This is a genomic window from Shinella fusca (genome assembly GCF_014203155.1).
GTDB lineage: Bacteria > Pseudomonadota > Alphaproteobacteria > Rhizobiales > Rhizobiaceae > Shinella > Shinella fusca.
The window spans coordinates 55585-112520 of the sequence record NZ_JACHIK010000014.1 but is presented as its reverse complement, the minus strand read 5'-3'; the positions used below and the strand labels follow the sequence as shown (position 1 = coordinate 112520).

At 67.2% G+C, this 56936-nt stretch carries 47 protein-coding genes, 1 tRNA gene and 1 riboswitch (2 of these 49 only partly in view); of the genes, 27 read left to right on the top strand and 21 right to left on the bottom strand.

Translation table 11 applies throughout. From position 1 onward, the window contains the following. A protein-coding gene (locus HNQ66_RS18075; protein WP_184145563.1) for an O-succinylhomoserine sulfhydrylase crosses the window boundary here: on the bottom strand, positions 1-447 show its start. It extends 738 nt beyond the left edge of the window; the window shows 447 of its 1185 coding nt (coding positions 1-447); its start codon is at positions 445-447; the stop codon falls past the left edge of the window. A 43-nt stretch (positions 448-490) separates the two neighbouring features. Further along, positions 491-569: riboswitch (SAM riboswitch) on the bottom strand. Positions 570-652: 83 nt separating this feature from the next. On the opposite strand from HNQ66_RS18075, the gene HNQ66_RS18070 reads away from it, so the two are divergent. The 8 genes from HNQ66_RS18070 (at position 653) to HNQ66_RS18035 (ending at position 11461) form a co-directional block, all read left to right on the top strand. After that, positions 653-1759, top strand: coding sequence for a 2'-deoxycytidine 5'-triphosphate deaminase (locus HNQ66_RS18070; RefSeq protein ID WP_184145562.1), 1107 nt, complete (start codon positions 653-655; stop codon positions 1757-1759). A gap of 93 nt (positions 1760-1852) precedes the next feature. Beyond that, entirely contained in the window at positions 1853-2878 is a 1026-nt protein-coding gene (locus tag HNQ66_RS18065) for a LacI family transcriptional regulator (RefSeq protein WP_184145561.1), read from the top strand. 45 nt (positions 2879-2923) lie between these two features. Then, positions 2924-2997 (top strand) — tRNA-Gly (locus HNQ66_RS18060). Positions 2998-3217: 220 nt separating this feature from the next. After that, entirely contained in the window at positions 3218-3964 is a 747-nt protein-coding gene (locus HNQ66_RS18055; protein ID WP_184145560.1) for a transporter substrate-binding domain-containing protein, read from the top strand. 70 nt (positions 3965-4034) lie between these two features. Continuing rightward, positions 4035-5690 (top strand): amino acid ABC transporter permease, encoded by a 1656-nt coding sequence (locus HNQ66_RS18050; protein ID WP_184145559.1) that lies wholly within the window; start codon positions 4035-4037, stop codon positions 5688-5690. 16 nt (positions 5691-5706) lie between these two features. Then, positions 5707-6348: an SDR family NAD(P)-dependent oxidoreductase gene (locus tag HNQ66_RS18045; RefSeq protein WP_184145578.1), complete on the top strand. Its 642-nt coding sequence runs from the start codon at positions 5707-5709 to the stop codon at positions 6346-6348. A gap of 11 nt (positions 6349-6359) precedes the next feature. Next, on the top strand, positions 6360-9386 hold the full coding sequence (locus HNQ66_RS18040) for an aminotransferase class III-fold pyridoxal phosphate-dependent enzyme (protein WP_184145558.1): 3027 nt from the start codon (positions 6360-6362) through the stop codon (positions 9384-9386). Between the two features lie 53 nt (positions 9387-9439). Then, positions 9440-11461, top strand: a complete 2022-nt coding sequence (locus tag HNQ66_RS18035) for a beta-galactosidase (protein ID WP_380780264.1) — start codon at positions 9440-9442, stop codon at positions 11459-11461. A gap of 7 nt (positions 11462-11468) precedes the next feature. Here HNQ66_RS18035 and HNQ66_RS18030 read toward each other — a convergent pair whose 3' ends face one another. After that, a complete protein-coding gene (locus HNQ66_RS18030; protein WP_246434343.1) occupies positions 11469-13433 on the bottom strand; it encodes a glycosyltransferase family 2 protein in 1965 nt (654 codons plus the stop codon). A 35-nt stretch (positions 13434-13468) separates the two neighbouring features. On the opposite strand from HNQ66_RS18030, the gene HNQ66_RS18025 reads away from it, so the two are divergent. Beyond that, positions 13469-14350: a transporter substrate-binding domain-containing protein gene (locus HNQ66_RS18025; RefSeq protein ID WP_184145556.1), complete on the top strand. Its 882-nt coding sequence runs from the start codon at positions 13469-13471 to the stop codon at positions 14348-14350. Positions 14351-14367: 17 nt separating this feature from the next. Here HNQ66_RS18025 and HNQ66_RS18020 read toward each other — a convergent pair whose 3' ends face one another. Both HNQ66_RS18020 and HNQ66_RS18015 read right to left on the bottom strand, forming a co-directional pair. Then, complete coding sequence (locus HNQ66_RS18020; RefSeq protein WP_184145555.1) at positions 14368-15030, bottom strand: S24 family peptidase; 663 nt, start codon at positions 15028-15030, stop codon at positions 14368-14370. Positions 15031-15124: 94 nt separating this feature from the next. Continuing rightward, the gene (locus HNQ66_RS18015; RefSeq protein WP_184145554.1) at positions 15125-16030 is read right to left on the bottom strand and encodes a DMT family transporter; all 906 of its coding nucleotides are present in this window, start codon (positions 16028-16030) and stop codon (positions 15125-15127) included. A 199-nt stretch (positions 16031-16229) separates the two neighbouring features. On the opposite strand from HNQ66_RS18015, the gene HNQ66_RS18010 reads away from it, so the two are divergent. The 4 genes from HNQ66_RS18010 (at position 16230) to HNQ66_RS17995 (ending at position 20227) form a co-directional block, all read left to right on the top strand. Then, a complete protein-coding gene (locus HNQ66_RS18010) occupies positions 16230-17111 on the top strand; it encodes an EamA family transporter (RefSeq protein WP_184145553.1) in 882 nt (293 codons plus the stop codon). A 159-nt stretch (positions 17112-17270) separates the two neighbouring features. Then, positions 17271-18728: a sensor histidine kinase gene (locus HNQ66_RS18005; RefSeq protein WP_343059547.1), complete on the top strand. Its 1458-nt coding sequence runs from the start codon at positions 17271-17273 to the stop codon at positions 18726-18728. Then, positions 18725-19171, top strand: a complete 447-nt coding sequence (locus HNQ66_RS18000; protein ID WP_184145551.1) for a response regulator — start codon at positions 18725-18727, stop codon at positions 19169-19171. Before HNQ66_RS18005 ends, HNQ66_RS18000 begins: the two co-directional genes overlap by 4 nt. After that, the gene (locus HNQ66_RS17995) at positions 19172-20227 is read left to right on the top strand and encodes a sensor histidine kinase (protein WP_184145550.1); all 1056 of its coding nucleotides are present in this window, start codon (positions 19172-19174) and stop codon (positions 20225-20227) included. Positions 20228-20307: 80 nt separating this feature from the next. Here the strand turns inward: HNQ66_RS17995 and HNQ66_RS17990 are convergent, their stop codons facing one another. The 4 genes from HNQ66_RS17990 to HNQ66_RS17975 form a co-directional block, all read right to left on the bottom strand. Beyond that, on the bottom strand, positions 20308-20475 hold the full coding sequence (locus HNQ66_RS17990) for a hypothetical protein (protein ID WP_184145549.1): 168 nt from the start codon (positions 20473-20475) through the stop codon (positions 20308-20310). A 155-nt stretch (positions 20476-20630) separates the two neighbouring features. Continuing rightward, on the bottom strand, positions 20631-22841 hold the full coding sequence (locus HNQ66_RS17985) for an FAD-dependent oxidoreductase (RefSeq protein ID WP_184145576.1): 2211 nt from the start codon (positions 22839-22841) through the stop codon (positions 20631-20633). A gap of 148 nt (positions 22842-22989) precedes the next feature. After that, positions 22990-24198, bottom strand: a complete 1209-nt coding sequence (locus tag HNQ66_RS17980; protein ID WP_184145548.1) for an acetyl-CoA C-acetyltransferase — start codon at positions 24196-24198, stop codon at positions 22990-22992. Positions 24199-24374: 176 nt separating this feature from the next. Further along, on the bottom strand, positions 24375-26171 hold the full coding sequence (locus tag HNQ66_RS17975; protein ID WP_184145547.1) for an acyl-CoA dehydrogenase C-terminal domain-containing protein: 1797 nt from the start codon (positions 26169-26171) through the stop codon (positions 24375-24377). A gap of 448 nt (positions 26172-26619) precedes the next feature. Here HNQ66_RS17975 and HNQ66_RS17970 point away from each other — a divergent pair, with 448 nt between their 5' ends. The 3 genes from HNQ66_RS17970 to HNQ66_RS17960 all read left to right on the top strand — a co-directional run bounded on the left by HNQ66_RS17970 (position 26620) and on the right by HNQ66_RS17960 (position 32520). Continuing rightward, the gene (locus tag HNQ66_RS17970; protein WP_184145546.1) at positions 26620-30447 is read left to right on the top strand and encodes a peptidoglycan-binding protein; all 3828 of its coding nucleotides are present in this window, start codon (positions 26620-26622) and stop codon (positions 30445-30447) included. Positions 30448-30802: 355 nt separating this feature from the next. Continuing rightward, positions 30803-31729 carry a TSUP family transporter gene (locus HNQ66_RS17965; protein ID WP_184145545.1) on the top strand — a complete coding sequence of 309 codons (927 nt, stop codon included), beginning with the start codon at positions 30803-30805 and terminating at the stop codon, positions 31727-31729. Next, complete coding sequence (locus HNQ66_RS17960) at positions 31726-32520, top strand: TIGR02186 family protein (protein ID WP_184145544.1); 795 nt, start codon at positions 31726-31728, stop codon at positions 32518-32520. Before HNQ66_RS17965 ends, HNQ66_RS17960 begins: the two co-directional genes overlap by 4 nt. Here the strand turns inward: HNQ66_RS17960 and HNQ66_RS17955 are convergent, their stop codons facing one another. The 5 genes from HNQ66_RS17955 to HNQ66_RS17935 are packed head-to-tail and all read right to left on the bottom strand — an operon-like array spanning position 32521 to position 38028. Continuing rightward, positions 32521-33027 carry a winged helix-turn-helix transcriptional regulator gene (locus tag HNQ66_RS17955; RefSeq protein WP_184145543.1) on the bottom strand — a complete coding sequence of 169 codons (507 nt, stop codon included), beginning with the start codon at positions 33025-33027 and terminating at the stop codon, positions 32521-32523. It abuts the gene before it with no gap. Positions 33028-33075: 48 nt separating this feature from the next. Beyond that, complete coding sequence (gene pdeM, locus HNQ66_RS17950) at positions 33076-33801, bottom strand: ligase-associated DNA damage response endonuclease PdeM (protein WP_184145542.1); 726 nt, start codon at positions 33799-33801, stop codon at positions 33076-33078. Between the two features lie 16 nt (positions 33802-33817). Continuing rightward, positions 33818-36343 (bottom strand): ligase-associated DNA damage response DEXH box helicase, encoded by a 2526-nt coding sequence (locus tag HNQ66_RS17945; RefSeq protein ID WP_184145541.1) that lies wholly within the window; start codon positions 36341-36343, stop codon positions 33818-33820. Positions 36344-36394: 51 nt separating this feature from the next. Then, positions 36395-37030, bottom strand: a complete 636-nt coding sequence (locus tag HNQ66_RS17940) for a DUF6198 family protein (protein WP_184145540.1) — start codon at positions 37028-37030, stop codon at positions 36395-36397. 56 nt (positions 37031-37086) lie between these two features. Beyond that, the gene (locus HNQ66_RS17935; protein ID WP_184145539.1) at positions 37087-38028 is read right to left on the bottom strand and encodes a class I SAM-dependent methyltransferase; all 942 of its coding nucleotides are present in this window, start codon (positions 38026-38028) and stop codon (positions 37087-37089) included. A 147-nt stretch (positions 38029-38175) separates the two neighbouring features. On the opposite strand from HNQ66_RS17935, the gene HNQ66_RS17930 reads away from it, so the two are divergent. The 3 genes from HNQ66_RS17930 to HNQ66_RS17920 are packed head-to-tail and all read left to right on the top strand — an operon-like array spanning position 38176 to position 40333. Further along, positions 38176-38442: a DUF6460 domain-containing protein gene (locus HNQ66_RS17930; protein WP_184145538.1), complete on the top strand. Its 267-nt coding sequence runs from the start codon at positions 38176-38178 to the stop codon at positions 38440-38442. Between the two features lie 2 nt (positions 38443-38444). Then, complete coding sequence (locus HNQ66_RS17925; protein ID WP_184145537.1) at positions 38445-38933, top strand: CAP domain-containing protein; 489 nt, start codon at positions 38445-38447, stop codon at positions 38931-38933. 38 nt (positions 38934-38971) lie between these two features. Then, complete coding sequence (locus HNQ66_RS17920) at positions 38972-40333, top strand: MATE family efflux transporter (protein WP_184145536.1); 1362 nt, start codon at positions 38972-38974, stop codon at positions 40331-40333. Positions 40334-40350: 17 nt separating this feature from the next. Here HNQ66_RS17920 and HNQ66_RS17915 read toward each other — a convergent pair whose 3' ends face one another. The 3 genes from HNQ66_RS17915 to HNQ66_RS17905 form a co-directional block, all read right to left on the bottom strand. After that, a complete protein-coding gene (locus HNQ66_RS17915) occupies positions 40351-40650 on the bottom strand; it encodes a DUF2934 domain-containing protein (protein WP_184145535.1) in 300 nt (99 codons plus the stop codon). Positions 40651-40787: 137 nt separating this feature from the next. Then, positions 40788-41873, bottom strand: coding sequence for a quinone-dependent dihydroorotate dehydrogenase (locus tag HNQ66_RS17910; protein ID WP_184145534.1), 1086 nt, complete (start codon positions 41871-41873; stop codon positions 40788-40790). Continuing rightward, complete coding sequence (locus HNQ66_RS17905) at positions 41873-42220, bottom strand: DUF952 domain-containing protein (protein WP_184145533.1); 348 nt, start codon at positions 42218-42220, stop codon at positions 41873-41875. The genes HNQ66_RS17910 and HNQ66_RS17905 overlap by 1 nt, the downstream gene beginning before the upstream one ends. Positions 42221-42328: 108 nt before the next feature. On the opposite strand from HNQ66_RS17905, the gene HNQ66_RS17900 reads away from it, so the two are divergent. Both HNQ66_RS17900 and HNQ66_RS17895 read left to right on the top strand, forming a co-directional pair. Further along, entirely contained in the window at positions 42329-42757 is a 429-nt protein-coding gene (locus HNQ66_RS17900; protein WP_184145532.1) for a hypothetical protein, read from the top strand. A gap of 81 nt (positions 42758-42838) precedes the next feature. Next, entirely contained in the window at positions 42839-43492 is a 654-nt protein-coding gene (locus HNQ66_RS17895) for a response regulator transcription factor (protein WP_184145531.1), read from the top strand. A gap of 199 nt (positions 43493-43691) precedes the next feature. Here HNQ66_RS17895 and HNQ66_RS17890 read toward each other — a convergent pair whose 3' ends face one another. Continuing rightward, the gene (locus tag HNQ66_RS17890; protein WP_184145530.1) at positions 43692-47192 is read right to left on the bottom strand and encodes a hybrid sensor histidine kinase/response regulator; all 3501 of its coding nucleotides are present in this window, start codon (positions 47190-47192) and stop codon (positions 43692-43694) included. 185 nt (positions 47193-47377) lie between these two features. Between HNQ66_RS17890 and mscL the strand changes: the two genes are divergently transcribed. After that, the gene (gene mscL / locus HNQ66_RS17885) at positions 47378-47818 is read left to right on the top strand and encodes a large conductance mechanosensitive channel protein MscL (protein WP_184145529.1); all 441 of its coding nucleotides are present in this window, start codon (positions 47378-47380) and stop codon (positions 47816-47818) included. Positions 47819-48048: 230 nt separating this feature from the next. Here mscL and HNQ66_RS17880 read toward each other — a convergent pair whose 3' ends face one another. From HNQ66_RS17880 to HNQ66_RS17865, 4 genes are read right to left on the bottom strand one after another with little or no spacing between them, the layout of a single operon-like run. Further along, positions 48049-49656: a 5-guanidino-2-oxopentanoate decarboxylase gene (locus HNQ66_RS17880; protein WP_184145528.1), complete on the bottom strand. Its 1608-nt coding sequence runs from the start codon at positions 49654-49656 to the stop codon at positions 48049-48051. Then, entirely contained in the window at positions 49653-50843 is a 1191-nt protein-coding gene (locus HNQ66_RS17875; protein WP_184145527.1) for a pyridoxal phosphate-dependent aminotransferase, read from the bottom strand. Before HNQ66_RS17875 ends, HNQ66_RS17880 begins: the two co-directional genes overlap by 4 nt. 28 nt (positions 50844-50871) lie before the next feature. Beyond that, positions 50872-51501: a TetR family transcriptional regulator C-terminal domain-containing protein gene (locus HNQ66_RS17870; protein WP_184145526.1), complete on the bottom strand. Its 630-nt coding sequence runs from the start codon at positions 51499-51501 to the stop codon at positions 50872-50874. A gap of 11 nt (positions 51502-51512) precedes the next feature. Further along, positions 51513-52391 (bottom strand): dimethylarginine dimethylaminohydrolase family protein, encoded by an 879-nt coding sequence (locus HNQ66_RS17865; protein WP_184145525.1) that lies wholly within the window; start codon positions 52389-52391, stop codon positions 51513-51515. A gap of 212 nt (positions 52392-52603) precedes the next feature. Between HNQ66_RS17865 and HNQ66_RS17860 the strand changes: the two genes are divergently transcribed. The 5 genes from HNQ66_RS17860 to HNQ66_RS17840 all read left to right on the top strand — a co-directional run. Continuing rightward, positions 52604-53377 (top strand): ABC transporter ATP-binding protein, encoded by a 774-nt coding sequence (locus HNQ66_RS17860; RefSeq protein ID WP_184145524.1) that lies wholly within the window; start codon positions 52604-52606, stop codon positions 53375-53377. A 26-nt stretch (positions 53378-53403) separates the two neighbouring features. Then, complete coding sequence (locus HNQ66_RS17855; protein ID WP_184145523.1) at positions 53404-54186, top strand: transporter substrate-binding domain-containing protein; 783 nt, start codon at positions 53404-53406, stop codon at positions 54184-54186. A gap of 169 nt (positions 54187-54355) precedes the next feature. Beyond that, entirely contained in the window at positions 54356-55084 is a 729-nt protein-coding gene (locus HNQ66_RS17850; RefSeq protein ID WP_184145522.1) for an ABC transporter permease, read from the top strand. Further along, complete coding sequence (locus HNQ66_RS17845; protein WP_184145575.1) at positions 55084-55902, top strand: ABC transporter permease; 819 nt, start codon at positions 55084-55086, stop codon at positions 55900-55902. Before HNQ66_RS17850 ends, HNQ66_RS17845 begins: the two co-directional genes overlap by 1 nt. A gap of 1 nt (position 55903) precedes the next feature. Continuing rightward, positions 55904-56936: the 5' portion of a M20 aminoacylase family protein gene (locus tag HNQ66_RS17840; RefSeq protein WP_184145521.1), read on the top strand. The gene runs 137 nt beyond the window's last position; the window shows 1033 of its 1170 coding nt (coding positions 1-1033); the start codon lies at positions 55904-55906; its stop codon lies beyond the right edge, outside the window.

Sequence of the window (56936 nt, the reverse complement as noted above, 5' to 3'; positions counted from 1 at the left end):
GACCTTGGTGTTCTTGCGGATCGCCTTTTCCCAGTTGGCAAGGTCGCGGCCGTCCACCAGCGTGCATTCGATGCCGTATTTCGGCGCCAGCGTCTCGACCACCCAGCGGCAGGAGCCGAAGAGCGCGCGGGCGGCGACGATATGGTCGCCGGCCTTCAACTGGCAGAGGATGGCGGCGGAGACGGCGGCCATGCCGGAAGCGGTGGCGCGCGCATCCTCGGCGCCTTCCAGAAGGCACATGCGCTTTTCGAACATGTCGTTGGTCGGGCTGGCGTAGCGGGCATAGATGAAGCCGTCCGTCTCGCCCTTGAAACGGGCTTCGGCCGCCGCCGAGCTGTCATAGACGAAGCCCTGCGTGAGGAAGATCGCCTCGGCGGTTTCGCCGTGCTGGGAGCGGGTGGTGCCGCCGTGAACGAGTTGGGTTGCCGGACGCCAGGACTTGCTCATGTGATCGTCGCCTTCAAACAAAAAAACCGGCCGCGTAAGCAGGCCGGTTCGATACCCGGCCTTTTTAGCTATTTGTTTTACGTGGCTGCAAGCCGGCCGGCCAAATCACCACGGGATAACCTTGCTCTTACTGCGCGCCCGCGCTTGCGTCAATTGCCCGCATTTGGTTTTGTGCGGGGCCATTCATACGGGAAACGGTAGGGTCATGGCTTCTGCGGCGCGCAGCACGGGCATTCTGGCGGATCACGCCATTCGCGGCTTGTTTACGGCCGGCCGGCTGAAAAGCGAGGCTGCGCTGGATGCCGACCAGATCCAGCCGGCAAGCCTCGACCTGCGTCTCGGCGCGAAGGCTTTTCGCGTGCGCGCCAGCTTCCTGCCGGGCCCCTCCCATCTCGTTGCCGACAAGCTCGACCGGCTGAAGCTGCACGTCGTCGACCTTGCCGAGGGCGCGGTGCTGGAGACGGGCTGCGTCTATATCGTGCCGCTGATGGAAAGCCTCGACCTGCCGGCCGAGCTTGCCGCCTCGGCCAACCCGAAGAGCTCCACCGGCCGTCTCGACATCTTCACCCGCGTCATCACCGACCGCGCGCAGGAATTCGACAAGATCCCGGCCGGCTATTGCGGCCCGCTCTATCTGGAAATATCCCCGCGCACCTTCCCCATCGTCGTGCGCCGCGGCTCGCGCCTCTCGCAGATCCGCTTCCGCAAGGGCAATGCGCTGCTCGGCGAAAGCGAACTGGTTGCGCTCCATGCCTCCGACACGCTGGTTGCCAGCGAAACGCCGAACGTCTCGGGCGGCGGCATCGCGCTCTCCATCGACCTCAAGGGCACCGGCCCGGACGGCCTCATCGGCTATCGCGGCAAGCATCACACCTCGGTCGTCGACGTCGACCGCAAGAACCAGCACGACATCTTCGATTTCTGGGAGCCGCTGTTCAGCCGCGGCCGCAACGAACTGATCCTCGACCCGGATGAATTCTACATCCTCGTCTCGCGCGAGGCCGTGCATGTGCCGCCGCTCTATGCGGCCGAGATGACGCCCTTCGACCCGCTCGTCGGCGAATTCCGCGTCCACTACGCCGGCTTCTTCGACCCCGGCTTCGGCCATGCGCCGGCCGGCGGCTCCGGCAGCCGCGCGGTGCTGGAAGTGCGCAGCCATGAAGTGCCCTTCATCCTCGAGCACGGCCAGATCGTCGGCCGCCTCGTCTACGAGCATATGCTGGGCGCGCCCGAAGGCCTCTACGGCTCCGGCCTCGGCTCCAACTACCAGGCGCAGGGCCTCAAGCTCTCCAAGCACTTCCGCGCCGGCTGAGACCGGGCGCTCTGCGCTTTACAATAAAATTAAACGTTTTTATTGTGCGCGAACGAGGAACTGCGCCGCTTTCGGCGCAAGGACGGGCTTTCAATGCCGAGACCGACGATCAAGACCATCGCGCAGGAAACGGGCCTTTCGATCGCCACCGTGTCGAAGGCGCTGAACGACAGTCCGCAGGTGCGGCCGGAAACGCGCGCCATCGTCGTCGCCGCCGCCGCGCGCGTCGGCTACCAGCTCAACATGCATGGCGTGCAGCTTCGCACCGGCAAGACATACCAAGTCGCCGCCATCATGACCGCGCCCGGCCCGAGGCAGAACGAATGGGAAGGCGTGGAATATGCCCAGCTCCTCAGCGGCATCTCCTGGGCGCTGGAGGAGAGCCCCTACCGCGTCTCCCTCTATGCCGTGCGCAACTTCGAGGAGAGCCTTGCAACGATCCGCCAGATCGTTTCCCTGAAGAAGGCCGACGGCATCATCGTTTCCGGCACGCGGGCGGACGATCCGCGCGTGCGCATCATGCAGGAGGCGGATTTTCCCTTCGTCACCTACGGCACGACGATCCGCAACGCCCCGCACGCCTATGTCGATGCCGACAACGAGCAGATGATCCGCCACTCGGTCGCCCGCCTTGCCGGGCGCGGCCATCGCCGCATCGCGCTCGTCAATCCTATGGCGGACCTCAGCTATTCCCTGACCCGGCTCGATGCCTATCGCGCGGCTCTGGAGGCGGCCGGCCTTCCCTTCGACCCGGCGCTCGTCGCGCACGGCCACCTGACGCCGGCCTTCGGGCGCGAGTGCGTCCTCTCCATGTCCGCCCTGCCAAGCCCGCCGACCGCCTATATCTGCGCCAACGAAGCCTCCGCGCTCGGCGCTTTCTCCGGCTTCCACGCCCGCGGCCTCGTCCACGGCCGCGACGCGGTGATCAATGCCACCGACGACCTCAACGTCAGCCAGTACTTCGCCCCGCCGATCACCACCTATTTCCTGCCGATCCACGAGCCGAGCGAACTCCTCGGCCGCTACATCCTGCGCCGCATGGAGGGCGAGGCCCCCGAAGCGCTCCAGACGCTGATCATGCCCAAGCTGATCGAACGCTCCGACGACCGCCTCGCTTGACACGCCTCGCGAACTGTTGAATGAGTGCGGCCTCGGCGCTGCCCTGCGGGTATGATGTAATGGTAGCCTGTCAGCTTCCCAAGCTGAACGCGCGGGTTCGATTCCCGCTACCCGCTCCAGCCGCCGCCTTCCTTTTTTGCTGTTCCTTCCGGTGCTGCCCGCCTGCGCCGTCCCTTTCGCTTATGTGGTGCAATGCAAAATAAAAACGTTTATATTTTTTCTTGAAAACGTTTTTATTCCTTGTTACCGTTTTCGTGAGGATGGGGCGGCGCCTGCGCGGCCCCAAGGATTTGTCGGGCGTTCGCCGGAGGGGCGGCGCCGACGGTTGAGGAGGAAGAGATGAAGAAATTCGCAGCAACGCTTGCGCTGGCCGTCTTCGCGGCCGGTGGTGTCCACGCCGCCGACCTCGGCGGCAAGCTCCTGAAGGTCGGGTCCGACACGACCTCGCCGCCGATGGAGAGCGTCGATCCGGCAAGCGGCCAGATCGTCGGCTTCGACGTCGACGTGGTGAACGCGATCTGCGCGAAGATCAACTGCCAGGCCGAGTTCGTGACGACCGGCTGGGACGGCATCTTCGCCGCGCTCGACCAGGGCAGCTTCGACCTCGTGGCCTCGGGCGTGTCGATCACCGACGAGCGCAAGAAGGCGATGGATTTCTCCGATCCCTATATCGTCAACAGCCAGGCCGTGCTGACGCGCGCCGAAGACCAGGGCATCACGCTCGACACGTTCAAGGCCGAAGGCCGCAAGCTCTCCGCCCAGGCCAACACGACGGACGCGCAGGTCGCCGAAGGCGTTGTCGGCAAGGAGAACGTCGTCGCCTATGACACGTTCAGCGCCGCCATCATCGCGCTCAAGAACAAGGACGTCGACGGCGTCGTGATCAACGGCGCAAACGCCGCCGCCTACGAGCGCGAATTCGCCGGCGAGCTGGTCGCCTCCATCAAGGACCTCGAATCCGACCCGATCGGCCTCGTCTTCCGCAAGGGCGACGAGAACGTCGCCGCCTTCAACGAGGGCCTGAAGGCGATCAAGGACGACGGCACGCTCGACCAGCTCGTCGCCAAGTACTGGGGCCTCAAGTAGGATGCCCCCGCCGGGAGCGCCCTGACGCTCCCGGCCGTCTTCCCCGATCGCGCAGCCGGAGGCCGCCGCAATGTCGTTCGTCAGAAGCGTGAGGCCCAGCAACCTGGTGATCCTCGCCGCGCTGCCCTTCATCGTCTACCTGTTCGCCTCCTCGAGCGATTACCAGCGCTCGCTGCGCGCCATCCTCGGCATCGAGCCGGGCTCGGGGGCCTTGGTTCCGGGCTTCCTGCTGCTCGCCGTCGCCTTTTCCGCGGGCTTTGCGGTCCTTGTGCTCTCGCGCGGCAAGGCGGCGCGCCCGCGCCTGACGCTCGCCGCCGGCCTTGCCGGCGTGCTGGCGACGGCCGCGATCCTTGCCGGCGATCTCGTCCATCCCTTCATCGCCTCGGTCGTCGCGAACGGGGTCGATCCGTTCAAGTCCACGCTCGTCGTCAAGGGCGTCACGCCGCGCCAGTTGACGGAGGCTGCCGACCTCATGGTGCGCGGCGTCGAAGCCTGGCTCTGGCCGGCCTATGCCGTGCTGCTTCTCGCCGGCCTCGGCCTGCTCTTTTCCGGCAGCCGTGCGCCGGTGCCGGCCGAAAGCCGCGCCCTTAGGGCCGGCCGCTGGCTCCTCGGCCTCGTCAACGGCGCAGGCCTTGCCTTCGTCTTCCTCTTTGCCCATCTCGCCTTCGCCTCGGGCCTTGCGACGACGATCCGCGCGGCGGTCGCCGCCTATCTGCTGGCCGCGGTGCTCGGCCTCCTCTGGGTGGGGCTCCTGAAGCTGCGCTATGCGCGGCAGACGCTCGTTCTCTTCGCGGCCATGACGGTGATGCTTGCGGCCGTCTCGGCCTGGTTCCTGCTCCAGCCGCGCGACGCCTATGTGCTTGCCGGCACGCTGGAGGGCAAGGTCGGCATCGTCACCGGCACGCCGTCCGGCCTGATCAGCGCCGTGCGCTTCGGCCAGTACGAGGGCGGGCCGGAGAACGAGACGCCGGTGCGCACCTTCGTCACGCCGGACCTTGCCATCGAGGCGATCGGCAAAAAGGAGGACGTCAGCGGCGCGCTGCTGCCGGCCGCCGCCGTTCCCGCCGGCTGGCCGCGCCTCTGGCAGGTCGAGGCCTTGAACGACCGCGACCGGGCGGGCGGCATCACCTTCGCCGTCATCGCCATCGTCGTCGGCCTCCTCACCTTCGGCGGCTTCCTGCATCGCCGCCATCCGCTCTCCGTCGGCTCGGAATTCGTCGTCGACACGATCCGCGGCATCCCCATGCTCGTCATCGTGCTCTATGTCGGCCTGCCGCTCTCCGGCGCGCTGAAGGACGCGACGGCCGGTGTCTTCGACCCGCCGAACCTGATGCGCGGCATCGTCGCCATGGCGCTCGCCTATTCGGCCTATCTCGCGGAAATCTTCCGTTCGGGCATCAATGCCATCCCGGCCGGCCAGATCGAGGCGGCCGGCAGCCTCGGGCTCAACCGCTGGCAGACGGCGCGGCTCGTCATCCTGCCGCAGGCCTTCCGCATCGTCATCCCGCCGCTCGGCAACGAGCTGATCGCGATCCTGAAGGACACCTCGCTGCTCTCCATCCTGTCGATCCGCGACATCACCCAGCGCATGCGCGAGTTCCAGTCGGCGAGCTTCCTGCCGTTCGCGCCCTACAATTCGGCGGCGATCCTCTACATCCTGCTGACACTTGCCGCCGCAAGCCTCATCAGCCTCATCGAGAAGAAATATGACGTCAAGCATCGCTGAGCGGGCAAAGGGCACGGTGCTCGTCACCGGCGCGTCGCGCGGTCTCGGCCGGGCGCTGGCCGACCTCTATGCGGCGGACGGCTTCCGCGTCATCGCCTGCACGCGGCAGGGGCAGGGCGAACCGCTCGACGTTGCGGATGCCGCTTCCATCGCCGCCCTCGGCGAACGGCTGAAGGGCGTGCCGGTCGATATCGTCGTCAACAATGCGGCGATCCGCGGCGACACGGGCGGGCTCGCCTCGCTGTCGCCGGACGATTTTCTCGATGTGATGCGCGTCAACGCGCTCGCCCCGCTGCTCCTTGCCCGGGCATTGCGGGAAAACCTTCTTGCCGGCGCGCGTAGGGTGCTGGCCAATATAAGCAGCCGCGCCGGCTCGCTGGCGGAAGGCACGCTGGACGACGATGACGGCGACTATGCCTACCGCTGCTCCAAGGCGGCGTTGAACATGGCGACGGTCAAGCTGGCGCAGGATTTTCGCCGCGACGGCATTACGGTCCTCTCGCTGCATCCCGGCTGGGTGCGCACCGATATGGGCGGTGAGGAAGCGGCCGTGGACGTTACGGAGAGCGCGGCGGGCCTCAAGGCGCTGATCGACAGGGCGACGCTGGCGGACACCGGGAGCTTCCGCTCCTACGACGGCCGAACGATAGCATGGTAAGGGAGCAGACGATGAGCGGAGCATCCGGACGGCAGGACGAGATGGCGGCGATCGGGTCGCTGCTCGCCGAGCGCTACGGCATTGCCGGTACGATAACGCCGCTGCCCGGCGAGCACGACCTCAACTACCGGGTCGAGGCGGCGGACGGCACGCGCTACCTGTTGAAGCTCCATGCGCCGGGCGATGCGGACGAGCTCGCCATGCAGGTCGCCGTGCTCGATCACCTTGCGAAGGCCGCGCCGGATCTGCCGGTCTCACGGGCGCTGCCGGACCGGAGCGGCGCGCAGAGCGCCCCCGCGGAAATCCGCGGCCCGCGCACCGCGCGCCTCCTCACCTGGCTGCCGGGCGACGTCTGGTCGCGCTCCTCCGTCCGGGGGCCGGCGAGCGTGGAAACGCTTGGCCGCCTGCTCGGCCAGCTCGACCGCAGCCTCGAAGGCTTTGCCCATGCCGGCGCGCGGCGCCTCTATGCCTGGGATATCGGCCGGGCCGGCATGCATCTGGAAAACCTCCGCTTCATCGAGGATGCGGAGAAGCAGGCGGCCGTCCGCGCCATCCTTGAGCGCTTCACCGCCGAGGTGCTGTCGCGCCTCGAAGCCTGCCCGCGCCAGGTCATCCACAACGACGCCAACGACTACAACGTATTGCTCGATGCCAGCGGGCGCGTCAGCGGCCTGCTCGATTTCGGCGACATGGTCGAGACCTTCCGTGTGGTGGAGATCGCCGTCGCCGGCGCCTATGCGCTGATCGGCACGCCCGATCCGGTCGAGACCATCGCCCGCCTTGCCGCCGCCTATCACGCGGCCAACCCCATCAGCGAAGCGGAAGCGGGCCTCGTCTTCGATCTCGTGCGCACGCGCTATGCCGTCAGCATGTGCATGGCAGCGCGGCAGATTCGCGACAATCCGGAGAACACCTACCTGCTGGTGAGCCAGGAGGACGTCTGGCGCGAGCTTCAGCGCCTGCAGGCGGAGAACCCGGCGCTCGCCGTCGCCCGCATCCGCGATGCCTGCGGCTTCGCCCCGGTGCCGCAGGCCGCGCGCATCGAGCGCTGGCTGGAGCGCAACGCCCACGATTTTTCGCCTGTCATCCGCCCGCAGACAGCAAGGCCGAAGGTGCTGGCCCTCGATCTTACCGCATCGGGACCCGACGCGGCCGCCTGGGCCTCGCTCGATGCGGACGGCGCCGAACGGCTGATCGAGGCGCGCGTGGCGGAAGCCGGCGCCGATTTCGCCATCGGCCTCTACGGCGAGGACCGCGCCGTCTACAAGGGCGATGCCTTCGACATGCCCGGCGCGCGCCGCACCGTGCATCTCGGCGTCGATCTCTTCGCCCCGGCCGGCGAGCCGGTGCATGCGCCCTTCGCCGGCAAGGTCGCCTTCATCCATGACGACGCGGTCGCCTGCGGCTTCGGCCCGACGGTCCTCCTCGAACATCGCACCGACACGGGCGATGTCTTCTGGACGCTCTATGGGCATCTCTCCCGCCGGGGCGTCCAGAAGCTCTCCATCGGCCAGAAGGTCGCCAGGGGCGAGGCTTTCGCCGCCTTCGGCGCGGCCGAAGAGAACGGCAACTGGTCGCCGCACCTGCATTTCCAGGTCGTTACCGATCATCTCGGCCTCGAAGGCCGCATGCACGGCGTCGGCGTGCGCGATCACTGGCAGGTCTGGCGTGCGGTGAGCCCGGATCCGAGCGTCGTCTTCGGCTTCGATATGCCCGCCTCCGTCACCGTCGCGCGCGACAAGGATTTCCTCGTGCGCGAGCGCCATCGCCGCATCGGCCGCTCGCTTTCCATCGCCTATTCGGCAGAGCCGCTGAAGATCGTCGGGGGAGAAGGGACCTATCTCATCGACGACGAGGGCAACCGCTGGCTCGACATGGTCAACAATGTCTGCCACGTCGGCCATTGCCACCCGCGCGTCGTGAAGGCCGCGCAGGCGCAGATGGGAAAACTCAACACCAATTCGCGCTACCTGCACGATACGCTGGTGGAATATTCCCGCCGCCTCGCCGCGCTTTTTCCCGATCCGCTCAATGTCTGCTTCTTCGTCAATTCGGGCAGCGAGGCGAACGATCTGGCGATCCGGCTCGCGCGCGCCTATACCGGCAACCGCGATATCGTCACGGTCGACCATGCCTATCACGGGCACCTGTCGAGCCTCATCGACGTCAGCCCCTACAAGTTCGCCGGCAGGGGCGGCGAGGGGCGGCCGGCGCATGTGCGCGTCGCCGAGATGCCGGACCTCTATCGCGGCCGTTTCCGCTACGGCGATGCCGATGCAGGCCGGAACTATGCCGAGGATGTGCGCCGTCAGGTCGAGGCGCTTGCCGCGGAGGGCCGCCGCCCGGCGCTGTTCTTCAGCGAGGGCATCCTCGGCACCGGTGGCCAGCTCACCCTGCCGGAGAACTATTTGAAGGAAGCCTATGCCCATGTCCGGGCCGCCGGCGGCCTCTGCCTTGCCGACGAGGTGCAGGTCGGCTTCGGCCGCGTCGGCTCCCACATGTGGGCGCATGAGATACAGGGCGTCGTGCCGGACATCGTCACGCTCGGCAAGCCCATCGGCAACGGCCATCCGATGGCCGCGGTCGTCACGACCGAGGCCGTCGCCGCGGCCTTCGCCAACGGAATGGAATATTTCAACACCTTCGGCGGCAATCCCGTCTCCGCCGAGATCGGCCTTGCCGTGCTCGACGTCATCCGCGACGAGCGGCTGATGCATCATTGCAAGGTGACCGGCGACCGGCTGATGGCGGGCGCCCGCGCACTCGCGACACGTCACGAGATCATCGGCGACGTGCGCGGCCACGGCCTCTTCAACGGCATCGAGCTGGTGCGCGACCGGGCAACGCTGGAGCCGGCGGCGGAAGAACTGGATTTCGTCATCGTCGAGATGAAGCGGAAGCACCGCATCCTGCTTTCCAGCGAAGGCCCGCACCACAACGTGCTGAAGGTGAAGCCCCCGGCGCCCTTCGGCGCGGCGGAATGCGACCGCTTCCTCGCCGCCCTCGACGAAACGCTGGCGGCGCTGCCCCGCCGATGACAAGGATGACGGCGCTCGGAAATCCGGGCACCGGGAATGACAAGGACAGTAAAGTGCATAAGCCGCTCGACCACCAGAACCGCTTCGCCGCCGGCCGCAGGGAGGCCGGCCTGCTGGAGCTCGGCGTCTGCTACTATCCGGAACAGTGGCCGCGCGAGAAATGGGACGAGGACGCTCGCCGCATGGTGGAGCTCGGCCTTGCCTGGGTGCGCATCGGCGAGTTCGCCTGGTCGCACATCGAGCCGCAAGCCGGTGTCTTCCGGTGGGAATGGATGGACGAGGCGATTGGCGTGCTCGGCCGCGCCGGCCTCAAGGTCATCCTCGGCACGCCGACGGCCGCCCCGCCGAAATGGCTGGTCGACCGCTATCCCGATATCCTGCCCGTCGATGCGCGCGGCATTACCCGCAAGTTCGGCGCCCGCCGGCACTATTGCTTCTCCAGCCGCCGCTACCGCATCGAGGCCGCCCGCATCACCGAGGCCATGGTGCGCCGCTACGGCGAGAACCCCTTCGTGCACGCCTGGCAGACGGACAACGAATACGGCGACCACGACACGATCCACAGCTATTCCGACGAGGCGAAGCTGGCCTTCCGCGAATGGCTCGCCGCCCGCTACGGCTCGATCGAGGAGTTGAACCGCGCCTGGGGTACGACTTTCTGGAGCATGCACTACAACGGCTTCGAGGAGGTGGACCTGCCGAACAACCTCGTCGAGGAGCCGACGCCCACCCATCTCGTCGATTACTACCGCTTCTCCTCCGATCAGGTGAAGAGCTTCAACAAGGCGCAGGCCGATCTCATCCGCCGCCATTCGCCCGGCCGGCCGGTCACGCACAACTTCATGTCCCAGAACACCGACTTCGACCACTACAAGGTCGGCGAGGACATCGACATCGCCTCCTGGGACGTCTACCCGATGGGCGGCCTCATCAACGGCCGCCTCAGCGAGGAGGAGAAGGCGCGCTATCTGCGCGTCGGCGATCCCGACCAGGTCGCCTTCAACCACGATCTCTACCGCGCCGTCGGGCGCGGCCGGGTCTGGGTGATGGAGCAGCAGCCGGGGCCGGTCAACTGGGCCGCCCACAACCAGTCGCCCGCCGACGGCATGGTGCGGCTGTGGACGTGGCTTGCCTATGCCCACGGCGCCGACATGGTCTCCTATTTCCGCTGGCGGCAGGCGCCTTTCGCGCAGGAGCAGTTCCATGCGGGCCTGTTGTTGCCGAACGGCGAGGCCGACCAGGGCTATCTGGAGGTCGCGCAGGTTGCCGCGGAAATGGCGCGCCTTCCGGCCGGCGAGGTGCGGGAAAAGGCTCCGGTCGCCATTCTCCTCGACTACGAGTCGCGCTTTGCCACCCGCGCCCTGCCGCAGGGCCGCGGCTATGCCGCCTCCGCCATCGCGCTCGACTGGTACTGCGCCATCGCCCGCCTCGGCGTGGACGTCGATTTCATCGGCCAGCATTCCGATCTTTCCGGCTACCGGCTGGTGGTCGCGCCCGACCTCGTCATTCCCGACATGGATTTCCTTGCCCGACTGAAGGCGTCGGGCGCAAAAGCCCTGTTCGGCCCGCGCAGCGGCAGCAAGACGCGGGACATGCACATTCCCGCCGACCTGCCGCCCGGCCCGCTCGCCGATCTTATCGACTTCCGCGTGACGCGCGTGGAATCCCTGCCGGAGTTCCACAGCGAGCCCGTGCTTTACGGCAATACGAGCCATCCGGTGACCGGCTGGCGCGAGCTCATCCGCACGACGGAGACGGTGCTGGCGACCTTCGAGGGCGCGCACCGGCCCGGCTCGCCTGCGGTGATCGGCAACGACAGGGCGCGCTACGTCGCCACGCTGCCGCGCGGCGAATTCCTGACGAGGCTGATGGGCGATACGCTCGGCTGGGCGGGCGTCGCGAGCCTCCCCGACCTCGGAGACCTTCGCCTTGCCCGCCGCGGCCGCCTGCGCTTCGCCTTCAATTATGCGGGCGTGCCCGCCGCCGTGCCCGCCTCCGCCTCGGCGGAATTCCTCGTCGGCGGCCGCACGATCGGTCCGGCCGACGTCGCTATCTGGATGGAAGACGAGGGCTGACGGCAGCTCAGCCCGCCGCCGCCGCCGGCTCGCCCGGCACCTTCGACTGTGCGGGACGATGGCTCGTCTTGTTCCAGGAGAAGGGGTTGCTGCGCAGCTCGATCACCGCGCGCCATGCCGCCTTGGAGACGAGCAGCCAGTAGACCGGCGTCCACATCCAGCGCCGGCCGATCGCCGCCCGTTCCTGCGGTGTCATGCCGGCGCGGCCAAGGGCGACGAAGGCAGCATAGCTGCCGAAGATGTTGACGATGTCGAGGACGAACAGGGTCAATTCGAGCCTGCCCAGATGGTATGCCCCCTGGAAGAAGAGCTGCCAGCTGATCAGCCCGACATAGGCGAGGATCAGCGGGTGGGCGAGCGAGGAGAGGATGAGCCCGCCGATCAGGACCTGGAAGACGATGCTGGGGCCGAGCCCCATTTCCCGGACGAGCCGCACGGGCCGGCGCATCAGCACGAGCCAGGTTTGCAGCCAGCCCTTGAACCATCGCGTGCGCTGGCCCGTCCAGGCGCGGGCCTCGGTCGGCGCTTCCTCGTAGGTCGGGCGGCTGATCGTGCCGCAGCGATAGCCCTGCCGGTAGAGGCGCAGGCCGAGATCGGCATCCTCGGTGACGTTGTAGGGGTCCCAGCCGCCCACCTCCTGCAGGATGCGGGTGCGGAAATGATTCGACGTGCCGCCGAGCGGCATCGGCATGCGCGCGGCGGCAAGGCGCGGCAGGAGCACGCGGAAGAGGCCGGCATATTCCATGGCGAAAAGGGCGCTGAGCCGGCTTTCCTGCCCGTTGGTGACGATGAGCGGCGCCTGGAGGCAGGCGATGTCCGCCGGCCCGGCCTCGAAGCTGCGCCAGGCCTCCTCCAGTTGCATCGGATCGACCCGGTCCTCCGCATCGTAGATCACGAGATAGTCGCCGCACGCCGCGCCGAGCGCATAGGTGAGGGCCTTCGGCTTGGTGCGCGGATGCCCCGGCGGAACCTCGACGATCTCGTATTGCCGGCCGAGCCGCATGGCCGAAAGCGCATCGAGCGTCTCGCTGTCGTCGGCCTCGCAGATCAGCTTGATGTCGAGGCGTGTGGCCGGCCATTCGAGCCGGTTCAGCGTCTCGATGAGCTGCGGGACGACCGCCGCCTCGCGGTAGAGGGCGACGAAAACGGAATAGACCGGCCGCCGGGCGGCGGGAAGGGCAGGCCGCGTGTTCTTTTTCCTCCGCTTCATGGCGAGAAGGGCGATGAAGCGTATGAAGACGGTCGCGAAGAAGAACACGGTCAGCACGATATGGAGCAGGAGGATCGCGGCCGTCGGGTTCAGCACCGCGAAGACGAGAGCCAGCGTCAGCATCGTGCCGGTGTAGAAACCCTGCCGGCCCCACAGGGTGATGCGGGCGCTCGCCTCCGGCACGGCGCCGAAGAGCTGGTCGACGCTCTCGCGCAGCCGGCGGTCGCGGCCGGCCTGCCAGAGGGCGGTGCGCATGGCCGACGGCGTGGTCACGGCCATCTTCATCCGCAGGAGGGGCGAACGGAGACGGTCGCTGAGATAGTCCAGCCGCTTCGCGCTGGGTATGATGGCGATGATCGGCTGGCGGAAGGGATGACGGATGCGGACGGCGGTCGGCTCCACCAGTTGCACGTCGGCCCCCACCATATCCTCGACCTCATCGGGATCGAGCCGCTTGAGGAAGGGCAGGTGGAGGATCTCCGCCAGCGCCTCGTAGTAGATGTCCTCCGCCAGCGCGCCGCTCGCCAGCAATTCCGCCTCCAGCGTCGTGCCGTTGCGGTTCGCCCGCACCAGCATCCGCGCGATGAGGGTCTTGGAAAGGCCGAGCCGGCGGAAGAGGCGGGCTTCGGCCATGAAGCGCGGCGGCACGGGCTGCTCATCGGGCGAGGGCGCGAACGGTCCCGGCAGGATGCCGATTGCTGTGGCGAAAGCGATGTCGTCAGGATATTCTGCCAGCCGCATGCCGTCATCGCGGCACGTCATCGGCCACGCCCCTCTTAAACCCCAAGTTGATGTTAATGCGGCAGAGCAGAATTTCATCCCTTAAATCATACGGGCTTTTTGCGCTTTGCCTGCTGATGGCGGCGGCAAGGCCGATGCCCGGCGCCGCGCAGGACCGCACGCCAGTCGACCTGCCGATCCTCTTCGATACGCGCGAGCGCATCGCGCGGCCGGACCTTTCCGGCATCGTGCGCCTGCGCTTCCTGACGACGGTGGATTTCCCGCCATTCAACTTCATCGACCAGACCGGCAAGCTCGCCGGCTTCCACGTCGATCTGGTGCGCGAGATCTGCCGCGAGCTCCAGTTGACGGAAAAGTGCCAGATCCAGGCGGTGACCTTCCCCGAGCTGGAGAAGGCGCTTACCGACGGCAATGGCGAGGCGGTCGCCGCCGGCGTCGCCGTCACGGCGGACCTGCGCCAGCGGTTCGCCTTCTCACGCCCCTTCATGCGCCTGCCCGCGCGCTTTGCCGTGGCAAAGAAGACACCGCCCGCCGGCGAGACGGCAGCCGCGCTCGACGGCCGCAAGGTCGGGGTCGTCGCGGCAAGCGTGCACGAGGCGATGCTGAAGGCGTTCTTCCCGCGCATCCGGGCGGAAGCCTTTCCGGATCGTGCGGCGCTGCTATCGGCCCTGAAGGACGGCAAGGTGGAGGCCGTCTTCGGCGACGGCATGCAGCTCGCCTTCTGGATGAGCGGCACGGATTCGGCCGGCTGCTGCCGCCTGTTCGACGGCCCCTACCTTTCCGAGCAGTTCCTCGGCGAGGGCATGACGATCATGGTCCGCAAGGAGGATGCGGGGCTGGCGGGGGCCATCGACCATGCGCTGCTGGCGCTCTCGCGCAACGGACGCCTGCAGGAGATCTACCTGCGTTATTTCCCGGTCAATCTCTATGGCGGCTGATGTAGGTAAGCATTGGCTTACTGGCTTGCCCAGATGATGCGGGCGATCCAGTCGATCTCGTCCATCTCGAAATTGCGGTTCGGATGCTCCGGATTGAGCGAGACGAGCTCGATGGTGCGCGGGCTCTGGCGGTGCAGCACCTTGGCCATCACCTCGCCTTCGCGGGTCTTGACGACGACGCGGTCGCCGCGGCGCACCTGCGCGCCCGGTTCGACGATCAGCACGTCGCCGTCGCGGTAGAGCGGCAGCATGCTGTCGCCCTGCACCTCGAGCGCGTAGACGCCGGGCTTGCGGTCGGGCGAGGCGGGAAACTCCACCACGTCCCAGCCCTGTCCGGCCGGAAAGCCGCCGTCGTCGAAGAAGCCGCCGGCACCCGCCTGGGCAAAGCCGAGCAGAGGAATGCTGCCGGCCTGCGGGGGAAAGGCGCCCTGCGGCAGGCCGCCGTAGCGGGCGGGATCGGCCAGCATGAGGAACTCGTCGATGGAGGCGCCCGTCGCGTCGAGCACCTTGGCGATGGATTCCGTCGAGGGCCAGCGCTGGCGCCCGTCGACCGCCTGCCGCTTGGACTTGTTGAAGGATGTCGGGTCGAGCCCGGCGCGGCGGGCAAGGCCGGACGGAGAGAGCCGGTTGCGCTCGGCGAGGGCGTCGATCGCCGCCCAGATCCGGTCGTGGGAGAACATGCTGCGAAACCCTGCCAAGGCACGGGGCCGGCCTGTGCCGGCCCGATCGATCGGGAGCATATCCAAGGACGCCGGCCGAGTAAAGGAAAAAGGATTATTTTCCTGTCTCGTTCGGCAAGGCGGTTTCCGCCGCCCGCCGGCGGGCCACGACGCTTTCGCGCCAGATGGTGAAGATGCCGGCGCCGACGACGATGACCGAGCCGGCGACGGTGTTGGGGCTCAGCGTCTCGCCGAAGACGGAAACGCCGATGATCGCCGCCAGCACGATCTGGAGATAGGTGAGCGGCTGCACGGCCGCCGCGTCGAGCAGGTCGTAGGCGCGGATGAGAAAATAGTGGCTAGACATGCCGGTGATGCAGAGCAGCCCCATCCAGAGCCAGTCGGTGGGCGAAAGGTTGGTCCAGAAGAACGGGCCGACCAGCGATATGGCGGCGGCCCCCGCGACGCCGAGATAGAAGAAGCTCGTGGAGGCCGCGTCGTTGCGGCTGACGAGGCGGGTGGCGATGACGTAGAGCGCGAACATCAGCGCGGAAAGAAGCGGCAGGAGGACGCTCGCATCGAACGCGCTGCCGCCCGGATTGACGACGATCAGCACGCCACAGAGGCCGACGCCGATCGCCGTCCACCGCCGCCAGCCGACCCGCTCGCCGAGGAGAGGCATGGACAGCAGCGCCACGAAGATCGGCCCCGAGGAAAGGATCGCCTGGGAATGGGCAAGGCCCACCGTGGTGAAGGCCGTGATGGTCACGACGATCTGGAAGGCGAGCAGCGCGCCGCGCAGGACCTGCAGGACCGGATGCCGCGTGGCCGCCGCCGCCCTCAGCCCGCCCGGCCCGCGTGCGCCGAGCGCGATGGCGAAGGCCCCGAAGGCCCAGAAGCGCAGCATGGCGATGAAGACAGGCGGATAGGCGCTGCCGAGATGCTTCGAGATCGCATCCTGCACGCTGAAGATCACGATCGCGAGGAGGGTGAAGACATAGCCGAGTCGTTTGGGGTCCATGGCCCCGCGCATATACCCGTCCGGTGCGGCTTGCACGCCCAAACTTTTGAGGGTTTCCGGATATTTCGGGGAGCTGCCGAAGGGGTATAGGAAAAATTTCCTTCATGTCTTCCCCCCGCGAATTCTGCCACTTTCGCGCAGACCGGCGGCGCGCTATCAAGATGTGGCGCGGCTCGTCCGTGCGCTCCGAGGTCCTCCCGTGCACAAGACAGTCTCCTCCGGCATTCTGCTGACGTCCTTCGCCTATTTCATGTTTTCCCTGCAGGACGCGTCGGTCAAATGGCTCGTCGTCGGCCTGCCCGTCTGGCAAATCCTCTTCATGCGCAGCGTGACGATGTTCGCGCTCTGCGCCGTCTTCGGCGGCCGGCCGCTCATGCGGGCCGCACGGCACTCGCCGGTGCTGAAACCCCTTCTTCTGCGCAATCTCCTGCTGCTGGCCGCCTGGCTCTCCTACTACAACGCGGCGCGCGACCTCGGCCTTGCCGAGCTGACGACGCTCTACTACGCCTCGCCCGTGGTCATGACGATCCTGTCGGGGCCGATCCTCGGGGAGAAGGTGCCGGGCTACCGCTGGTTCGCGGTCGCCACCGGCTTTGCCGGCGTGGTCGTCGCCTGCGGGGTGGCGGTCAGGGGGCTGACGCTGTCGCTGCCGATCTACCTTGCCTTGCAGGCCGCCGTCTTCTGGGCGGTGGCGAGCGTCCTCCTGCGCAAGACGGCGCTGCACGAGCGCACGCAGGTGCAGGTGACGATCTCCAGCGGCTTCTTTATCCTCTTCACCGCGGTCGCCCTGCCTTTCGTCTGGCAGCCGGTCTCGGCGGTCGACCTCGTGCTGATGGTGGGAACCGGCATCATCGCCGGCATCGGCCAGTTCGCCATGTTCGAGGGCATGCGCCGCGCGCCGGTCTCCGTGCTCGCGCCGTTCGAATATACCTCGCTCGTCTGGGCCTTCGCGCTCGGCTACCTGATCTGGAGCGACGTGCCGGGCTCCAACGTCTTCGTCGGCGCCGTGCTGATCTTTTCCGCCGGCATGATCATCGTCGCCATGGAGCGGTTCGGAAGGCGCGCGCGGGTGCATGGCTGAGTTCGCGCGGAAGGCCGAGACCGACCAAAAGAAGTCCGGGGTTCGCCGCACAGGCCGGTTGCATACCGGCCGGAGCGCGATATTGTCGCCCTCTGTAAAGCGGCTTTGACGGGGACTGGAATGCCGATATCGAACTCCGCGTTCGTGCGGTCAACGATCGTGCTTCTGATTGCGGGCATCATCGCGCTGCTCGGCATCGTCGGCACGTCGCTCTGGCTCGTCCATAAGGTGCAGGACTATTTCACCAGCTATATCGAGGTGCGCGAGGCGCGCAGCGCCGCCAGCGACCTCCTCTCCACCCTGAAGGACCTGGAAACCGGCCAGCGCGGCTTCGTCATCACCGGCGATCAGGCCTTCCGCGGCCCGTACGACGCCGCGCTCAAGGCGGTGGCGGAACGCCAGGCCGTGCTTGCCGAGAAGGTCGCCGGCTTCCCCGAATATGCCAGGCACATGCCGGAGATCGAGAAGCTGGTGGCCGCCAAGCTGGATGAGCTTGCCGACACGGTCGCGGCCATCGAGCAGGGCCGTCCGGCCGACGCGGCCGCGCAGGTCAAGAACGACCGCGGACGCGTGATCATGGACCAGTTGCGCGCCCGGCTCGGCGAGATCACGGCCGATGCCGACCGCCGCATGGAGGAGGGCGTTACCGATACGCTCCGGTCGGCCGGCGCCCTGCAATGGACGACGGTGATCGGCGCCATCGCCATCATCGCCGTGCTCGGCGGGGCGATTGTCGTCATCGCCCAATATACCCGCGACATCATCGTCGCCCGGCGCGAGGTGGAGATGCTGAACGCCACGCTGGAAAAGCGGGTGGACGAGCGGACGGAGGAGCTGATCCGCGCCAACCAGGAGGTCCAGCGCTTCGCCTATATCGTCACGCACGACCTGCGCGCGCCCCTCGTCAACATCATGGGCTTCACCAGCGAATTGCAGGCCTCGCTCGCTTCCATCCAGGCCTATGTGCTCGCCGACGATAAGGCGCCGAGCGAGAGCGACATCCTGGAGGCGCGCCGCGCGGCTTCGGAAGACCTGCCGGAGGCGATCGGCTTCATCCGCTCCTCGACCAAGAAGATGGACGGCCTCATCAACGCCATCCTGAAGATCTCGCGCGACGGGCGGCGGGAGCTCAAGGTCGAGCGGGTGGACCTCAAGGCGCTCGCCGAGGCGGGTGCGGCGGCCGTCGGCCATCAGGTCGGCGAATCCGACGGCATCGTCGTCGTGGACGACACGCTGCCGACCGTCGTCTCCGACCGGCTCTCGCTGGAGCAGGTCTTCGGCAACCTCTTCGACAACGCCATCAAATACCGCATGCCCGACCGGCCGCTGCGCATCTCCATCAGCGCGCGCAATACCGGCCGCGCGGGCTTCGTCATCGAGTTCACCGACAACGGCCGCGGCATCGCGGCGGAGGACCACGAGCGCGTCTTCGAGCTTTTCCGCCGCTCCGGCGCGCAGGACAGGCCCGGCGAAGGCATCGGCCTTGCGCATGTGCGTTCACTGATGCGCAATCTCGGCGGTGATATCGTCGTTCGATCCGAACTCGGGCAGGGGACGACCTTCGTGCTTCGTCTGCCGCCCGACCTCAGCAAGGTAGTCAGGAGTATGCAGGCATGAACGGTCTCGGCAAGGAAGTCACCATCGTCATGGTCGAGGACGACGAGGGCCACGCGCGCCTCATCGAGAAGAACATCCGCCGCGCGGGCGTGCACAACGAGGTCGTGCCCTTCACCAACGGCACGGAAGCGCTCGATTTCGTGCTGGGCAAGGACCGAACGGGCCTTGCGAGCGCCGGCAAGTTCCTGCTGATCCTGCTCGACCTCAACCTGCCGGACATGTCGGGCATCGACATCCTGCAGAAGATCAAGTCAAACACCCATACCAAGCGCCTGCCGGTCGTCATCCTCACGACGACGGACGACGAGCGCGAGATCCAGCGCTGCTACGATCTCGGCGCCAATGTCTACATCACGAAGCCGGTCGAATACGAGAGCTTCGCCCACGCGATCCGCCAGCTCGGCCTCTTCTTCTCCGTGATCCAGATACCCGAGACCCACTAAATGAAGGAAGGCCCTCATCGCATTCTCTATATCGACGACGACCCGATCCTCGCGCGGCTCGCCCAGCGCGCGCTCGGCCGTCTCGGCTACGAGGTGCTGCATGCCGAGGACGTGGAGCGCGGCCGCGAACTGCTCGCGGCGGGCGGCTTCGATGCGGTCGTGCTGGATCATTTCCTCAAGGCCGGAACGGGCCTGTGCTTCCTCAAGGAACTGGTCGGCGCGCCGGATGCGGTGCCGGTCGTCTACGTGACGGGCTCGAACGACGCGCAGGTCGCCGTCGAGGCGCTGAAGGCGGGCGCGGCCGACTATGTCATCAAGTCGGTCGGCGACGATTTCATGCCGCTGCTTGCCAATGCGCTCGGGCAGGCGCTGGAGAACGCCGCGCTGAAGCGCGCCAAGCTGCGCGCCGAGCAGGAGATCCGCGCGGCCAAGGAGCGCGCCGAGGTGCTGCTGGCGGAGGTGAACCACCGCGTCGGCAATTCGCTGGCGCTCGCCGCCGCCCTCATCCGGCTGCAGATGTCGAGCGCGTTCGACGCGGCGGTCCGCGAGGCGCTTGCCGAAACGCAGGCGCGCATCACCGCCATCGCCGGCATCCATCGCCGTCTCTACACCTCCGAGGACGTGCGCCACGTCGACATGGGCGCCTATCTCGCGACCCTCCTTTCCGAGCTCGATACGTCCATGGCGGGGCAGGGCCACAACGTGCGCCTCACCCGCACGCTGGAGCCGCTGAAGGTTCCGACGGACCGCGCCGTCTCGCTCGGCGTCATCGTCACCGAACTCGTCACCAACGCCTTCAAATATGCCTATGGCGATGCCGGCGGCGAGGTGCGCGTCGGCTTCACGCGGCTCGATGCGGAGAACGCGCTGCTCTTCGTCGAGGACGACGGCATCGGCTGGCGGGGCGAGGGCCCCGTGCAGGGCACGGGCCTCGGCTCCAAGATCATCGGCGCCATGGCGACGAGCCTCGACAGCCGCCTCGACTACGCCGACCGCCCCGCCGGCACGCGCGCCGAACTGCTGGTTCGCATGACGGAGCCGCCCCGGCCGGCATAGGCTTCGCCGCAACGCCCCACCGCACGCCATGCGAAAGACCCGGATGCGCTAACATCCGGGTCCCGGTAAGCCGCGCCGGCCTAGCGGCAGGTGCGGATCTTCTTGACGACGAGGTTGCCGTAGTAGTCGTAGGAAACGACCTTCTTGACGAAGCAGTGCTGCTGGTAGCCGTAGCTGTAGTAGCCGGCCTCGGAGGGCGTGGCGAAGGAAACGGCGGCGATGGCGGCGGAAACGATGATCTTGCGCATGGGTCTCTCCTGATCTCTTCGGGATGAGCCTCTCTCATCCGGTGATTGGAATGTCCCACATCGCCCCATCCGGCGCTGTCTCCCAGGGAACAGGCACGAAAATGCCCCCTCGGCAGGGCCGAAGGGGCATGAAGGGATCGTCCGGCGAAGGCGGGTCAGGCCGCCTTCTTCGTCTCCGGGGCGAAGCGGGTGTAGAAGGTCTCGCCCTTGGCGGCCATGTCCTTCAGGAGCGGGGTCGGCTGGAAGTGGTCGCCGTATTTCGTGGCGAGCTTCTCGCACAGCGCCACGAAGGTCTTCACGCCCATGCCGTCGATGTAGGACAGCGTGCCGCCGGTATAGGGCGCGAAGCCGAAGCCGAGGATGGAGCCGACATCGGCCTCGCGCGGATCGGTGACGATGCCCTCTTCCATGGTGCGGGCCGCTTCCAGCGCGATGGTGGCGAGGAGGCGTTCCTTCAGCACCTTGACGTCGACATCCTCCGGCTTGATCTGCGGATAGAGGTCCTTGAGGCCCGGCCACAGCTTCTTCCTGGCGGGCTTCGGCGGGTAGTCGTAGAAGCCTTTTCCAGCCTTGCGGCCGAGGCGGCCTTCGCCTTCCACCAGCTTCGTCACCAGCTCCATGTGGCGCGGGTCGACGGACTGGGGCCCGAGATCGGCGATGGAGGCCTTGAAGATCTTGTAGGAAAGGTCGACGGCGACCTCGTCGTTGAGCGCGAGCGGGCCGACCGGCATGCCGGCCATCTTGGCGGCATTCTCGATCATCGCCGCCGGCACGCCCTCGATCAGCATGTCGTAGGCCTCGGCCATGTAGCGGAAGACGCAGCGGTTGACGTAGAAGCCGCGCGTGTCGTTGACGACGATCGGCGTCTTCTTGATGGCCGCGACATAGTCGAGTGCGGTGGCGAGCGCCTTGTCGCCCGTCTCCTTGCCGAGGATCACTTCCACCAGCATCATCTTGTCGACCGGCGAGAAGAAGTGGATGCCGATGAACTGGTTCGGGCGCTTGGAGTTCTTCGCAAGGCCGGTGATCGGCAGGGTCGAGGTGTTGGAGGCGAGGATGGCATCCTCGCGCAGCACGGCCTCGATCTTCTCCGTGACCTCCTTCTTGACGGTGCGATCCTCGAAGACGGCCTCGATGACGAGGTCGGCATCGGCAAGGCTCGCATAGTCCGGCGTCGGGGTGATGAGGGACAGCAGCGTCTCGCCGTCCTCCTTCGACATGCGGCCCTTGCCGATGGCGCCGGTGACGAGGCCCTCGGAATGGGCCTTGCCCTTGTCGGCAGCTTCCTGGTCGCGGTCGATCAGCACGACCGGGATGCCGGCGGCGGCGGTGACATAGGCGATGGAGGCGCCCATGAAGCCGGCGCCGACGACGGCGACCTTCTTGAACTCCGATTTCGGAACGCCGGCCGGGCGGCGCGCGCCCTTGCCGAGTTCCTGCATGGAGATGAACAGCGACCGGATCATCGAGAAGGCTTCGGTCGTCTGGAGGATATGGGTGAAGTAGCGCTGCTCGATCCTCAGCCCCGTCTCGAAGGGCACCTGAAGGCCCTCATAGACGCATTTGAGGATGGCGAGGGCACCCGGATAGTTGCCGGCGGTCTCGCGGCGCAGGATTGCGGGTGCTGCCGGCCAGAGCTGGGCGGAAGCGGGCGTCCAGATGCCGCCGCCGGGAGCCTTGAAGCCCTTTTCGTCCCACGGCTGGACGGGCTTGAGACCGTCCTTGATCATCTGCTTCGCCGCCGGGATGAGCTGGTCGGGCTCGACCACCTGATGGACGAGGTTCATCGCCTTGGCGCGCGCGCCCGTCAGCGAGGAGCCGGTGGTCATCATCTGGAGGGCGTCCTGCGCATTGGCGAGGCGCGGCACGCGCTGGGTGCCGCCGGCCCCGGGGAAGATGCCGACCTTGACCTCGGGAAGCGCGATCTTGACCGACTTGGCGTTGGAGGCGACACGGCCGTGGCAGGCGAGCGACATTTCGAACGCGCCGCCCATGCAGGTGCCGTTGATGGCTGAGACCCAGGGCTTGCCGCAGGTTTCCAGCTTGCGGAAGAGCCAGGTCATGCGGCCGGTGGCGTCGAACAGTTTATGTACGGCGGTCGCCGGATCGGCGGCTTCGGCTTCCTTCAGGAGATCGAAGCTCCCCTTGATCATGGAAAGGTCCGCGCCGCCGGAGAAGGAGGACTTGCCGGAGGTGATGACGACGCCCTTGACGGCGCTGTCGGCGACGACCTGGTCGATGATCCTGTCCAGCTCGTCCATCACCTCCACGGTGAAGACGTTCATCGACTTGTCCGGCATGTCCCAGGTGACGAGCGCAATGCCGTCTGCGTCGGTCTCGATGGAAAAGTTCTTGTAGCTCATGATGGGATTCCTCTTCCCTGAAATCTATCTGGCTTCACACGCTATCCTCTCCTCCGTCATGGTCGGGCTTGACCCGACCATCCAGCTCCGGGCGATGGATCCTCGGGTCAAGCCCGAGGATGACGGCCAGAGAGGGCGTGGCTTGCCTTTCTCAGACCCGTTCGACGATCGTCGCCGTGCCCATGCCGGCGCCGATGCAGAGCGTGACGAGGGCGGTGTTGAGGTCGCGGCGTTCCAGCTCGTCGAGCACGGTGCCGAGGATCATCGCGCCGGTCGCGCCGAGCGGGTGGCCCATGGCGATGGCGCCGCCGTTGACGTTGATCCTGTCGTGCGGGATGTCGAAAGCCTGCATATAGCGCAGCACGACGGCGGCGAAGGCTTCGTTCAGCTCGAAGAGGTCGATGTCGGAGAGCGTCATTCCGGTGCGGGCGAGCAGCTTTTCCGTGACGTCGACCGGGCCGGTCAGCATCAGCGCCGGATCGGAGCCGATATTGGCGAAGGCCTTGATGCGGCCACGCGCCTTCCTGCCGAGGATCGCGCCGCCTTCCTTTGAACCGAGGAGGACGGCGGCGGCGCCGTCGACGATGCCGGAGGAATTGCCGGCATGGTGGACGTAGTTGATGCCCTCGATTTCCGGATGGGCCTGGATGGCGACGGCCTCGAAGCCGCCCATCTCGCCGGGCATCTGGAAGGAGGGCTGGAGCTGGGCGAGGGCCTGCATGTCGGTGCCGGGGCGCATGTGCTCGTCACGGTCGAGGATGGTAAGGCCGTTGATGTCCTTCACCGGGATCACGGAATTCGTGAAGTAGCCCTTTTCCCAGGCATGGGCGGCGCGCTTCTGGCTCTCGACGGCATAGGCGTCGACGTCGTCGCGCGAAAAGCCGTATTTGGTGGCGATGAGGTCGGCCGAAACGCCCTGCGGCATGAAATAGGCCGGGAAATTGACGGACGGGTCCATGAACCATGCGCCGCCCGACATGCCGAGGCCGACGCGGGACATGCTCTCCACGCCGCCGGCGACGACGAGGTCGTCCGCCCCTTGCGCGATCTTCGCCGCGCCGAAATTCACGGCGTCGAGGCCGGAGGCGCAGAAGCGCGAGATCTGCATGCCCGGCGCCTTGGTGGAATAGCCGGCCTCGAAGGCGGCGGCCTTGGGGATGACGGCGCCGGCATCCATGACGGGGTCGACGCAGCCCATGATGATGTCGTCGACCTTCTCCGTGTCGAGCCCGTTGCGGTCGCGCACGGCTTCGAGAACCTTGGCGGCGAGGCGAACGGACGGCACTTCGTGCAGCGAGCCGTCCTTCTTGCCGCGCCCGCGCGGGGTGCGCACATGATCGTAGATGAAGACGTCGGTCATTCTCTTCTCCCTGGCGGCGCGGTGGCGCCTAGAATTCCTGCAATTGCCTGCGACGGATGCCCCTCATCCGCCTGCCGGCACCTTCTCCCCGCAGGCGGGGCGAAGGGACTGCGTGACTTGCGACTGTACTCCCTCGCCCCGCTTGCGGGGAGAGGGCTGGGGTGAGGGGCAAAGCGTCAGAACGCTTCGGCGGCCAATTCCATCGTCGTGTCGGCGCCCGCTTCGATGCGGGTCTTGCGCAGCGCGGTTTCCGGCATCAGGCGCTCCATGAAGAATTTTGCCGTCACCAGCTTGTTCTTCAGGAAATCCTCGCGCTCGCCCGCGCCGGCCGCAAGGCCTTCCTCGGCGGCTTTCGCGATCCTCGCCCACATGTAGCCGACGACGACGAGGCCGAAGAGGTGCATGTAGTCGGTCGAGCCGGCGCCGGCATTGTCGGGCTTGGCCATGGCGTTCTGCATGAACCACATGGTTCCGGCCTGAAGGTCGTTGAGGCCCTTCTTGAGGTTCTTGGTGAAGAAGGAGAGCTTCTCGTCGCCCCGGTTCTCCTCGCAGAAATCGCCGATCTCCTTGAAGAGGGCCATGACGGCGCGCCCGCCGTTCATGCCGAGCTTGCGGCCGACGAGGTCGAGCGCCTGGATGCCGTTGGCGCCCTCGTAGATCATCGCGATGCGCGCGTCGCGAACATACTGGCTCATGCCGTGCTCTTCGATATAGCCGTGGCCGCCGAAGACCTGCTGGGCCATGACGGCATGGTCGAAGCCCTTGTCGGTGAGCACGCCCTTGAGGATCGGGGTCATCAGGCCGAGAATGTCGTCGGCCGCCTGGCGCTCCTTCTCGTCGCTGGCGCGGTGGGCGATGTCGGACTGGAGCGCCGTCCAGAGCGTGAAGGCCCGGCCGCCCTCCGTCCAGGCCTTGATGGTCATCAGCGCGCGGCGGATGTCGGGATGGACGATCAGCGGGTCGGCCTTGCCGTTCGGGTTCTTGACGCCGGAGAGCGAGCGGCCCTGAAGGCGCTCGCGGGCGTAATTGGCGGCGTTCTGGTAGGCGATTTCGGCGATGGAGAGGCCCTGCAGGCCGACGCCGAGGCGGGCCTCGTTCATCATCACGAACATGGCGTTGAGGCCCTTGTTCTCCGGGCCGATGAGGAAGCCCTTCGCCTCGTCGTAGTTCATGACGCAGGTGGCGTTGCCGTGGATGCCCATCTTGTGCTCGATGGCGCCGCAGGAAACGGAATTGCGCGTCCCCGGCGTGCCGTCGTCCTTGAGGAGGAACTTCGGCACGATGAAGAGCGAGATGCCCTTGGTGCCTTCCGGCGCGCCCTCGATGCGGGCAAGCACCAGATGCACGATGTTCTCCGACATGTCGTGCTCGCCGGCGGAGATGAAGATCTTCTGGCCGGAGATCTTGTAGGAGCCGTCGGCCTGCGGCACGGCCTTGGTGCGCAGGAGCCCGAGGTCGGTGCCGCAATGGGGCTCCGTCAGGTTCATGGTGCCTGTCCAGGTGCCTTCCACCATCTTCGGCAGGTAGGCGGCCTTCTGCTCGTCCGAGCCATGCACGAGGATCGCGGCGATCGCGCCCTGCGTCAGGCCCGGATACATGGTGAGCGCCATGTTGGCAGACGACATGTATTCGCCGACGGCGGTGTGCAGCACATAGGGAAGGCCCTGGCCGCCGAATTCCTCCGGCACGGCAAGGCCGATCCAGCCGCCCTGCCGGTAGAGATCGTAAGCCTCCTTGAAGCCTTTCGGTGTCGTCACCGTGGCGTCGTCGTGGCGCACGCAGCCTTCCTGGTCGCCGGAAAGGTTGACCGGGAACAGCACCTCCTCGGCGAGCTTGGCCGCCTCGCCGGCAATCGCCTCCACCATGTCCCCCGTCGCGTCGGCAAAGCCCGGCAGGTTGTTGTAGCGCTCCAGCGCCAGAACGTCGTTCAGGATGAAAAGCGTGTCATTCACGGGGGCCTTGTAGATCGGCATGTCTCGCGTTCCTCACCTATGCCGCGGACAAAGTCCGCTCCTTGGGGATGGATACTATAAAACTTTGACGTTTGCGTAAACGTCAAAACGTGCATGCGGCAAAAAATTCGTCGGGAGGGGGCGGAGGCGTGCGGTCCTTGAGCGGGCGCTGGCGCCGGTCGCTGCGCAATGGCGGGCCGCTTGTCCGTCCGGGTTCCAGTCTATGAGCAAATCGTTAAAAAATTTCCGAGGCGGTTAACGCGCTGTTTACCATGTTTCGTGAATTGTGACGCCTGAGAGCGTGGGATCGGGAATCATGTCGGCGCCCTTAGTGCCGCCGGGGCGGATGCGCCGGCCGGAACAGGGACGATACTTTCTCCCCGCCACCCATGGACGAAGGGCGCAGCCGCCGGGCGGCGCCCGCAAAAGTATCTCCCGGCAGGCCGATGGCCGCCAAAGCGAGGCGAAGATGAACGGATCGCGAAACCCGCAACGTCACGGCGAACGCTCTTCGCTCGACGCGCTCAATCGCACCATCGAGGGGCTGGAAGCCCGCATCGAGGGGCTGATGGCGAACGGGCGGGACATGCGCGGACGCAGCGAGGAGCGCTTTGCGCCGCGCGCCGAGCCAATCCGCCACGAGCCCGCCCGCGCCGTTCCGCTGCGCGACGACCCGGTCTCCGAGATCATGCAGCGCCAGCGCGCCATCGACGGCAGCCGCGAGCGCGTCGCCCAGCGCCTGGAACGCGAGCGCCGGCCTTCTTCCTTCGACCACCACGCCGCCGCCCAGCAGGCGCAGGCCGCCTATGGCAGCGCGCCGGTCCGCACTGAGGGGAATGTCGAGGACATCGCAAGGGCGCTCGTATCGCTGCGCCAGGACCTCAAGAAGGATATCGCCGACGGGCTGGAGCGCGAGATGCAGACGCTGCGCGCCGAGATCCGCGGCATCCGCCAGACGGCGGAGGGCCGCGGCAGCAACGATGACCTGCGCGAGGAGCTGCACCGGCTTTCCGCCGGCATCAGCCAGCTCGGCCGCCAGTCCGGCCAGACCGAAGGCCTGCGCGTCGAGTTCGACGAGTTGCGCTCCGTGCTGGACGGCCTTGCCCGCGAGGATTCCGTGCGCCGCATGGAGGACCGCTGGAACGGCGTCGAGCAGAAGCTTTCCGCCTTCGACCAGACGCGCGACGACGAGCTGGTGGCGCTCGCCTACCGGCTCGACGAGCTGAAGAACCAGATCGGCACGATGAGCGCGACACCCGCGATCCGCGCGCTGGAGAACAAGATCGAGGCCGTCGCGCAGTCGGTCGACATGCTCGGCCGCCATGGCGAGCCGGACGGCGGGCGCCTCGCCTCGGCCGTCGCCTCGCAGTTCGAGGGGCTGGACGCCCGCCTCGACGAGATCAGCCGCGCCATTGCCGCCGCCGGCCGCATGCAGCAGTCCTCCTCGGCCGACCATTCGACGATGCAGCGCCTCGAAGCGCGCATCGCCGACCTTGCCAGCCAGCTCGACCTCATCGCCCGCCGCCCGGCGCCTGCGCAGGACCAGGGCCTTTCCGCACGCATCGAGGCGCTGGCGGACCGTATCGAGGACCTGTCGCACGAGCGCGCCGCGCTGAGGCTCGAGGAGCGCATCGAACAGCTCTCGCTGATGCTGGAGCAAAGCCATCACGCCGCGCCCGCCATGGCGGGCGGCGACGCGCTTGCCGACTACCTCTCCGACATTTCCCGCAAGATCGACGCGCTCGACCAGGGCAGCGTCAACGGCGAGCTTGCCGAACGGCTCGACGCACTCGCCCGCCGCATCGACAATCTCGACGCGCCCGTCGGCAGCCCCTTCCAGGAAGACCGCTTCTCGCACATCGAGGGCCGCCTTTCGGCGATCGCCGACCGGCTGGACGCGACGCGCACGGCCCCGGCCGGCGACCATGAGGCGCTGCGCGGGCTCGAGGCGCAGATCGCCCATCTCTCCACGCTGATCAACACGCCCTCCGCCTCTGCCGCCGTTCCCTCGGAATTCGAGAACCGCCTCGCGACGGTCGAGGACTACATGGCGACCAATGACGAATACATCGTCGAGGCCGCCCGCCAGGCGGCCGAAGCCGTGATGGAGGCCTACCGTCATGCCGGACCGACCGCCGCGGCCCATACGGACATGGAAGCCATTGCCGGCCTTGCCGGGGACCTGCGCGCGCTGGAGGAGATGACCCGCTCCAGCGAGGAACGCACGGCCCGCACCTTCGATGCGCTGCACGACACGCTGGTGCAGATCGCCGGCCGCCTCGAACAGCTCGACGCCCCGCGCGAAAGCTTCGGCCGGCGCGAGCCCGCCATGCCGCGCGCCGAAATGCCGGCCATGGATGTCGGCCGGGATGCCGCGCCGTCCACCGGTCTCGGCATCAACGACTACCCTTTCGAGGATGACGGCTTCGGCGCTGCGCCCCGCCGCCCCATCGAAGCTGCGCCTGCCGAGGAGAAAAGCCGCTTCGCCGAGATCGAGGTGGAGCACATCCCCGCGCCCGAGCGCTTCGATGCCGTCGACGACGCGGCGGTCGAGGCCATGGCGCTCGCCGGCTACGATGAGGAGGAGGCACAGCCGAAGAGCGGCCTTCTCGCCGGCCTGAAGCGCCGCTTCGCCCCCGCCCGCAAGGAAACGGCCCCGCAGGCCGAGCGCCGCCAGATCGACCCCACGCCCTCGATCGACCCCGTCGACGAACTGGCGCCGGAAGAGGCCAACCAGCTTCTGGAGCCCGGCTCCGGCGTGCCGGACGTCCGCCGCATCCTGGAGCGCGTGCGCGCCGGGCAGGCTTCCGGCAACCGCGCCGGCGCCGGCAACGACGCCGACAAGGCGGACTACATCGCCGCCGCCCGCAGGGCCGCAAAGCTCGCCGCCGAGGAAGCCGACAGCGTCTCGCGCATCGCGCCGGCGAAGAAATCCGAAAAGCTGGCAAAGCCGGGCAAGGGCGAAGCCTCTCCCTCCGCCTTCGTGCGCCACCGCCGCCCGATCCTGCTGGCCGTCGGCGCCGTGCTTCTGGCGATCATGTCCTATCCGCTCGTGAGCACGCTGCTGACCGGCGAGGATGCGCCCGTGCTCGTCGAGCAGACCGCCGTGGCCGGCAGCGAGGAGAAGCCTGCGGAAACGGCGACCGCCGCCGACAAGGCCGTTACGGCAGACGTCGCCGCCGCCCCGGTCGCCGGGGAAAAGGCGATTGCCGATCCGCTCGTCGCCGAAGATGCGGGCGGGCCGGCGCTTTCCGGCACGCAGGAAAAGGCAGAAGCGCTGACGGCCTCCGCCAAGGATGCCGGTATCGTCACGTCGCCGGCTTTGACCGCGGACAACGCGACCGCCGGCTTCGAGCCGCTGGCAACGCCGGACACGGCCAGGGACGCCTCAGTCGAGAAGGCGCCGGCAAGCGAAGCGCAGGTGGCGGCGATCACCGTTCCGGACGCGATCACCCCGGCCTCGCTCTCCAAGGCGGCGAGCGAAGGCGATCCGCTGGCGCTCTTCGAGATCGGCGCGCGCTATACGGAAGGCCGCGGCGTTGCCACCGACCTCAAGGAAGCCGCCCGCTGGTACGCGCTTTCGGCCGACCGCGGCTTCGCGCCGGCCGAATACCGCCTCGCCAACCTCTACGAGAAGGGCCAGGGCGTCGACCTCGACCTCGACCGCGCGCGCCGCCTCTACGAGACGGCCGCCGAAAAGGGCAATGCGAGCGCCATGCACAACCTCGCCGTCCTGCTGGCGACCGGCACCGGCGAAGCGACGCCGGACTTTGCCGGCGCGGCGAAATGGTTCCAGAAGGCCTCCGAGCTCGGCGTGCGCGACAGCCAGTTCAACCTCGCCATCCTCTATGCGCGCGGCAACGGCGTGAAGCAGGACCTCGAGGAATCCTACAAGTGGTTCGCCATCGCCGCCCGCGACGGCGACCGGGACGCGGCGGAAAAGCGCGACGAGGTGGCGAACGCCATGAAGCCCGAGCAGCTTGCGGGCGCCAAGGCCAAGGCGGAGCTGTGGAAGGCCGCGCCGCTCGACGACAAGGCGAATGCGGCGGACATGCCCGACGAATGGGTCGGCAAGCCCGCCAAGACCGCCAGCATCGACATGAAGAAGGCGATCCGCAACATCCAGGCCATCCTCAACAACAACGGCTTCGATGCCGGCGCGCTGGACGGCGAGATGGGCAAGAAGACGGTCGGCGCCATCAAGGCGTTCCAGAAGTCCGTTGGCCAGAAGGAGACCGGCGAGATCGACGATGCGCTCGTCAACGAGCTTCTGAAGCGCAACAAGCAGCCGGGCTGACCGCTCGAACGCCGGAGAAGCCCCGCAAAGCGGCTTCTCCGGTTGACTCGCCCGGCGCCGGCGGGCATGACGCTCCATAGAAAAACCACAAGTCGTCTCAAGATGATATCCGTTCGACAGACGTTATCATCCATGAGGACGGCAACGGCACGCCGGATCGGCGGGCCGACATGACCGATCCTTGCATGATGCAAGGCGCGACCGGCCGGAGGAGGGGCTCCCTTCTTGCGACCGGGCGCTTTCGTGTATCTGCGACCCGCCGAGGAAAGCAGCCGCGGCGGCGGGGAAAAACGGGTGAGAGCGACTGCCGGATAAGCCCGCCAGGGCGGAAAATTTTGCCGATCGGGGTATCGTTGTGACTGTCTACCTGCCCATTGCAGAGCTTTCGGTGAATATCTTCATCATTCTCGGCATGGGTGCGGCCGTCGGTTTCCTTTCCGGCATGTTCGGCGTCGGCGGCGGCTTCCTCATCACGCCGCTCCTCATCTTCTACAACATCCCCCCGGTCGTTGCGGTGGCCACCGGCGCCAACCAGGTCGTCGCCTCGTCGATCTCCGGCGCGCTCTCGCATTTCCGTCGCGGCACGCTGGACGTCAAGCTCGGCACGGTGCTGCTGGTCGGCGGCCTTGCGGGGGCGACGGTCGGCATCTGGATCTTCTCGCTCCTGCGCAGCCTCGGCCAGCTCGACCTCGTCATCTCGCTGCTCTACGTGGTGCTTCTCGGCACCGTCGGCACGCTGATGCTGCTCGAAAGCATCAGGGCGCTGCGGCGCGCGGCCGCCAACCAGCCCGTCTCGCTGCGCCGGCCCGGCCAGCACAACTGGGTGCACCGGCTGCCGCTGAAGATGCGCTTCAAGAAGTCGAAGATCTATCTTTCGGTCATCCCCGTGGTGGGCCTCGGCTTCGGCATCGGCATCCTCACCTCCATCATGGGTGTCGGCGGCGGCTTCATCATGGTACCCGCGATGATCTATCTCCTGCGCATCCCGACCAACGTGGTGGTCGGCACCTCGCTGTTCCAGATCATCTTCGTCACGGCCTATACGACCGTCGTGCAGGCGACGACCAACTATTCCGTCGACATCGTGCTCGCCTTCATCCTGATGGTGGCGGGCGTCATCGGGGCGCAATACGGCGTGCGCGTCGGCCAGAAGCTGCGCGGCGAGCAGTTGCGCGCGCTGCTGGCGCTGCTCGTGCTGGCCGTCGGTGCCCGCCTTGCCGTCGACCTCGTCGTCACGCCGGAGGACATCTATTCCATCGTCAGCGAGGGGGTCTACCGATGAGAGCGGTCGCTGCCCTCTGCCTCGTCATCGGCCTTGCCGTGCCTGCGCTCGGATGGGCGCAGGAGGACAAGCCGGCGGAGTTTCCCGAAAAGCTCGAGATCGGCATCTCCACCGACGAGATCGCCATTTCCTCGGATTTCCGCGGCGCGGACCTGACGATCTTCGGCGCCATCGAAGGCTACGATCCGTCCCTGCTCGCCCAGAGCAAGTACGATATCGTCGTGGCGCTGGAAGGACCGAAGGACAACAACACCGTGCGCGTGAAGGAGCGCATCTTCGGCATCTGGGTCAACCGGCGCTCGATGACCTTCGAGCTGGTGCCGGAATCCTATTCGCTGTCGAGCACGCGGGATGTGGAGACCATCGCCGCGCCGCCCGTCCTCAACGGCGTCGGCGTCGGCATCCAGCATATCCGGCTGTCGCCCGTCGGCTATCTCGGCGACGGCAGCAACCTTACCGAATTCCGCGACGCCTTCCGGCGCCTCAAGGAAAGCGGCGGCTTCTACCAGCGCGATCCGGGCGGCGTGCAGTTCATCAGCGCCAGCCTCTTCAAGGCGACGGTGAAGCTGCCGGCCAACGTGCCGAACGGCACCCATGTCGTGCGCGCGCATCTCTTCCGCGACGGCGTCTTCATCGCGGAAAAGGCCCTGCCGCTGCGAGTCATGAAGACCGGCATCGAGCAGATGATCTCCAACGCCGCCTATAACCAGTCCTTCGCCTACGGCGCCTTCTCGGTGATGCTGGCGGTGCTGACGGGCTGGCTCGCCAGCGTCGTCTTCCGCAAGGACTGATCAGCCGGCGGCCTCGGCCCGCCGCCGCGCGACGGTGGCCTCATAGGCCGCGCGCAGTTCGCCGAAGACCGAGCGGGCGGGCTGCGGCTGCCCCATATGGATGGCGCGCAGCTCCTCCATGAAGGCTTCCCACATGGCCGGCCCGCCCTCTTCGAGCAGTTCGGCGCGGATCGACAGCTCCTCCGTCACCGGCAGGAAGCGGCGGCCCCAGGCGCCCATCGCGGCGAAGACGGGCACGAGGGCGATGCCCATCTCGGTGAGGCTGTAGAGCGCCTTCTGCTTGTGGCTCGGATCGTCCGCCTTCGTGACGAGACCCCGGTCGACGAGGCGGCGCAGGCGATCGGCGAGGATGTTCGAGGCGATACCCTCCTCCGATTTCGTCAGAAGCTCGCGGAAATGGCGGCGGTTGCCGAACATCATGTCGCGCAGCACGATCAGGCTCCAGCGATCCCCGAGCACTTCGAGCGTCAGGTTGATCGGGCAGCCGGAACGGTGGGTGTCTTTCATGCGGGGTCTCCAGAACTGCTTGCAGGATACAAGCGGTCTTGAGGCCCGTCAGCCCCTGAGATTGGAAAAGCGCACCGAATAGATGCGGTCGCGGCCCATCATGTGGGCGATGAGGTTCTGCTTTTCGAAAAGCCCGGTCATCGCCTTGTGGCGAAGGTCGAGGCCGCCGCTCATGAGGCCGAAGGCGGGCATCAGGAGGCGCCGTCCGTCGGTGGCGAAGCAGGGGCGGCGCACCGCCTTCTCGCGGCGGATGACGGTAGCGGCGGGGTGGAGATGCCCGGCGATCTCGCCGGCGGGGGAGACAAGCGACGGCTCGTGCCGGAAGGCAAGGCCGGCATAGTGCAGTTCGTCGGCGAACTGGCCGGGCAGGTCCACGGTGCCGTCCGGATCGTGGTTGCCGTTGATCCAGATCCAGTCGCGCCCGCGCGCCAGGTCCGCAATCTTCGTGCGGAATATCTCCGGCAGGTGGGCGGAGCCGACGCGGTCGTGGAAATTGTCGCCGAGGCTGACGACGATGGCGGGGTCGTGGCGGGCGATGACGGCCTCCAGAACCTTCAGCGTGGCGAGCGTATCGTAGGGCGGGAGCATCATGCCGCGGCGGGCGAAGGCGGCGCCTTTTTCGAGGTGAAGGTCCGAGACGACGAGGAGGCGCGTTTCCGGCAGGTAAAGCGCGCCGAGCGGATCGCACATGGCCTCGACCCCGGCAACGACGGTGCGTGCCGACACGGTGCCGAAATCCTCGATCTCCATCGATGCGAGTGCCAGTCTCTGCATGCGCCTTCGTGTTCCTCTAGATGCCGGCCTCGCCCATCGCTTCGGCGATCAGGTCTTCCGCCGCTTCCGCCAGCAGGAAATCCTGCGCCTCGCCCGCCACCGTCTCCCTGCCGATCTCCAGCATGATCGGCACGGCGAGCGGCGAGATGCGGGTGAGCCGCCGATGGGTGATATGGCCCTTGATTCGCGCCAGCATATCGCCCAATCGCTGAATATCCAAAAGCCCCGCCGCCGCATCGGCGCGCGTGGCTTCGAGGAGGATATGGTCCGGCTCGTGGCTGCGCAGCACGTCGTAGATGAGGTCGGCGGAAACGGTGACCTGCCGCCCGGTCTTTTCCTTGCCCGGATGGCGCTGCTCGATAAGGCCGGCAATCACGGCGCAATTGCGGAAGGCGCGCTTGAGCATGAAGCTCTCGTCGAGCCAGGCTTCGAGGTCGTCGCCCAGCATGTCCTCGTCGAAGAGGTTTTCCAGCGACGGGCGCTCGACGGCGAAGGAATAGCCGAGATCGTCCAGCGCCCAGATGGCGAGCGAATAGTCGGTGGCGACGAAGCCGAGCGGCCGGCGGCCGGCGCGCTCCAGCCGGCGGGTGAGCAGCATGCCGAGCGTCTGGTGCGCAAGCCGCCCCTCGAAGGGGTAGGCGACCATGTAATGCCGGCTGCCGCGCGGAAAGGTCTCGATCAGGAGCTCGTCGCGCTTCGGCAGGCTGGAGACGTCGCGCTGGAGGGCGAGCCAGTCGCGCACCTGGTCGGGCAGCTCGCCCCAGCGGGCGGGATCGTCCAGCATCGAGCGCACCTGATCGGCGAGATAGGTGGAGAGCGGGAACTTGCCGCCGGCATAGGCCGGCACCTTCGGATCGAGCGAGAAGGCCTGGGAGACGAGGCATTCGTTCTCGCGGATACCCTCGAAGCGCAGCACCTTGCCGGAGAAGAGGAAGGTGTCGCCGGGCGAGAGCATTTCGAGGAAATATTCCTCGACCTTGCCGAGCGAGGCCCCGCCGCGCCCGACCGCGCCCTTCGCGCCGCGTTTCACCATGCGCACGTTCAGCATCGGCATCTCGACGATGGTGCCGAGGTTGAGGCGGTATTGCTGGGCGATGCCCGGATTGGAGACGCGCCAGAGGCCGTCTACGGTCTTGCGGATGCGGGCATAGCGCTCGTAGGTCTTCAGCGCATAGCCGCCGGTCGCGACGAACTGGACGATGCGGGCGAATTTCTCCCGCGGCAGCCCGGTATAGGGGGAGGCGGTGGTGATCTCGGCAAAGAGATCGTCTTCGTCGAAGGGCGCTGCGCAGGCCATGCCGAGAACATGCTGGGCGAGGACATCGAGCGTGCCGTGGCCGACCGGCGGCGTGTCCTGCGCGCCGAGATAGTTGGCGTCGAGCGCGGCCTGGCACTCCATCACCTCGAAGCGGTTGGCCGGCACGAGGATGGCACGGCTCGGCTCGTCCATGCGGTGGTTGGCACGGCCGATCCGCTGGGCAAGGCGCGAGGCGCCCTTCGGCGCGCCGACATGGATGACGAGGTCGACGTCGCCCCAGTCGATGCCGAGATCGAGCGTCGAGGTGGCGACGACGGCGCGCAGCCGGTTCTCCGCCATGGCCTGCTCCACCTTGCGGCGCTGGCCGACATCGAGCGAGCCGTGGTGCAGCGCGATGGGCAGCGTGTCCTCGTTGATGGCCCAGAGCGCCTGGAAGAGGATTTCCGCCTGGCTGCGCGTGTTGACGAAGAGGAGCGCCGTCCTGTGCGCCTTGATCGCCTCGTAGACCTCGGGCATGGCGTATTTGGCCGAATGGCCGGACCACGGCACGCGCTCCTCGCTTTTGAGGATGGTGATGACGGGCTTCGCCCCGCCCGGCGCGGTGACGAGGCCGGCGTGGCTCTCCCCGTCGGGAGACTGCGCGACCAGCCAGCGGCGCAGGTCCATCGGCTCGGCGACGGTGGCCGAAAGGCCGATGGTCCTGAGGCTGGGCGCAAGGCGGCGCAGGCGCGCAAGGCCGAGCGAGAGCAAATGCCCGCGCTTGGAGGTGACGAGCGAATGCAGCTCGTCGAAGATCACGTATTTCAGGTCCTTGAAGAAGCGCTCGGCCTCGCCGTTGGCGATGAGGAGGGCGACCTGCTCGGGCGTCGTCAGGAGGATGTCCGGCGGGTTGAGGCGCTGGCGCTGGCGCTTGGCCTGCGGCGTGTCGCCGGTGCGCGTCTCGATGGTGATCGGCAGGCCCATCTCCGAGACGGGCTTCGTCAGGTTGCGCTCGATATCGACGGCAAGCGCCTTCAGCGGCGAGATGTAGAGCGTGTGGACGCCGGTGAAGGCCGAGCCGGGCGGGATCTTTCCGCGCCGCGTGAGGTCCGTGAGGGCCGGCAGGAAGCCGGCGAGCGTCTTGCCGGCGCCGGTGGGAGCGATGAGGAGCAGGCTTTCGCCGGCGCTAGCGCGGGACAGCAGCTCCATCTGGTGGGCGCGCGGCCGCCACCCCTTGCTCTCGAACCAGTCGGCGAAGGGGGCGGGCAGGAGGGCGGGGCCGGCGGCGGAATCGATGGTGCTCACCCGCCTAAGCTAGTGACGGCCGGCCGAATGTGAAGCGGCCCTCACGAAAATTCACATGGCGATATAGCGGTCGGCGCGGTGGTTTATGGTGAGGAAGAGGTTCAGCACCAGCGCGCCGACGACCGAGCAGAGCACGATGAAGGGCGCGGCGACGGAAAAGGCCGCCACCAGCACCACGAGGTCGAAGGCGAGCTGAACGAGGCCGGCGCGCATGCCGAAACGATCCTGCAGGTAGACGGCCAGCACGCCGACGCCGCCGAGGCTCGCCCGATGGCGGTAGAGGCCGAGCAGGCCGAAGCCGAGCAGGATGCCGGCCAGCACCGCCGTCCACATCGGGTCGATGCTCTCGATGCGCACGAAATGCGGCTGGAACTCGGTGATGAGCGAGGTCAGCGAGACGGCGAGGATGGTCTTCAGCGTGAAGGCCCAGCCGAGCCGCTTCAGCGCGAGGATGTAGAACGGGATATTCACGACGGTGTAGTAGAGGCCGAAGCTGACGCCCGTGAGGTAATGCAGCACGAAGGCGACGCCCGCCGTGCCGCTCGCCACCAGACCGGCGCTGCCCATCAGCGCGAGGCCGAGCGCGGCGATCATGCTGCTGGCGAAGATGCCCTGCACGTCCTCCAGCGGCGTATGACGGGTGGGGATTGAGTTCCAGAAGCCGAAACGCCGCTTTTCGCCGTCCATGCCTGATCTCCGAAGGTCCTATGTCGTTGTAAGGCGCGCCGTATCGGGCGCAAGCGCTATCCCTGCCGGCGCGCCAGAAAAAGCAGGCCATGCACCGGCTGGCCGGCATCCTGCCGGATGACGCTCTTTTCCATGGCCACGGGGTCGAAGCCGCTTTCTTCCATCTTCCGGCGGATGAAGGCCTCGGGATGGGCATAGCGCAGTGAGGGGCGCAGCACCGGTGCGTCGCCCGCCCCGCCGTCCTCGACGGAAAAGGCGAAGAGCCCGCCCGGCCTTGCAAGACGCGCAACGCTCGGGAAGACCTCGGCAAGGTCGCCGAGATACATGAGGACGTCGGCGGCGCTGACGAGGTCGGCACGCTTTTCCCCTGCCTCCGTGAAGAGGCCGCTTGCCTCCGCGGCAAGCGAAAGATCGGCCTGTGCGAGGTGGTCGTAGACTTGCTTCTCCTCCGCTTTCGCCAGCATGCCGGCGGAAAGGTCGAAGCCTTCGAGCCGGCCGGCATGGGCGCGGATCTCGACGCCGAAGAGGCCCGTGCCGCAGCCGATGTCCGAGACGAGGCCGAAATGCGCATCCTTGCCCGCATGGCTCAGCACGAGGCGGGCGAGCGTCTGCGGAACGGTATAGTCCAGCTTCTTGACGAGGGCGGTGTCGAAGCGCTCGGCATAGTCGTCGAAGAGCCGTTCGACATAGGGCGTCGGCGGGGCGGCAGGGGCCTCGGCGGCGCCGAGCACGGCGAGCTTCAGGCTGGCGCCGAAGATGTCGGTAGGATCGAGCGCCATGACCTTTTCGAGCGCGGCGGCGGCTGCCTCCTTGCGGCCTGATTTCTCGGCATATTCGGCGAGCCGGAACCAGCCGGCCGCCCAGCCGGGCACCTGTTCCAGCGCCTGCTCCATGAGCTCGGCCGCCTCGGCGAACTCGCCCGATTGCGCGAACATGCGGGCATAGTCGGCGCGGCGGTCGGCGATGAGATCGCCGGAGGAAAAGTGCGTGCTCGTCATAGGCGGCTTTGAAACGGGAAAACTGGGCGGAGCTACATGGCAGGGCCGCGGCAAAACGCAAGCGAATTCTCGTATGCCGCCGTTCGCTTGCCGCGGGGGCGGCGACCGCTTATCTGGAAGAAACGAGACTTTTTGGAGAATCAGCCGATGTCGAATGGCGTGAACGGGTTCCTCGGCGACACGCCGATCCGCGTGATCATCAAGCTCCTGATCCTGTCGGTGACCGTGGGCTTCCTGATGTCGATCTTCGGGCTCTATCCGCAGGACATTCTCTTCGCCGTGCGCAATTTCGTGCTCGACCTGTGGAACACGGGCTTCAAGACGCTGGGCCGCCTCGGCGACTACCTCCTGCTCGGGGCCGTCATCGTCATTCCCGTCTTCATCGTCATTCGCCTCCTGAGCTATCGCCGCTGACCATGCTGTCCCGCCGAAACCTGCTTGCCGCCTCGGCGGCCTCCCTCGCCGCGCTTGCCGCCGGCTGCTCCACCACGAGCGTGCTCGCCCCGTCCGCCGGCACCGGCAGCGACGAGACGGCAGCCACGCTCGGCGCCATCAACCGGCTGCGGGCCGAGCACGGCCTGCCGGCGCTCGCCCTCGACAGGGCCGCGCAGCGGGCGGCGATGGACCAGGCGAGCCGCATGGCCGCGGCCGGCAGGATGGAGCACAATATCGGCTTCGGCGCGAATTTCCTGAAACGCATGAAGGGCATGGAGGTGGCGCTGCCGGCGGCCGAGAATATCGCGGCCGGGCAGGATAGCGCCGCGGACGCCTTCGAGGCCTGGCATCGTTCGCCGAAGCATCTGGAAAACATGCTCGGGTCGAGTTATCGCGGGCTCGGTGTCGCGGTGGTGCGCAACCCGGCCACGGGCAACCGGCCGTACTGGTCGATGGTGCTGTCGAGCTGAGCGGGAGAGGGGCTGCAAAGGCAGCGAGGGGCGGAAGCATGAGCGCAGCAACGATAGAGGAAAACGAGGGCGCCGGCCCCTTCGAGGTGACGCACCGGCTGGTGCTTTCCATCGCCATTCCCATGACGCTCGGCTTCCTGACGACGCCGCTGATCGGCCTGACCGACACGGCGGTCGCCGGCCGGCTCGGCTCGGCGGATGCGCTGGCCGGCATGGCCGTCGGCGCGGTGATCTTCGATCTCCTGCTCGGCAGCTTCAACTTCCTGCGCGCCTCGACGACGGGGCTGGTGGCGCAGGCCTTCGGCCGAGGCGACCGGCGCGAGGAGCAGGCGGTCTATTGGCGCTCGCTCGCCATCGCGCTCTGTTCGGGCCTTGCGCTCGCGCTGCTCTCGCCGTTCCTGCTTGCCGCCGGCCTCTTCCTGATGGCGCCGTCGCCCGGTGTTGCCGAGGTGACGACGGTCTATTTCTCGATCCGCGTCCTATCGGCGCCGCTGTCGCTCGCCAACTATGCGCTGCTCGGCTTCGTGCTGGGGCGCGGGCAGGGCATGACGGGGCTCTTCCTGCAGGCGGTCATCAACGGCGTCAACATCGTGCTGTCGATCGTCCTCGGCCTTGGGCTCGGCTGGGGCGTCGCCGGCATCGCATGGGCCGCCTTCACCGGCGAGACGGTGGGCATGCTCACCGGCCTCCTCCTCATCGTCTCGCGCTTCGACCGGAGGGAACGCCCGTCCCGCGCCGAGATCTTCGCGCGCGAGCGGATGCGGGCGCTGTTCTCGCTCAACCGGGACATCATGATCCGCACCTTCGTGCTGATCGGCGCCTTCGCCATCATGACGCGCATCGGCTCGTCCATGGGGCCGCTGGTGCTGGCGGCCAATGCGGTGCTGATGAACATCTTCCTCGTCGCCGGCTATTATCTCGACGGCATTGCCAATGCCGCCGAGCAGCTGGTCGGCCGCGCCTTCGGGGCGAATTTCCGCCCCGCCTTCGACCGGGCGGTCAAGCTCACCATGCTCTGGTCCTTCGGCCTCGGCGTCGTGACGACGCTGCTCTTCCTCCTCTTCGGCGAAAATATCATCGGCTTCCTGACGACGACGGAGAGCGTGCGGGCGGAGGCGGTGAAATACCTGCCCTGGGCGGCGCTGACGGCGATCACCGGCGCGCTTGCCTTCCAGATGGACGGGGTGTTCATCGGCGCGACCTGGTCGGCGGCCATGCGCAACATGATGCTGGCAGCCTTCGTCGGCTATATCGCCGCGATCGGCCTCTTCGTGCCGCTCCTCGGCAATCACGGGCTCTGGCTCGCGCTCAACCTGTTCCTGGCGTTCCGGGGGATTTTCCTTGCCCTGCGCCTGCCGGCGCTGGCGGGGCGGCAATTCGCCGTGGCGGGCCGGAGCTAGGCCCCGGCCCGGGCCGTTCAGAGCTGGGCGTCGATATCCCGCGCATCGAGCGGCTTTTTCGGGCGCGCGGGCTTCAACCGCGCGATGCGGTCGGGATTCTCGGCCGTCGGATTTTCCGGCACGGTGCCCGGCGGAAGCGCGTTGCGGGCAATGTCGGCCTTGCTGGCGCGCCCGGCCTCAGCCGGCGCATCGCCGGCCGTATCCTGGATTTCCGCCCGGGCGCGCAGCCAGTGCGAATATTCGCGACCTTCCGGACGGCCTTCTTCCTCCCATATTTCATGGGCCCTTTGGCGGATCCGTTCGTCGTGATCGTCCATCGTATCGTCCCTTCCTGGCCTTTTCGGCCGTTTCGGCGGGATCGGTGCAGGCTACCGTCGATGCGAACCGGCTTCTGCCGGCACTCCACCCGCTTGAAGGAAAACGCTGGCAGGGGACTGTGGTTCCCTCGTGACGATCAGAGCGGGCGGTCCGCCCAATGGGCGGTGCGGGTGCCGCGAAGCGCGGAAATCGAGGCGATCTGCTCACGATCACAAATGCGCGAGAGCCCGCTGACGATCTCGCCGGGAAGGCTCGGGCCGGCATAGACCATGCAGGAATAGAGCTGCACGAGGTCGGCCCCGGCGCGGATCTTCTCGGCCGCCGTCTCGGCGGAGGAGACGCCGCCGACGCCGATGATTGGCAGGCTCTCGCCGACGCGCTTGCGCATCCTGGCGAGCACCGCCGTCGATTTCTCGAAGAGCGGCCTGCCGGAAAGCCCGCCGGCCTCGCCCGCAAGGCGCGCATCGGAAAGACCCGCGCGCGACAGCGTCGTGTTGGAGACGATGAGCCCGTCGAGCGGATGGGAAAGGACGACCTCTGCGATGTCGTCGAGGCCCTCTTCGGTGAGGTCCGGCGCGATCTTGAGGAAGACGGGCACCTTGCGCCCGCTGCGCGTCTCCTCCCCGGCGCGGGCGGAAAGCACGGCGGAAAGCAGCGCGTGAAGGCTCTCCTTCGCCTGAAGGTCGCGCAGGCCCGGCGTGTTGGGCGAGGAGATGTTGGCGGTGAAATAGCGCGCGACGTCGTAGAAGGCGCGGATGCCCGCCACATAGTCGGCGATGCGGTCCTCGCTGTCCTTGTTGGCGCCGATGTTGACGCCGATCAGCGCATCGCGCCGGCAGGCCTTCAGCCGTTCGAGCGCGGCGGCATGGCCCTCGTTGTTGAATCCGAGGCGGTTGATGACGGCGTCGTCCGCGGCAAGGCGGAAGATGCGGGGTTTGGGATTGCCGGCCTGCGGGCGCGGCGTGACGGTGCCGATTTCCGTAAAGCCGAAGCCGAGGCGAAGGAGCGCTTCCGGCACCTCGGCATTCTTGTCGTAGCCGGCGGCCATGCCGAGCGGATTGGGGAAGGCGAGGCCCGCGACGGTCTGGGCAAGGCGCGGATCGGCCTTGGCCGGGCAGGCCGGCACCAGGCCGGTCTTCAGCGCGGCGATGGAAAGGCCGTGCGCCGTCTCGGGATCGAAGAGGAAGAGGCCCTTGCGGCCGAGGGTCGAGAGGAGCGACATCAGTTGGGCATCTCCGGAAACTGGTGGGCGCCGTCGTCTCCAAGCGGTAGCGGCTTTTCCCAAAGGACGGCGGAAAGCTGAAGGGCGGCATAAAGATGCGGGAAGAGATCGCCGCCGCGCGAGGGCTCGTAGACGAGCCTGTCGCCGAGCGCATCGCCGTCGACGGCGACGAGGAGGAGATCCTTCTGGCCGGCGAAATGGCGGGCGGCGGTCTCCTTTGCCTGGGGCGCGGTGGAGAAATGGATATAGCCGTCGGCAAGGTCGATGGCCGCGCCCTCGAAAATCCCGGCGTCCTTCGCATTTTGCCACAGACTTGCCGGAACGATCTTGTAGATTGTCTTGGCCATCTCGCCCGTTTCTCCCTTGCCTGCCGTCTTCAACGGTAGCGCTTGCCGCAAAGAACGGCGAATGTCCACCGGCGACAGGCTCGCAAAACGGCTCCTGGAGGATTTTGCATGCGAATTCGCTCTCTGCCCCTGATCTTCGTCGCCTCGCTGCTCGCAGGCTCGGCCCATGCCGAGGGCGAAGGCCGCTACCGCATGGAAAAGACCGATACGGGCCTCGTGCGGCTCGACACGGTATCCGGCGAGATCTCGCTTTGCCGGGAACAGGAAGGGCAGATCGTCTGCCGCATGGCCGCCGACGAGCGCGCGGCCTTCGAAAAGGAGCTGGATCTGCTCACGAAACGCGTCGAAGCCTTGGAAAAGGGCGGCGTTGCGAGCGGAACGGCGGCAAAACCCGCCTTGCCGACGGACGAAGAGATTGACCGGACCATGAGCATCATGGAAAGAATGATGCAGAGGTTCATGGGCATCGTGAAGAACCTGGAGGACGGCAAGGAGGAAACCGCCCCCGGGAAGGACGCGATCCCGCAGAAGACCTGACGGACCAGCCAGCGCCGGCCAGACCCGCGCCGCGGCCGTTACGAGGTCCACGAAGGTCTTCGTACTCCGGGGAGGGAGTGAATGGCATCGGCACTCACGATCATCATCGCGGATGACCATCCGCTGTTCCGCGGCGCGCTGAAACAGGCGCTGACCGGCATGGCGGGCAATCCGGATATCGTCGAGGCGGGGGATTTCGAGGCTGCGCGCAAGGCCGCCGCCGCCAACCCCAATGCCGACCTCCTGCTGCTCGACCTCGCCATGCCCGGCGTCAGCGGCCTTTCCGGCCTCATCTCGCTGCGCGCCGAGTTCCAGAGCCTTCCCGTCGTCATCGTCTCGGCGAGCGACGATCCGGCCACCATCCGCCGCGCGCTCGACCTCGGCGCCTCGGGCTTCATCTCCAAGTCGGCCTCCATCGAGGATATCCGCGAGGGGATCGGCTCGGTGCTGGAGGGCAATGTCTATACGCCCGGCGGCTATGTGCGCGGGGCCGAGCAGGACAGCGAGGTCGCCGACCTCATCGCCCGGCTGCGCACGCTCACCCCGCAGCAGTCGCGCGTGCTCGCCATGCTCGCCGAAGGCCTGCTCAACAAGCAGATCGCCTACGAGCTCGGTGTCTCCGAAGCCACCATCAAGGCGCATGTCTCGGCGATCCTTCTGAAGCTCAACGTCGACAGCCGCACCCAGGCGGTCATCCAGCTCGGCAAGATCGGAGCCGCGCAGGCCGCGGCCTGAGGTTTTGCTAGCCCTTCAAGCATAGTGGGCGTGATGCCCCCCTCTGGCCTGCCGGCCATCTCCCCCTCAAGGGGGGAGATTGGATGGAGCGCCGTTCCGCCCATCATCAGCGTTGTAGGTGAAGCAAGGCTCTTGCGTCTTGCTGATCTCCCCCCTTGAGGGGGAGATGCCCGGCAGGCCAGAGGGGGGTAACCTCCGCCTACTCCGCCGCTTCCCGCGCCAGCGCCGAAAACTGTGTCAGCCATGCCCGCATGGAGGCGGGGCGGACGGGTTTGGTCTGGACGGCGATGTTGCCGCGCTCGGCCTCGGCGCGCACGTCGGGCGTGCGGTCGGCGGTGACGAGGAGGGCGGGCACCTCGCGGCCAAGGGCAGCGCGCAACGTGGCGATTGCGGCAAGGCCGGTGCCGTCGTCGAGGTGATAGTCCGCAATGACCGCGTCGAGGGCCGGCGGGCCGGCGGCGACCAGCGCCTCGACCGCCGCCGCCGATTCGGCGAGCGTCACCGTGCAGCCCCAGCCGGACAGCAGGAGCCGCATGCCGTCGAGGATCTTCGGCTCGTTGTCGATGCACAGCACCCGCAGGCCGCGCAGCGGCTCGTCGCTTACCGGCACCACGGTGGGCTTGTCCGCGACATGGCGGCTCGCGGCAACGTCGACCGGCACGCGCACTTTGAAGCTGGTGCCGTGGCCGGGCGTCGATTGCAGTTCGACCGGGTGGGAGAGCACGCGCGAGATGCGGTCGACGATGGAAAGGCCGAGCCCGAGGCCGGGCGCCGTGCGCGCGCCCTCGTCGAGCCGGGCGAATTCCTTGAAGACGGTGCGGAATTTCGAGGCGGGAATGCCGATGCCGGAATCGAGCACCTGGATGAAGGCGTGGTCGCCCGCGCGCCTGACGCCGACGAGGACCTTGCCCGAATTGGTGTATTTGATGGCATTCGACACGAGGTTCTGCACCACGCGGCGCAGGAGGTTCGGATCGGTGCGGATGGCGAGCGAGGAGGAGAGCACGGTGAACTTGAGGTTCTTCGCCCGGGCGACCGGCGCGAAATCCGTCTCGATGCGCTTCAGCAGGTCCTTCAGCGCCACCGTCTGCACGCGCGCCTTCATCGCGCCCGTGTCGAGGCGGGAGATGTCGAGAACGGCGCCGAGGATCGCCTCCACCGATTCCAGCGAGGAATCGATGTTGCGCACCATCTCGCGGTTCTCCGTCTCGCCAAGGCGCTCGACGAGGGAGGAGGAGTAGAGCCGCGCGGCATTGAGCGGCTGGAGGATGTCGTGGCCGGCGGCGGCGAAGAAGCGCGTCTTGCTGATGTTCGCCTCCTCGGCGGCGGCGCGCGCCTCGGCAAGTTCGGTGTTGACGCGCGTGAGCTCGACGGTGCGCTCGGCGACGCGCTGCTCCAGCGTCTCGTTGACCTGTTTCAGCGCCCGGTCGGCGGCGACCCGGTCGGTGATGTCGGTATAAGTGGACACGAACCCCTTTTCCGGCATGGCGTTGGTGCGCACCTCCACGATGCGCTCGCCGCCGGAAAGCACCAGCGCGAAGGGCTCGTCGAAGGTCATGGTGCGGGCAAGCGCCGCCTGCCGTTCTTCCTCCCTTATGTCGCCGCGCTGGATGAGGATATCGACGATGTCGGAAAGCGGAAAGCCGACCTGGCCGACATATTCCGGCAGGTCGAGCAACTGGCGGAAGCGGCGGTTCCAGACGGTGAGGGTGCCTTCGCTGTCGAAGACGGCGATGCCCTGGTCCATCTGGCCGAGCGCGGTCTGGAGCATGTCCTGGTTATATTGCAGGGCCTCGCTTGCCTGGTCGAGCAGCCAGTCCGTGTCCGTCGGCGTGTCGTCGATGCGCTGGAGGACGAGCGAGAGCACGAGGCGGGCGGAGGAGGAGCCGATGGCGCTGCCGAGGAGCTGTTCGGAGAAATGCACGATGGCCGCGTCCGCCGGCACGTTGTCCTCCAGCCACCGGCCGACCTGCCGCTCGTAGGTGTGGAACGAGCGCTGCATGCGCTCCTCGCCGAGATACTTGGCGATGGTGGTCTTGAGGTCCTTGACGGTCACCTTGGTGCGGCGGCCGCGGAAGGCGCGCTCGAGGCGGGGCTTGGGACGGATGAACGTGCCGGCCTGCAGGCGCTCCAGCGAAGTCGGGTTGCGCGTCAGCGAGCCGATCACGTAGGCGCCGATATTGACCATCATGGAAAGCAGCGTCGCGTTGACGAGCGGATCGGCCGTCGCGCCGGTGAAGATGGTGACGCCGGGGAAGAGAAAGCCGAGCACGGTTTCGGCGACATAGGCATTGTCGGCGACGCCGATGCTCGGCAGGAAGAGGAGATAGGCCCAGACGACGAGGCCGGACAGCATGCCGGCCATGGCGCCGCGGGCGTTCGCATTGCGCCAGAAGAGCCCGCCGATGAGCGTGGGGGCGACCTGCGCCACCGCGGCGAAGGCGAGGAGGCCCATGGAGGCAAGGCCCGCCTTGCCGGTGGCGGCGCGGTAATAGGCATAGCCGAGCAGCAGCACGAAGAAGATCGCAAGGCGGCGGATGCGCAGCAGCATGCGCGAGAGGTCGTCCTGCTGTTCGACGCCGCCGATGAGGTTGCGCCGCAGCACAACCGGGATGACGATGTCGTTCGACACCATGATGGAAAGCGCCACCGAGGCGACGATGACCATGGCGGTGGCGGCGGAAAAGCCGCCGATGAAGGCGACGAGGGTCAGTATCGGCTGGTCGAGCGCGAAGGGCAGCGCCAGAACGTAGAGGTCGGCATCGCCCGCCCCGCCGAAGGTCATGACGCCGCCGATGGCGACGGGCAGCACGAAGAGGTTGATGGCGACGAGGTAGAGCGGGAAGAGGATGCCCGCCATGCGCAGTTCGCCTGCCGTGCGGTTCTCCACCACCGTGACGTGGAACTGGCGCGGCAGCATGATGATGGCGAAGGCGGACAGCACGATGAGGAGGATCCAGCGCGCAATCGGCGTCTCGTAGGTGAGCGCCTGCATGACGCGCTCGTTCTCCGCCGCGCGCTGCCAGAGGTCCGCCGGCCCCTGGAACATGACGTAGACGACATAGATGCCGACCGAGGCGATGGCGACGAGCTTGACCAGCGATTCCATCGAGATGGCGAGGATGAGGCCGTCCTGGTGCTCCGTCGCGTCCGTGTGGCGCGTGCCGAAGACGGTGGCAAAGCACGCGAGGAAGAGCGTCACGACGAGCGGCAGGTCGACGAGGCCGCCGGAGGCGTCGATGCCGAAGCCGGTCGTGTCGACCATCGCGGCCACCGAGTTCGACACGGCTTTGAGCTGCAGGGCGATATAGGGAATGGTGCCGACCAGCGAGATGAGCGCCACGATGGCGGCGACGCCCGGGTTCTTGCCGTAGCGGGCGGCGACGAAATCGGCGCTGGAGGTGAGGCGCTCGGATTTCGCCAGCGTCACCATGCGCCGGATGAGCGGCATGCCGAGCGTGAACATCAGGATCGGGCCGATATAGATGCCGATGAATTCCAGCCCGTTGGTCGTGGCAAGGCCGACGCCGCCGAAATAGGTCCAGGAGGTGCAGTAGATGGCAAGGCTGAGGGCGTAGACGACCGGCCGGCCCTTCGATGTGCGTCCGGAATGCTTGGCCTTGCGGTCGCCGTAACTTGCGACCGCGAAGAGCAGCAGCAGATAGGCGAGCGCCAGGGCAAATATCAGCGAGCCCGGCATGCTTCCTCCCGCAGTCCATCGGCTTTCGCAAGGAGAATAGGCCAAAGTGCGCGGGAAGGAAATTGCGCCGAAGGTCGGGGTTGGAGATGCGCCGTGTACAAATCCTCAAATCTTGACGGAGCGCAGTTTCCTCGCGAGAAAAACTGCACTAGTTTGCTTCGGCCTCGCAGCAACAGGAGACCCTCATGCTCAATGAGTTCAAGGCGTTCATCGCCCGCGGCAATGTCATGGACCTCGCCGTGGGTGTCATCATCGGTGCGGCCTTCAACAAGATCGTCGAATCGGTCGTCAACGACCTCGTCATGCCGGTCGTCGGCGCCTTGACCGGGGGCGGTTTCGACTTTTCCAATTACTTCATCGCGCTGTCGGGCAACGTGACGGCGACGACGCTGGCCGCCGCCCGCGAGCAGGGCGCCGTCTTCGCCTACGGCAATTTCATCACCGTCCTCATCAACTTCCTCATCCTCGCCTGGATCATCTTCCTGATGATCAAGGGCGTGAACCGCATGCGCACCTCGCTGGAGAAGGAAAAGGCCGAGGGCGCCGCCGAGCCCGCCCCGCCGCCGGAAGACGTGCTGCTGCTGACGGAAATCCGCGACCTCCTCAAGAGCCGCCCGGCCGTTTGAGGGAATATGGTTTGAAGGAAAGAGGCCCGGTTTTGCCGGGCCTTTTTTTTGGGGGGAAGGGCGTGCCGTGTGGGGTGGATCCTCGGGTCAAGCCCGAGGATGACGGAGGGTGGGAGAAGTTGCCCATCCGTCGAACGGTGCGGCATGCGGCACCGTTCAATGAGGCGGTGACCTTCCCTCTCCAGCGTCATCCTCGGGCTTGACCCGAGGATCCACCCGCCGGACGCTGGCTATGCCGTCGCGCCCGCCGTCTTCGTCTGGTGGATCTCGATGAGGCTCGGGCCGCTGCGCCCGGCAGCCCGCTCCAGTGCGGCGGGAAGGTCCCGCACGTCGGCGAGGCGTTCGGAGGGGAGGCCGTAGGCGGTGCCGATGGCGAGGAAGTCGGGGGCGGAGGGCTTTACGCCTTCCGGCGTGATGCCGGCCTCGACCATATAGTTCTCGATCTCCTGATAGCCGTCGTTGTTCCAGACGAGGAAGATCATGCGGGCATTCGCATCCGCCGCCGAGCCGATCTCCGAGAGCGAGAATTGCAGGCCGCCGTCGCCGACGAGGCAGATGACGGGCGCGTCCGGCTCGGCGATGGCCGCGCCGACGGCGGCGGGCGGGGCGAAGCCGAGCGCGCCGTAGCCGGTCGCCGCGTTGAACCAGCTCCGCGCGCGCGGCGCGTCGCAATAATAGTTGCCGGCATAGACGGCCTGGGTCGAATCGCCGACGATGATCGCCTTCGGCAGAGTGTGCCAGATCGTATCGATCACGCCGACTTCCGCCTGCATCTTCGCCGTCAGCTCGTTCCATGCATTCTTGCGCGCGGTCTCGGCGCGCCGGGCGCCGTCCTCCGTCGCCTTGTGGCCTTCGAGGAAGCCGAGCATGCCGGCGGCCGCCGTCTTGGCGCTGGAGAAGATCGAAAGGCCGGACTGCGGCGTGCGGGCGAGCTGCGCGGCGTCGATATCCACGCGGATCAGCGATTTCAGCTTCGGGAAGCCGCCGTCGACATTGATGTCGTAGTCCGTCGGGCCGAACTCGGTGCCGAAGGCGACGACGAGGTCGGCATCGGCGAGCAGGCGCCGCACGGCTTTCAAAGTGGGGCTCGCCGGCACGCGCAACGGATCGCCGGCCAGCATGCCGCGGGCGTTCACGGTGGTGACGACCGGCGCGCCGATGCGCTCGGCGAGCGCCCGGATCTCCTCTTCCGCCGTCACCGCGCCGCCACCGGCGAGGATCACGGGACGGGCGGCATGGGTGCAGAGGATCGCGGCGCGCTGCAGCGTTTCGGCGTCGGCGCGCGGGCGGGTCGCGACGGCGGGCGTGAAGCTGCCGGTCTCGATGGGTTTCGCCATCACGTCGGTCGGGATTTCGATATGCACGGGGCCCGGGCGGCCGGAGAGCAGCACCGCGAAGGCGCGCTCGACGACGAGCGGCAGGTCGGCCGGGTTGAGCAGCGTGTGCGAATAGAGCGCGAGCGTCTTCATCATGCCCTGCTGGTCGGGCAGTTCGTGCAGGAGGCCGCGGCCGTGGCCGAGCGAATCGCGCCGGTTGACGCCGGAGATGACGAGCATGGGCACGGAATCCTGCCGCGCCTGCGCCATCGCCGTGATGGTGTTGGTAAGGCCCGGTCCGGTGATGACGAGCGCCACGCCCGGCTTGCCGGAAACGCGCGCATAGCCGTCCGCCATGAAGCCGGCGCCCTGCTCGTGGCGCGGCGTCACATGACGGATCTTCGAGGCGGCAAGGCCCCGGTAGAGCTCGACCGTGTGGACGCCCGGAATGCCGAACACCACCTCGACGCCGTTGGCCTCCAGAAGGTCGACGAGAACTTCGCCTACGGTCTTCGTCGTCATGCGCGGCGCTCCTTCGGAAGCGTGGACCTTGCGGCGAGCGCGGCGATGCGCCGGCAGGCCTCGTCGATATGGGCGTCGGGCACGGTGAGGCTGAGGCGGATGAAGCCTTCCGCCTCCTCGCCGAAGGAGGAGCCGGGCATCACCGCGACGCCCTCCTCGTTGAGAAGCGCCCAGGCGAAATCCTCCCCGCTCATGCCGGTGCCCGAGACGTCGACGAGGATGAACATGCCGGCCTCCGGCGGCAGCGGCGCAAGGCCGGGTGCGCGCGAGAGCGCGGCGGCAAAGCGCGCGGCGCGCGCGCCGTAGCTCTCGCGCATGGCGGCGGCGGTGCCGACCTGCGTGTCGAGCGCAAGGGCCGTCATGTCGGCGATGAAGGGCTGGCCGCCGAACAGCATGGTCTCGGAGACCGAGAGGAGGCGCGTGCAGAATTCGGCAGGCCCGACCGCCCAGCCGCTGCGGAAGCCCGGCGCGGCATGGGATTTCGAGATGGAGGAGACGACGACGGTACGCTCGGCGAGCGCCGGATCGTCGAAGGGCGAGGCGAAGGTGCCGCCGAAGACGAGCTGCTCGTAGACCTCGTCGCAGACGATCCAGAGGTCGTGCTTGCGGCAGACGGCGCCGAGCGCGGCGATCTCCTCGGCCGTCAGCACCGCGCCGGTCGGGTTGTGCGGCGTGTTGAGGAGCAGCACGCGGCACTGCGGCGTGATGGCGGCTTCGAGGTCGGCGGCCTGCATGTGGAAGCCGTTTTCCGGCCGCAGCGGCACGGCGATGCGCTCGGCGCCGGTCGCGCGGATGACGCCCTCGTAGGTGGCATAGAGCGGATCGCCGACGAGCACGGCGTCGCCCGCCTCCACGAGGCCGAGCATGACGGCGAAGAGGGCGGTCTGCGTGCCGGGAAAGCACAGGACGTTTTCGGCCGTCACGCCGGCGCGGCGCCCGGCATATTTGCGCACCAGCGCGTCGACGACGGAAGGCTCGCCCCGGCCGTTGGAGTAGCGGTAGCGTCCGGCATGCATGGACCGCACGGCCTCGGCGAGCAGCGTTGCGTCCGGCGGCACGTCCGGCTCGCCGATGGTCAGCTCGATGATCGGCCGGCCCTCGGCCGCCATGCGGCGCGCGGCGGCATGGATCGCCCATTTCTCCGAGCCGAGATTGGCGAGCCGGTCTGTGATGGAAGCGTAGCGCATGGCCGTTCTCCGCGTGTCTAGGTGTCGTTTACCGGGCCGTGCCGGCTTGCCTCAGGGAAAGGCCGAGAAGCGTTTCGATGGAGGTCAGCGCGATCCCGACGAGCTCGCTTTCCTCGAAGAGCTCGCCGGCAAGGCAGCCTTCGAGCCACAGCCCGTCGAGCAGGCCGTTGATGGCGATGGCGAGCCGCCGGCAGCGTTCCGGCGAGGCATCGGCGCCGCGCGTCGAAAGGAAATCGGCAAGCAGTCCCTCCAGCGCGTTGCGGAAGCTGAGGTATCCCTCGCGGTGGATGACGGCGAGCTCGGGATCGACGCTGACCCGGCTGATGAACGAGGCCCAGAGCGAGAGGCTGCGGCTGTTGGCGACCGGCTCCGTCAGGTTGATGACGATGAAGTCGACGAGCCGCTGCTCGGGATCGCCCGTCACGCGCTCGGCCTTCTCCGTCAGCCGGGCGATGACGACGCGGTAGGCCTCCTGGAGGATATGCTCCTTGGATTGGAAATAGTGCCGGATGAGGCCCGCCGTCACGCCCGCCTTGATGGCGATCTGCCGCACCGTCGCGCCTTGCAGGCCGTATTCGGCGATGCAGTCCAGCGTCGCCTCGATCAGGTCGTGGCGGCGCTCGGCCTCGGGGGCGCGGTGGAAGGTGCGGCGGGCCATCGTTCCTCCCGTCAGGCGGCGCGGCGCAGCACGGGCCGCGTCAGGCAGGTCGGCCCGCCCTCGCAGGCGATGCACAGCGCGTCGGCCTCGAAGGTCTCGACCTTGCAGCCGGCCGCCTCCATCGCCGCCTTGGTGGCCGGGAAGCCTTCCACCATGATGACCTCGTGCGGGCGGGTCGGCAGCACGTTGAGCGAAAGTCCGTTACTGGCGTGGAATTCGTCGGCCGACGCCTCGATGAGGCGGATGCCGCGGGCTTTCAGGAGCTGGTAGAAGGCGGCCGGCAGCAGCGGGGCGAAGACGAGCGCGAGATCGTCGGCCAGCGGGCTCATCACACTCATCAGGTGCAGGCAAGCCTCCTCACCCTGCCAGAGCGGCAGGTCGTAGGCGAGCACCGAAACGCCGTGCGGGGCGAGGATCGCCGAGAGCTGGTCGATACCGGACTGGTTGGTGCGCACGCCGCGCCCGACGACCAGCGTCTTCGCGTCGAGCCAGATGCAGTCGCCGCCCTCCACCGTGCCCGGCGCCTCGATGCGGCCGAGGATGGGGATCTGCCGCTCGGCATAGGCCTTCTCGTGCAGTGCCGGCTCGCCCGCGCGCAGCGGCTTGCCCATGCGAAGGATGATCGCGCCGCGATCGCTCATCAAGGAGGGATCGTGCGTGAACATGGCGTCGGCGAGGCCGTCGCCCTCGTCCTCCAGCCAGACGATCTCCGTGCCGGATTTCTCGACGAGGTCGGCGAAGGCCTTGTACTGGTGGACCGCGCGAGTGCCGTCGAAGGTCGGGCCGTAGTGCCATTTCGCCGGATCGGCCGCCTTGAGGCTGGCGCCGGGGCGGCGCATGAGGACGCGCAACAGGGGGGCCGACATTTCCTGCGAACCGTAGGCGGTCATTCGATGCTCCTTGCGGGGATTGTATCTTCGGGCGTGCCGCGGAAAAGTCGGCGCGGGTGCTATTATACGCTTGAACAATTTCTTAACAAGTGCCACGATGGCATCAACAAGCAGAAACGACGGGCCGAAGATGCCCGCGGGAACGTTGAAAAAACAGGGGAATTTGGCATGCTTCATGCATCGATTTTCCGTGCGCCGCAGGTTCGCGCGCGATGACGGATCGCGCCGAGGCCATCGCGGTCAAGGACCTGCACAAGCGCTTCGGGCCGCTCGAAGTCCTCAAGGGTGTATCGCTGACGGCGCATGAGGGCGATGTCATCGCCATCATCGGCGGATCGGGTTCCGGCAAGTCGACCTTCCTGCGCTGCATCAACATGCTGGAACTGCCGAGCGCCGGTTCGGTGACGATCCACGGCGAGACCATCGCCATGAAGACGGACGGCCACGGCGGGCAGATGCCCTCCGACCGCAGGCAGGTCCAGCGCATGCGCTCCCGCCTCGGCATGGTGTTCCAGAGCTTCAATCTCTGGCAGCACATGACCATCCTGGAAAACGTCATCGAGGCGCCCGTCCATGTGCTGGGCGTGAAGAAGGACGAGGCGGTGGAGCGGGCGGAAACGCTCTTGCGCCGCGTCGGCCTCTACGAGAAGCGCGACGCCTTTCCCGCCTTCCTGTCGGGCGGCCAGCAGCAGCGCGCGGCCATTGCCCGGGCGCTCGCCATCCAGCCCCATGTCATGCTCTTCGACGAGCCGACCTCGGCGCTCGACCCGGAGCTGGTGGGCGAGGTGCTTTCGGTCATCGGCGATCTCGCCAGGGAGAAGCGCACGATGATCCTCGTCACGCACGAGATGAAGTTCGCGCGCAACGTCGCCAGCCACGTCGTCTTCCTTGCGGGGGGCGTCATCGAGGAACAGGGCCCGCCCGAGGAGATCTTCGGATCGCCGAGATCGGAACGCCTGAAGAAGTTCATCAGCTCCATCCACTGACAACCATAACCGACAGAGGGAAGATCATGAAGAATGCCTTGAAGACAATCGCCCTTGCCGCCGCCATCGGCCTTGCCGCCATCTCGGGCGCGGCGGCCGAGCAGGTCCGCGTCGGCTTCGCCGCCGAGCCCTATCCGCCCTTCACCTCGCCGGACGCCTCGGGCAACTGGGAAGGCTGGGAAGTGGACTTCATGAAGGCGGTCTGCGCCGAAGCCAAGCTCGACTGCGTCATCACGCCCGTCGCCTGGGACGGCATCATCCCGGCGCTGACCTCCAACAAGATCGACATGATCATCGGCTCCATGTCGATCACGCCGGAGCGCCTGCAGACCATCGATTTCTCCGACAAGTATTACAACACGCCCACCGCCGTGATGGGCCCGAAGGGCGTCGATTTCGACGCCACGCCCGAGGGGCTGAAGGGCAAGACCATCGGCGTGCAGGTCGCGACCATCCACCAGGTCTACGCCAACAAGTATTTCGGCGAGAACGGCGCGACGGTGAAGGAATACCAGACGCAGGACGAGGCGAACAACGACCTTGCCGCCGGCCGCATCGATGCCGTGCAGGCCGATTCCATCGCGCTGAAGGCCTTCCTCGATTCCGAGCAGGGCGCTGCCTGCTGCGAAATGAAGGGCAACGTGAAGGACGACCCGGAAATCCTCGGCCTCGGCGTCGGCGTCGGCCTGCGCAAGGGCGATACGGCCCTGAAGGACAAGATCAACGCCGCCATCAAGGCCATCCGCGCCAACGGCACCTATGACGAATTCTCGAAGAAGTACTTCGACTTCGACATCTATGGCGGTTGAGTGGGACAAGACCCCTCCCCAACCCCTCCCCACAAGGGGGAGGGGCTTACCTGCTCCGCTTGAAGCTTGAGAGGGGATAAGGCCCTGCCGCAAATTTTCTCCCCCCTTGTGGGGAGATGGCCGGCAGGCCAGAGGGGGACTTTTCAGGATTGCTGCAAGGACGAATCCCATGGCCGATGCCGGATCGATGATCAACTGGGGCCTGCTTGCCCTCGAGCCGCCGGGCTGGGGCGGGGTCCTGCTCGCCGGCCTATGGAACTCCATCCAGATCGCCGTCGGCGGCTACGGGCTCGGCCTTCTCCTCGGCACCGGCGGGGCCATGGGCAAGCTCTATGGCGGGCCGGTCACGAAAGACCTTCTGGAGGTCTATACGACGCTCGTGCGCGCCGTGCCCGAACTGGTGCTGATCCTCATCCTCTACTATGCCGGCACGGACGTGCTGAACCAGATCTCCGCCGCGCTCGGCTGGGGGCCGGTCGACGTCAGCGGCCTTGCGGCGGGTATCTTCGTCATCGGCGTCGTGCAGGGCGCCTATTCGACGGAGGTGCTGCGGGGGGCGATCAAGGCGGTGCCGGCCGGGCAGATCGAGGCGGCGCGCGCCTACGGCATGTCGCCCGGCCAGATCCTGCGCCGCATCACGTTGCCGGCCATGCTGCCGCACGCCATTCCGGGCCTTTCCAACCTCTGGCTCATCGCCACCAAGGATACCGCGCTGCTTGCCGTCGTCGGCTTCAGCGAACTGACGCTGGTGACGCGGCAGGCGGCCGGCGCCACCAAGGCCTATCTCCTCTTCTTCTGCGCGGCGGGCGTGCTCTACCTGATGCTGACGCTCGTCTCCAACGTGCTGATCGTCCTCATCGAGCGCCGCTACCGGCGCGGCATGGCGGAGCCGGCATGATGAGCGACGAAACCGTTTCCGCCATCGCGCTGACCGAGCTTCCCCGCAAGGAGAGCTTCTTCAAGCCGCACCGCATCGTGCTGATGGGGATCGCCGCGCTCCTCGTCTTCTCCATCGTCTGGTTCATGCGCTGGGACTGGGTGCCGAAATATTCCGGCCGCCTCGTCTCGGGTGTGGGCGTGACGCTGCTCATGCTCGCCAGCACCTCGATCATCGGCTTCCTTCTGGCCGTGCCCATCGGCCTCGTGCAGGTGACCGGGCCGTGGCCGCTGAAGGCGCTGGCGCGCGGCTTCTGCACGGTCGTGCGCGGCACGCCGCTGCTCCTGCAGCTCTGGCTGCTCTATTACGGCCTCGGCTCGCTGTTTCCCCAGTTCCCGGGAATCCGCAATTCCTTCCTCTGGCCCTATCTGCGCGAGGCCTGGCCCTATGGTGTCGCCGCGCTCACCATTTCCTTCGCCGCCTATGAGGGCGAGGTGATGCGCGGGGCCTTTGCCGGCGTGCCGGCGGGCGAACTGGAGGCGGCGCGCGCCTACGGCATGAGCCGCTTCACCCTGTTCCGCCGCATCTGGCTGCCGCGCGCCGTGCATCGGGCGCTGCCGACGCTGAACGGCGAGACCGTGCTGCAACTGAAATCGACGCCGCTCGTCGCGACGATCACGGTGATCGACGTCTATGCCGTCGTCTCCAAGGTGCGGCAGGAGACCTACATCACCTATGAGCCGCTGCTGCTGCTGGCGCTCATCTATCTCTGCCTCACCGCCGTGCTGGTGGTGGGCTTCCGCTATTTCGAAAGCAAGATCCCGACGCGGGGAGCCTGACATGACTATCCATTCCACCCTTCTCAATTCCATGCCGGAAATGGTGGCGATCCGCCGCGACCTGCACGAGCATCCCGAACTCGGCCTGGAGGAGGTGCGCACGTCCGAGGTCGTCGCCCGTCACCTGGAAAGCTACGGCTACACGGTCACGCGCGGCCTTGCGAAGACTGGCGTCGTCGCGACCCTTTCCAACGGCACCGGCCGCCGGTCGATCGGCATCCGTGCCGATTTCGACGCGCTGCCGATTTTTGAGGAGACCGGCCTTGCCTATGCCAGCAAGACGCCCGGCAAGATGCATGCCTGCGGCCATGACGGGCACACCGCCATGCTGCTCGGCGCGGCGAAGGCGATCGCCGAACGGCGCAATTTCGACGGCACGGTGCATCTCATCTTCCAGCCGGCCGAGGAGAACTTCGGCGGGGCGAAGATTATGGTGAAGGAGGGGCTGTTCGAGAAATTCCCCTGCGACGCCGTCTTCGCGCTGCACAACGAGCCGAACCTGCCCTTCGGCCAGTTCGCGCTGAGGGAAGGCCCGATCATGGCGGCGGTTGACGAGGCGCGCATCACCGTCAACGGCGTCGGCGGCCACGGCGCCGAGCCGCAGGAGACGCTGGACCCCGTCGTCTGCGGCGCCTCCATCGTCATGGCGCTCCAGACCATCGTCTCGCGCAATATCCATCCGCTCGATCCCACGGTGGTGACGGTCGGCTCGTTCCATGCGGGCTCGGCGAGCAACATCATCCCGAGCCGGGCGGAGATCGTCGTCGGCATCCGCTCCTTCGATCCCACTGTCCGCGACGAACTGGAGCGCCGCATCCGCCTCATCGCCGAGCGGCAAGCCGAAAGCTACGGCATGAGCGCGACGGTGGACTACCAGCGCTTCTACGACGCCACCATCAACCACAAGGCCGAGACCGACCTCGTGCGCGACCTCGCCGTCCGCTTTGCCGGCGCCGACAAGGTGGTCGATCTCGAACGGCCCTTCATGGGCAGCGAGGATTTCGCCTACATGCTGAAGGAGCGGCCGGGCACCT

What these genes read in the sequence shown, in the direction of transcription:
- HNQ66_RS18070 (WP_184145562.1), top strand. Translation starts at nt 653, where the DNA reads ATGGCTTCTGCGGCGCGCAGCACGGGCATTCTGGCGGATCACGCCATT.
- HNQ66_RS18065 (WP_184145561.1), top strand. Translation starts at nt 1,853, where the DNA reads ATGCCGAGACCGACGATCAAGACCATCGCGCAGGAAACGGGCCTTTCG.
- HNQ66_RS18055 (WP_184145560.1), top strand. Translation starts at nt 3,218, where the DNA reads ATGAAGAAATTCGCAGCAACGCTTGCGCTGGCCGTCTTCGCGGCCGGT.
- HNQ66_RS18050 (WP_184145559.1), top strand. Translation starts at nt 4,035, where the DNA reads ATGTCGTTCGTCAGAAGCGTGAGGCCCAGCAACCTGGTGATCCTCGCC.
- HNQ66_RS18040 (WP_184145558.1), top strand. Translation starts at nt 6,360, where the DNA reads ATGAGCGGAGCATCCGGACGGCAGGACGAGATGGCGGCGATCGGGTCG.
- HNQ66_RS18030 (WP_246434343.1), bottom strand. Translation starts at nt 13,433, where the DNA reads ATGACGTGCCGCGATGACGGCATGCGGCTGGCAGAATATCCTGACGAC.
- HNQ66_RS18025 (WP_184145556.1), top strand. Translation starts at nt 13,469, where the DNA reads ATGCGGCAGAGCAGAATTTCATCCCTTAAATCATACGGGCTTTTTGCG.
- HNQ66_RS18020 (WP_184145555.1), bottom strand. Translation starts at nt 15,030, where the DNA reads ATGTTCTCCCACGACCGGATCTGGGCGGCGATCGACGCCCTCGCCGAG.
- HNQ66_RS18015 (WP_184145554.1), bottom strand. Translation starts at nt 16,030, where the DNA reads ATGGACCCCAAACGACTCGGCTATGTCTTCACCCTCCTCGCGATCGTG.
- HNQ66_RS18000 (WP_184145551.1), top strand. Translation starts at nt 18,725, where the DNA reads ATGAACGGTCTCGGCAAGGAAGTCACCATCGTCATGGTCGAGGACGAC.
- HNQ66_RS17995 (WP_184145550.1), top strand. Translation starts at nt 19,172, where the DNA reads ATGAAGGAAGGCCCTCATCGCATTCTCTATATCGACGACGACCCGATC.
- HNQ66_RS17990 (WP_184145549.1), bottom strand. Translation starts at nt 20,475, where the DNA reads ATGCGCAAGATCATCGTTTCCGCCGCCATCGCCGCCGTTTCCTTCGCC.
- HNQ66_RS17980 (WP_184145548.1), bottom strand. Translation starts at nt 24,198, where the DNA reads ATGACCGACGTCTTCATCTACGATCATGTGCGCACCCCGCGCGGGCGC.
- HNQ66_RS17975 (WP_184145547.1), bottom strand. Translation starts at nt 26,171, where the DNA reads ATGCCGATCTACAAGGCCCCCGTGAATGACACGCTTTTCATCCTGAAC.
- HNQ66_RS17970 (WP_184145546.1), top strand. Translation starts at nt 26,620, where the DNA reads ATGAACGGATCGCGAAACCCGCAACGTCACGGCGAACGCTCTTCGCTC.
- HNQ66_RS17960 (WP_184145544.1), top strand. Translation starts at nt 31,726, where the DNA reads ATGAGAGCGGTCGCTGCCCTCTGCCTCGTCATCGGCCTTGCCGTGCCT.
- HNQ66_RS17955 (WP_184145543.1), bottom strand. Translation starts at nt 33,027, where the DNA reads ATGAAAGACACCCACCGTTCCGGCTGCCCGATCAACCTGACGCTCGAA.
- pdeM (WP_184145542.1), bottom strand. Translation starts at nt 33,801, where the DNA reads ATGCAGAGACTGGCACTCGCATCGATGGAGATCGAGGATTTCGGCACC.
- HNQ66_RS17940 (WP_184145540.1), bottom strand. Translation starts at nt 37,030, where the DNA reads ATGGACGGCGAAAAGCGGCGTTTCGGCTTCTGGAACTCAATCCCCACC.
- HNQ66_RS17935 (WP_184145539.1), bottom strand. Translation starts at nt 38,028, where the DNA reads ATGACGAGCACGCACTTTTCCTCCGGCGATCTCATCGCCGACCGCCGC.
- HNQ66_RS17930 (WP_184145538.1), top strand. Translation starts at nt 38,176, where the DNA reads ATGTCGAATGGCGTGAACGGGTTCCTCGGCGACACGCCGATCCGCGTG.
- HNQ66_RS17925 (WP_184145537.1), top strand. Translation starts at nt 38,445, where the DNA reads ATGCTGTCCCGCCGAAACCTGCTTGCCGCCTCGGCGGCCTCCCTCGCC.
- HNQ66_RS17920 (WP_184145536.1), top strand. Translation starts at nt 38,972, where the DNA reads ATGAGCGCAGCAACGATAGAGGAAAACGAGGGCGCCGGCCCCTTCGAG.
- HNQ66_RS17915 (WP_184145535.1), bottom strand. Translation starts at nt 40,650, where the DNA reads ATGGACGATCACGACGAACGGATCCGCCAAAGGGCCCATGAAATATGG.
- HNQ66_RS17910 (WP_184145534.1), bottom strand. Translation starts at nt 41,873, where the DNA reads ATGTCGCTCCTCTCGACCCTCGGCCGCAAGGGCCTCTTCCTCTTCGAT.
- HNQ66_RS17905 (WP_184145533.1), bottom strand. Translation starts at nt 42,220, where the DNA reads ATGGCCAAGACAATCTACAAGATCGTTCCGGCAAGTCTGTGGCAAAAT.
- HNQ66_RS17900 (WP_184145532.1), top strand. Translation starts at nt 42,329, where the DNA reads ATGCGAATTCGCTCTCTGCCCCTGATCTTCGTCGCCTCGCTGCTCGCA.
- HNQ66_RS17895 (WP_184145531.1), top strand. Translation starts at nt 42,839, where the DNA reads ATGGCATCGGCACTCACGATCATCATCGCGGATGACCATCCGCTGTTC.
- HNQ66_RS17890 (WP_184145530.1), bottom strand. Translation starts at nt 47,192, where the DNA reads ATGCCGGGCTCGCTGATATTTGCCCTGGCGCTCGCCTATCTGCTGCTG.
- mscL (WP_184145529.1), top strand. Translation starts at nt 47,378, where the DNA reads ATGCTCAATGAGTTCAAGGCGTTCATCGCCCGCGGCAATGTCATGGAC.
- HNQ66_RS17880 (WP_184145528.1), bottom strand. Translation starts at nt 49,656, where the DNA reads ATGACGACGAAGACCGTAGGCGAAGTTCTCGTCGACCTTCTGGAGGCC.
- HNQ66_RS17875 (WP_184145527.1), bottom strand. Translation starts at nt 50,843, where the DNA reads ATGCGCTACGCTTCCATCACAGACCGGCTCGCCAATCTCGGCTCGGAG.
- HNQ66_RS17870 (WP_184145526.1), bottom strand. Translation starts at nt 51,501, where the DNA reads ATGGCCCGCCGCACCTTCCACCGCGCCCCCGAGGCCGAGCGCCGCCAC.
- HNQ66_RS17865 (WP_184145525.1), bottom strand. Translation starts at nt 52,391, where the DNA reads ATGACCGCCTACGGTTCGCAGGAAATGTCGGCCCCCCTGTTGCGCGTC.
- HNQ66_RS17860 (WP_184145524.1), top strand. Translation starts at nt 52,604, where the DNA reads ATGACGGATCGCGCCGAGGCCATCGCGGTCAAGGACCTGCACAAGCGC.
- HNQ66_RS17855 (WP_184145523.1), top strand. Translation starts at nt 53,404, where the DNA reads ATGAAGAATGCCTTGAAGACAATCGCCCTTGCCGCCGCCATCGGCCTT.
- HNQ66_RS17850 (WP_184145522.1), top strand. Translation starts at nt 54,356, where the DNA reads ATGGCCGATGCCGGATCGATGATCAACTGGGGCCTGCTTGCCCTCGAG.
- HNQ66_RS17845 (WP_184145575.1), top strand. Translation starts at nt 55,084, where the DNA reads ATGAGCGACGAAACCGTTTCCGCCATCGCGCTGACCGAGCTTCCCCGC.